General features: G+C 36.3%; 63 protein-coding genes and 2 other annotated features (2 of these 65 running past the window's edge). Of the genes, 23 read left to right on the forward strand and 40 right to left on the reverse strand.

All coding sequences use genetic code 11. The features are described 5' to 3' along the window. The 11 genes from V7S50_RS05805 to trpE form a co-directional block, all read right to left on the reverse strand. A protein-coding gene (locus V7S50_RS05805) for a sigma-70 family RNA polymerase sigma factor (protein WP_242251003.1) crosses the window boundary here: on the reverse strand, positions 1–76 show its 5' portion. The gene continues 464 nt to the left of window position 1, outside the view; 76 of the gene's 540 nt are visible here — the first part of the coding sequence; the start codon lies at positions 74–76; its stop codon lies off the left edge, out of view. A gap of 158 nt (positions 77–234) precedes the next feature. Then, positions 235–918 (reverse strand): DUF2278 family protein, encoded by a 684-nt coding sequence (locus tag V7S50_RS05810; RefSeq protein ID WP_242251002.1) that lies wholly within the window; start codon positions 916–918, stop codon positions 235–237. Between the two features lie 92 nt (positions 919–1,010). After that, positions 1,011–2,510, reverse strand: a complete 1,500-nt coding sequence (locus V7S50_RS05815; RefSeq protein WP_242251001.1) for an L-lactate permease — start codon at positions 2,508–2,510, stop codon at positions 1,011–1,013. A gap of 115 nt (positions 2,511–2,625) precedes the next feature. After that, complete coding sequence (locus V7S50_RS05820; RefSeq protein ID WP_063224570.1) at positions 2,626–2,985, reverse strand: DUF4029 domain-containing protein; 360 nt, start codon at positions 2,983–2,985, stop codon at positions 2,626–2,628. 73 nt (positions 2,986–3,058) lie between these two features. Further along, positions 3,059–3,835, reverse strand: coding sequence for a tryptophan synthase subunit alpha (trpA, locus tag V7S50_RS05825; protein ID WP_242251000.1), 777 nt, complete (start codon positions 3,833–3,835; stop codon positions 3,059–3,061). A 3-nt stretch (positions 3,836–3,838) separates the two neighbouring features. Then, entirely contained in the window at positions 3,839–5,032 is a 1,194-nt protein-coding gene (trpB, locus tag V7S50_RS05830; RefSeq protein ID WP_242250999.1) for a tryptophan synthase subunit beta, read from the reverse strand. After that, the gene (locus V7S50_RS05835) at positions 5,029–5,643 is read right to left on the reverse strand and encodes a phosphoribosylanthranilate isomerase (RefSeq protein WP_242250998.1); all 615 of its coding nucleotides are present in this window, start codon (positions 5,641–5,643) and stop codon (positions 5,029–5,031) included. The genes trpB and V7S50_RS05835 overlap by 4 nt, the downstream gene beginning before the upstream one ends. Beyond that, entirely contained in the window at positions 5,640–6,401 is a 762-nt protein-coding gene (gene trpC / locus V7S50_RS05840) for an indole-3-glycerol phosphate synthase TrpC (protein WP_242250997.1), read from the reverse strand. The genes V7S50_RS05835 and trpC overlap by 4 nt, the downstream gene beginning before the upstream one ends. Position 6,402: 1 nt before the next feature. After that, entirely contained in the window at positions 6,403–7,428 is a 1,026-nt protein-coding gene (gene trpD / locus V7S50_RS05845; protein ID WP_242250995.1) for an anthranilate phosphoribosyltransferase, read from the reverse strand. After that, the gene (locus tag V7S50_RS05850; protein WP_242250993.1) at positions 7,425–8,012 is read right to left on the reverse strand and encodes an anthranilate synthase component II; all 588 of its coding nucleotides are present in this window, start codon (positions 8,010–8,012) and stop codon (positions 7,425–7,427) included. The genes trpD and V7S50_RS05850 overlap by 4 nt, the downstream gene beginning before the upstream one ends. Next, complete coding sequence (trpE, locus tag V7S50_RS05855; RefSeq protein ID WP_242250991.1) at positions 8,009–9,427, reverse strand: anthranilate synthase component I; 1,419 nt, start codon at positions 9,425–9,427, stop codon at positions 8,009–8,011. The genes V7S50_RS05850 and trpE overlap by 4 nt, the downstream gene beginning before the upstream one ends. 52 nt (positions 9,428–9,479) lie before the next feature. Then, positions 9,480–9,724, reverse strand: a binding site (T-box leader). Positions 9,725–9,766: 42 nt separating this feature from the next. Continuing rightward, positions 9,767–10,004, reverse strand: a binding site (T-box leader). Between the two features lie 306 nt (positions 10,005–10,310). Here trpE and putP point away from each other — a divergent pair. Then, a complete protein-coding gene (gene putP, locus V7S50_RS05860) occupies positions 10,311–11,783 on the forward strand; it encodes a sodium/proline symporter PutP (protein ID WP_242250989.1) in 1,473 nt (490 codons plus the stop codon). Positions 11,784–11,946: 163 nt separating this feature from the next. Then, positions 11,947–12,345: an Ig-like domain-containing protein gene (locus tag V7S50_RS05865; RefSeq protein ID WP_242250988.1), complete on the forward strand. Its 399-nt coding sequence runs from the start codon at positions 11,947–11,949 to the stop codon at positions 12,343–12,345. A gap of 24 nt (positions 12,346–12,369) precedes the next feature. Here the strand turns inward: V7S50_RS05865 and V7S50_RS05870 are convergent, their stop codons facing one another. After that, a complete protein-coding gene (locus tag V7S50_RS05870) occupies positions 12,370–12,765 on the reverse strand; it encodes a PH domain-containing protein (protein ID WP_242250987.1) in 396 nt (131 codons plus the stop codon). Positions 12,766–12,841: 76 nt separating this feature from the next. Next, positions 12,842–13,753, reverse strand: coding sequence for a DMT family transporter (locus tag V7S50_RS05875; protein ID WP_242250986.1), 912 nt, complete (start codon positions 13,751–13,753; stop codon positions 12,842–12,844). A gap of 203 nt (positions 13,754–13,956) precedes the next feature. Here V7S50_RS05875 and V7S50_RS05880 point away from each other — a divergent pair, with 203 nt between their 5' ends. From V7S50_RS05880 to exsF, 6 genes are all read left to right on the forward strand, one after another. Next, a complete protein-coding gene (locus V7S50_RS05880; RefSeq protein ID WP_242250985.1) occupies positions 13,957–14,688 on the forward strand; it encodes an alpha/beta hydrolase in 732 nt (243 codons plus the stop codon). 92 nt (positions 14,689–14,780) lie between these two features. After that, entirely contained in the window at positions 14,781–15,299 is a 519-nt protein-coding gene (locus tag V7S50_RS05885; protein WP_242250984.1) for a YjcG family protein, read from the forward strand. Position 15,300: 1 nt separating this feature from the next. Continuing rightward, a complete protein-coding gene (locus tag V7S50_RS05890) occupies positions 15,301–15,723 on the forward strand; it encodes a GNAT family N-acetyltransferase (RefSeq protein ID WP_242250983.1) in 423 nt (140 codons plus the stop codon). Positions 15,724–15,822: 99 nt separating this feature from the next. Beyond that, positions 15,823–17,889, forward strand: coding sequence for an ATP-dependent helicase (locus V7S50_RS05895; protein ID WP_242250982.1), 2,067 nt, complete (start codon positions 15,823–15,825; stop codon positions 17,887–17,889). Between the two features lie 142 nt (positions 17,890–18,031). Continuing rightward, complete coding sequence (cotY, locus tag V7S50_RS05900) at positions 18,032–18,502, forward strand: spore coat protein CotY (RefSeq protein WP_242250981.1); 471 nt, start codon at positions 18,032–18,034, stop codon at positions 18,500–18,502. 167 nt (positions 18,503–18,669) lie between these two features. After that, positions 18,670–19,173, forward strand: a complete 504-nt coding sequence (exsF, locus tag V7S50_RS05905; RefSeq protein WP_063224587.1) for an exosporium protein ExsF — start codon at positions 18,670–18,672, stop codon at positions 19,171–19,173. Between the two features lie 77 nt (positions 19,174–19,250). Here the strand turns inward: exsF and V7S50_RS05910 are convergent, their stop codons facing one another. Next, complete coding sequence (locus V7S50_RS05910) at positions 19,251–19,436, reverse strand: hypothetical protein (protein WP_063224588.1); 186 nt, start codon at positions 19,434–19,436, stop codon at positions 19,251–19,253. A 101-nt stretch (positions 19,437–19,537) separates the two neighbouring features. Then, entirely contained in the window at positions 19,538–19,897 is a 360-nt protein-coding gene (locus V7S50_RS05915) for a DUF1360 domain-containing protein (protein ID WP_063224589.1), read from the reverse strand. A gap of 125 nt (positions 19,898–20,022) precedes the next feature. Here V7S50_RS05915 and V7S50_RS05920 point away from each other — a divergent pair, with 125 nt between their 5' ends. Then, positions 20,023–20,481, forward strand: coding sequence for a CotY/CotZ family spore coat protein (locus V7S50_RS05920; protein WP_063224590.1), 459 nt, complete (start codon positions 20,023–20,025; stop codon positions 20,479–20,481). Between the two features lie 55 nt (positions 20,482–20,536). Here V7S50_RS05920 and V7S50_RS05925 read toward each other — a convergent pair whose 3' ends face one another. From V7S50_RS05925 to V7S50_RS05970, 10 genes are all read right to left on the reverse strand, one after another. After that, on the reverse strand, positions 20,537–21,076 hold the full coding sequence (locus V7S50_RS05925; protein WP_063224591.1) for a spore coat CotO family protein: 540 nt from the start codon (positions 21,074–21,076) through the stop codon (positions 20,537–20,539). A gap of 141 nt (positions 21,077–21,217) precedes the next feature. Further along, positions 21,218–21,988, reverse strand: a complete 771-nt coding sequence (fabI, locus tag V7S50_RS05930; RefSeq protein WP_000421885.1) for an enoyl-ACP reductase FabI — start codon at positions 21,986–21,988, stop codon at positions 21,218–21,220. Between the two features lie 109 nt (positions 21,989–22,097). Next, a complete protein-coding gene (gene rfbD, locus V7S50_RS05935; RefSeq protein WP_098555438.1) occupies positions 22,098–22,952 on the reverse strand; it encodes a dTDP-4-dehydrorhamnose reductase in 855 nt (284 codons plus the stop codon). Between the two features lie 11 nt (positions 22,953–22,963). After that, complete coding sequence (rfbB, locus tag V7S50_RS05940) at positions 22,964–23,932, reverse strand: dTDP-glucose 4,6-dehydratase (RefSeq protein ID WP_098555436.1); 969 nt, start codon at positions 23,930–23,932, stop codon at positions 22,964–22,966. Positions 23,933–23,947: 15 nt separating this feature from the next. Next, positions 23,948–24,493, reverse strand: coding sequence for a dTDP-4-dehydrorhamnose 3,5-epimerase (rfbC, locus tag V7S50_RS05945; RefSeq protein ID WP_098555435.1), 546 nt, complete (start codon positions 24,491–24,493; stop codon positions 23,948–23,950). A gap of 8 nt (positions 24,494–24,501) precedes the next feature. Beyond that, complete coding sequence (locus V7S50_RS05950; RefSeq protein ID WP_098555433.1) at positions 24,502–25,239, reverse strand: sugar phosphate nucleotidyltransferase; 738 nt, start codon at positions 25,237–25,239, stop codon at positions 24,502–24,504. A 14-nt stretch (positions 25,240–25,253) separates the two neighbouring features. Continuing rightward, positions 25,254–25,934, reverse strand: a complete 681-nt coding sequence (locus V7S50_RS05955) for a glycosyltransferase family protein (RefSeq protein WP_000654997.1) — start codon at positions 25,932–25,934, stop codon at positions 25,254–25,256. A gap of 12 nt (positions 25,935–25,946) precedes the next feature. Next, complete coding sequence (locus V7S50_RS05960; protein WP_001271201.1) at positions 25,947–26,633, reverse strand: glycosyltransferase family protein; 687 nt, start codon at positions 26,631–26,633, stop codon at positions 25,947–25,949. Next, complete coding sequence (locus V7S50_RS05965) at positions 26,630–27,319, reverse strand: class I SAM-dependent methyltransferase (RefSeq protein WP_063224595.1); 690 nt, start codon at positions 27,317–27,319, stop codon at positions 26,630–26,632. The genes V7S50_RS05960 and V7S50_RS05965 overlap by 4 nt, the downstream gene beginning before the upstream one ends. A 140-nt stretch (positions 27,320–27,459) precedes the next feature. Next, the gene (locus V7S50_RS05970; RefSeq protein WP_212957553.1) at positions 27,460–28,557 is read right to left on the reverse strand and encodes a glycosyltransferase; all 1,098 of its coding nucleotides are present in this window, start codon (positions 28,555–28,557) and stop codon (positions 27,460–27,462) included. A gap of 165 nt (positions 28,558–28,722) precedes the next feature. On the opposite strand from V7S50_RS05970, the gene V7S50_RS05975 reads away from it, so the two are divergent. From V7S50_RS05975 to V7S50_RS06005, 7 genes are all read left to right on the forward strand, one after another. Further along, positions 28,723–29,601, forward strand: a complete 879-nt coding sequence (locus tag V7S50_RS05975; RefSeq protein ID WP_242250980.1) for a BclA C-terminal domain-containing protein — start codon at positions 28,723–28,725, stop codon at positions 29,599–29,601. 122 nt (positions 29,602–29,723) lie between these two features. Continuing rightward, a complete protein-coding gene (locus V7S50_RS05980) occupies positions 29,724–30,569 on the forward strand; it encodes a TylF/MycF family methyltransferase (protein ID WP_060629959.1) in 846 nt (281 codons plus the stop codon). Positions 30,570–30,710: 141 nt separating this feature from the next. Further along, on the forward strand, positions 30,711–31,469 hold the full coding sequence (locus V7S50_RS05985) for a class I SAM-dependent methyltransferase (RefSeq protein ID WP_242250979.1): 759 nt from the start codon (positions 30,711–30,713) through the stop codon (positions 31,467–31,469). 6 nt (positions 31,470–31,475) lie between these two features. Beyond that, complete coding sequence (locus V7S50_RS05990) at positions 31,476–32,411, forward strand: glycosyltransferase family 2 protein (protein WP_063224599.1); 936 nt, start codon at positions 31,476–31,478, stop codon at positions 32,409–32,411. A gap of 146 nt (positions 32,412–32,557) precedes the next feature. After that, a complete protein-coding gene (locus V7S50_RS05995) occupies positions 32,558–33,718 on the forward strand; it encodes an FtsW/RodA/SpoVE family cell cycle protein (RefSeq protein ID WP_242250977.1) in 1,161 nt (386 codons plus the stop codon). 74 nt (positions 33,719–33,792) lie between these two features. Then, positions 33,793–34,533: a bis(5'-nucleosyl)-tetraphosphatase PrpE gene (gene prpE / locus V7S50_RS06000; RefSeq protein WP_242250976.1), complete on the forward strand. Its 741-nt coding sequence runs from the start codon at positions 33,793–33,795 to the stop codon at positions 34,531–34,533. 155 nt (positions 34,534–34,688) lie between these two features. Then, positions 34,689–36,077 (forward strand): peptidase G2 autoproteolytic cleavage domain-containing protein, encoded by a 1,389-nt coding sequence (locus V7S50_RS06005; RefSeq protein WP_242250975.1) that lies wholly within the window; start codon positions 34,689–34,691, stop codon positions 36,075–36,077. 48 nt (positions 36,078–36,125) lie between these two features. Here the strand turns inward: V7S50_RS06005 and V7S50_RS06010 are convergent, their stop codons facing one another. The 4 genes from V7S50_RS06010 to V7S50_RS06025 are packed head-to-tail and all read right to left on the reverse strand — an operon-like array spanning position 36,126 to position 38,891. Continuing rightward, positions 36,126–37,019: an RluA family pseudouridine synthase gene (locus V7S50_RS06010; RefSeq protein WP_242250974.1), complete on the reverse strand. Its 894-nt coding sequence runs from the start codon at positions 37,017–37,019 to the stop codon at positions 36,126–36,128. Positions 37,020–37,034: 15 nt separating this feature from the next. Next, positions 37,035–37,832 carry an NAD kinase gene (locus tag V7S50_RS06015; protein ID WP_000673195.1) on the reverse strand — a complete coding sequence of 266 codons (798 nt, stop codon included), beginning with the start codon at positions 37,830–37,832 and terminating at the stop codon, positions 37,035–37,037. A gap of 18 nt (positions 37,833–37,850) precedes the next feature. After that, positions 37,851–38,489, reverse strand: coding sequence for a GTP pyrophosphokinase (locus V7S50_RS06020; protein ID WP_001081482.1), 639 nt, complete (start codon positions 38,487–38,489; stop codon positions 37,851–37,853). Positions 38,490–38,519: 30 nt separating this feature from the next. Further along, positions 38,520–38,891 (reverse strand): hypothetical protein, encoded by a 372-nt coding sequence (locus V7S50_RS06025; RefSeq protein ID WP_001180003.1) that lies wholly within the window; start codon positions 38,889–38,891, stop codon positions 38,520–38,522. Between the two features lie 144 nt (positions 38,892–39,035). Between V7S50_RS06025 and V7S50_RS06030 the strand changes: the two genes are divergently transcribed. The 4 genes from V7S50_RS06030 (at position 39,036) to V7S50_RS06045 (ending at position 41,488) form a co-directional block, all read left to right on the forward strand. Next, positions 39,036–39,614 carry a CYTH domain-containing protein gene (locus V7S50_RS06030; RefSeq protein WP_063224604.1) on the forward strand — a complete coding sequence of 193 codons (579 nt, stop codon included), beginning with the start codon at positions 39,036–39,038 and terminating at the stop codon, positions 39,612–39,614. 179 nt (positions 39,615–39,793) lie between these two features. Continuing rightward, positions 39,794–40,192: a globin domain-containing protein gene (locus tag V7S50_RS06035; RefSeq protein WP_000043381.1), complete on the forward strand. Its 399-nt coding sequence runs from the start codon at positions 39,794–39,796 to the stop codon at positions 40,190–40,192. After that, on the forward strand, positions 40,192–41,085 hold the full coding sequence (locus V7S50_RS06040; RefSeq protein WP_242250973.1) for a ClpXP adapter SpxH family protein: 894 nt from the start codon (positions 40,192–40,194) through the stop codon (positions 41,083–41,085). Before V7S50_RS06035 ends, V7S50_RS06040 begins: the two co-directional genes overlap by 1 nt. 229 nt (positions 41,086–41,314) lie before the next feature. Next, positions 41,315–41,488, forward strand: coding sequence for a hypothetical protein (locus tag V7S50_RS06045; protein ID WP_080468697.1), 174 nt, complete (start codon positions 41,315–41,317; stop codon positions 41,486–41,488). Positions 41,489–41,615: 127 nt separating this feature from the next. Here V7S50_RS06045 and pepF read toward each other — a convergent pair whose 3' ends face one another. From pepF to mecA, 4 genes are all read right to left on the reverse strand, one after another. Then, entirely contained in the window at positions 41,616–43,442 is a 1,827-nt protein-coding gene (gene pepF, locus V7S50_RS06050) for an oligoendopeptidase F (RefSeq protein ID WP_063224606.1), read from the reverse strand. A gap of 51 nt (positions 43,443–43,493) precedes the next feature. Continuing rightward, positions 43,494–44,738, reverse strand: a complete 1,245-nt coding sequence (locus V7S50_RS06055; RefSeq protein ID WP_242250972.1) for a competence protein CoiA — start codon at positions 44,736–44,738, stop codon at positions 43,494–43,496. A gap of 79 nt (positions 44,739–44,817) precedes the next feature. Beyond that, a complete protein-coding gene (locus V7S50_RS06060) occupies positions 44,818–46,362 on the reverse strand; it encodes a cardiolipin synthase (protein WP_063224608.1) in 1,545 nt (514 codons plus the stop codon). Between the two features lie 72 nt (positions 46,363–46,434). Then, the gene (mecA, locus tag V7S50_RS06065; RefSeq protein WP_000350711.1) at positions 46,435–47,118 is read right to left on the reverse strand and encodes an adaptor protein MecA; all 684 of its coding nucleotides are present in this window, start codon (positions 47,116–47,118) and stop codon (positions 46,435–46,437) included. Positions 47,119–47,460: 342 nt separating this feature from the next. Here mecA and V7S50_RS06070 point away from each other — a divergent pair, with 342 nt between their 5' ends. Next, the gene (locus V7S50_RS06070; protein ID WP_242250971.1) at positions 47,461–48,135 is read left to right on the forward strand and encodes a TerC family protein; all 675 of its coding nucleotides are present in this window, start codon (positions 47,461–47,463) and stop codon (positions 48,133–48,135) included. Between the two features lie 49 nt (positions 48,136–48,184). Here V7S50_RS06070 and spx read toward each other — a convergent pair whose 3' ends face one another. After that, a complete protein-coding gene (gene spx, locus V7S50_RS06075) occupies positions 48,185–48,580 on the reverse strand; it encodes a transcriptional regulator Spx (RefSeq protein ID WP_000258267.1) in 396 nt (131 codons plus the stop codon). Between the two features lie 593 nt (positions 48,581–49,173). Here spx and V7S50_RS06080 point away from each other — a divergent pair. Beyond that, complete coding sequence (locus tag V7S50_RS06080; RefSeq protein ID WP_000559978.1) at positions 49,174–49,377, forward strand: hypothetical protein; 204 nt, start codon at positions 49,174–49,176, stop codon at positions 49,375–49,377. Between the two features lie 27 nt (positions 49,378–49,404). Here the strand turns inward: V7S50_RS06080 and V7S50_RS06085 are convergent, their stop codons facing one another. Continuing rightward, positions 49,405–51,051 carry a peptide ABC transporter substrate-binding protein gene (locus tag V7S50_RS06085; protein WP_242250970.1) on the reverse strand — a complete coding sequence of 549 codons (1,647 nt, stop codon included), beginning with the start codon at positions 51,049–51,051 and terminating at the stop codon, positions 49,405–49,407. Between the two features lie 352 nt (positions 51,052–51,403). Here V7S50_RS06085 and V7S50_RS06090 point away from each other — a divergent pair, with 352 nt between their 5' ends. Further along, positions 51,404–52,849, forward strand: a complete 1,446-nt coding sequence (locus tag V7S50_RS06090) for an MATE family efflux transporter (RefSeq protein ID WP_242250969.1) — start codon at positions 51,404–51,406, stop codon at positions 52,847–52,849. A gap of 131 nt (positions 52,850–52,980) precedes the next feature. Here the strand turns inward: V7S50_RS06090 and V7S50_RS06095 are convergent, their stop codons facing one another. From V7S50_RS06095 to V7S50_RS06115, 5 genes are all read right to left on the reverse strand, one after another. After that, positions 52,981–53,916 (reverse strand): ABC transporter ATP-binding protein, encoded by a 936-nt coding sequence (locus V7S50_RS06095; protein WP_199677682.1) that lies wholly within the window; start codon positions 53,914–53,916, stop codon positions 52,981–52,983. Then, positions 53,909–54,952, reverse strand: a complete 1,044-nt coding sequence (locus V7S50_RS06100) for an ABC transporter ATP-binding protein (RefSeq protein WP_046958313.1) — start codon at positions 54,950–54,952, stop codon at positions 53,909–53,911. The genes V7S50_RS06095 and V7S50_RS06100 overlap by 8 nt, the downstream gene beginning before the upstream one ends. Before the next feature lie 18 nt (positions 54,953–54,970). After that, positions 54,971–55,987, reverse strand: a complete 1,017-nt coding sequence (gene opp3C / locus V7S50_RS06105; protein ID WP_063224612.1) for an oligopeptide ABC transporter permease — start codon at positions 55,985–55,987, stop codon at positions 54,971–54,973. Next, positions 55,984–56,913, reverse strand: coding sequence for an oligopeptide ABC transporter permease (opp3b, locus tag V7S50_RS06110; RefSeq protein WP_063224613.1), 930 nt, complete (start codon positions 56,911–56,913; stop codon positions 55,984–55,986). Before opp3b ends, opp3C begins: the two co-directional genes overlap by 4 nt. Positions 56,914–57,040: 127 nt before the next feature. Then, a protein-coding gene (locus tag V7S50_RS06115) for a peptide ABC transporter substrate-binding protein (RefSeq protein WP_063224614.1) crosses the window boundary here: on the reverse strand, positions 57,041–57,671 show its 3' portion. 1,001 nt of this gene lie beyond the right edge of the window; the window shows 631 of its 1,632 coding nt (coding positions 1,002–1,632); the start codon falls outside the window, past its right edge — the gene reads right to left on this strand; its stop codon occupies positions 57,041–57,043.

Genomic DNA, 57,671 nt, shown 5'->3' on the forward strand with positions numbered 1-57,671 from the left:
TTTGAATAATAAACGTAATGCTTTTCTCATCACGCTTTTTTATTTGTTGCACAACATTTTCTTCCGTTATCTTCAAAGCTAGACCTCCTTGCACTGCTAATTAGTACCTACTTTCTAATACGAATAAAAATCAATAACCCTATCAGCATTTTTTAATATTACAAACATAATTTCATCACTATATATCTTGTATACAATGAGAAGAGCTAGTCCATTTTGAACTAGCTCTTCTCATCAGTTATTTCTCTTATAATCACAATGCTCAACCGGAACACGAGCATGCCCCTCCTCATCGGTACACCATGACTGTGATTGGAAGGCAAGAAAGATACCGATCCATTTTTCTTCCTTCTCAAAGTGAATGAGTATGCCTCCGTCTTGCCATATACCATTATCACCTTTCCATTTCTCTACATTCCCTTGATTCATATGAATATCGTGTATACCGTTTCCTGGTTCGAAATGAAAATAGGAATCCGGTATATTTTCTTCTGGTCCCCACCTTTCACCAAACGCATAAATAGTCGCTTTTTCTTCTATTGCTCGTTTTATATAATGTTCTATTTTTTCATTTAAATCATTATCTACTCCTGCTTTTTCAGCAGGTAAAGGAATCATTTGTTTCGAATCAAATAAATTACCTCTTACGTAGTCTAAAGCTACTTTCGGTTCATTGTTTTTTATTTCTGTAAAACCGAATGGTAACATCGGTAAAATACGAATCGCCTCTGACCGAATATTGTCGCTCGCAAAATATAAAACTTCTGACGGATAACTTTGCGATTTCACGTTAATTGCAATACGATAATCTACTTCTGCTTCGCCTTGTAAATGAACTTGATAATGAGGAGTTTTCCCTTTTCCAATCTTTGATTGTATAACTGTACCTTTTAGCACACCATAGTTTTTTAAGGGCATACATTTCATCTCCTATTCATTTAGTAGAAGCTTTTCATAATTTAAAGCATTATCCAGTAACAAAAAAAATCCTCCTAAATATAGGAGAATTTTTAATTTCTCAACATATACCAGAAAATAACTTCCACTACTATAAGTAACACCGCTCCAAAAATCATTAACGTCGTCTTCTTTAATAGTTCATTTTCACGATATGGTATGTTACATAAATACGCCCCCAGTGTAATCCGTGACGGGCAAGCGATTGTCGCTACTGACGATGCGGTGTTTTGCAGTGTTGTGACGTATTGCCACGGGAGTGCTACGTTTTGTGCGGTTTGCATTTGTAGTTTTATGAACATCGCATTTGATCCTGCATTGCTACCTGTTAAAAAGCCACCGATACCACCGATGAATGGAGCAACGAAAACGAAAAATGTTCCAAATGTTTCACCAGCTGTTTTTGCTAGTAATGAATGCATGCCAGATGCGCCCATTAGTTCTGAAATAGCAATAAACATTGTCGTTGTAATAGCGAACGGGATCCATTGTTTTATCGTTTGTGAGATTGATTGTTTCATAATATTAGATGGAATTCGGAAGAAAATGATTGTAAATAAACAAGTCATACCTAGCCAAAAACCTGGCGAATATAGTAGCTCTAGTTTGTAAGAGTATGATTTTAAATCAAGAACCGCATATGATCTGAATACATCATGGAATGCTGGAACGAGGCGAGAAAGCAAAATACAAACGGTTAGAAATATATAAGGGCTAATAATTTTTATAATAGATACTTCTCTCTCCGTTGCCGCAGCATGTTCTGTCATTAGATTTTGCCCACTTTTTCCTTTTAATTTAATGATAAGAAAGCCCAATGTAATGGTAACGATAGAACTTAATATACCTGCTAGTTCAACACTTACGTACGCATTAGACAGATAGATTCCGAGAGAAAATAATAGAAAGAAACCAAGTCCTTCCTTCCACTTTTCTATAACCGCTTGCCAGCCGCCAACAACGTGTAAAGAGAGAATGACGAAGTAAGCAAACATCGGAATACTTAGTAATGCTGTATTTGTACCAAGTATTGTAAGCGGCATATTGATAAGCTGCGAACCAATAATCGTACCAGTTGCCATTGCGCCCCACGAACTAGCTAGTAAGCCGATAAAAGAGAGCAGTACAGCTTGAAACGGTTTATAACCTAATGAAAGAAAAATAGGTGCTGCAACCATGAAGCCGATTCCGAATCCACTTACTGATTCAATTAGTGGGCAAATACCGAAACACATAAGAAGCATTTGTAATAAACGATCATGCGTAACCTCTTCTAGAAAACGTGCTACTTGGTCGATGTACCCCATTTTGTTCATGAGGTGAAATAAAAAAATACCGAAAAATAAAACGTACCCGACAATGAAACAAATTAACCATCCTTTAATCGTTGCGTGCACAGTTTCACTTATCCCTAGTTGAAACGTTGGCGAGAGTAAAACGATTCCAACACATACCGCATAAGAAATTAACGAGGATCTTAATGACGTTTGTTTAAATAAAAATAAACAAATGAAAATCATCATAATTGGGATAAGTGCCAACAATATGGCCATGTTATCATCTCATTTCATTTAAAATACAATTTTTAACTATTATATAACAGATGTCATATTTTTCAATTGTTTTTACAACAGATTCAAAAAAGGAGCTGTTTAGCTCCTTTTTGAATCACTCCCATTTTCTATTATCCTGAAAAACGGTTTGCTTCCCAATTATTTTTCCTAACACAACAAATACAATATAAACACATATTGCTTGCATTACAATATTCCCAAATTTCATTAATTCAAATGAATGAATCCATCTGAATAATTCATTTAATAATACAATCGAAACGATACTAAATAATTCTATACTAATCGAAAATATACATATTTCTAAAATAGATTGCTCTTGAATCCGATTTAAGTTGGAAAAGATGAATACATATCCTAAAAATAGAGCCATCAACTCTATTTTCGTCATGCTAATAAGCCAAGCGTATAGTGGTACAGTTAAAAGTAGATATAGTAGTTTACGTCTTAGCATGCCTTCTCACCTCTAAATTATATGTATTTTCTGTATATTTTAACATTTATTACTCAAAACAAAAAGAAGAGACTCATGCCTCTTCTTTTTGTTTTACTGCCTGTATTAATTCACATATTTCTTCTCGTTTTTCATTTTCTAAAAGCTCAATAACTTTACTTCCAACGACAACACCGTCACATATTGTAATCATTTCTTCTACATGTTCCTTTGTTGAAATACCGAACCCTGCCACTACCGGTAAATGCGTATGTGATTTTACTTTTTCTAAGTAACTATGAATCTCATCTTTAAAGTTTTGACGTACTCCTGTTACGCCCGCTACTGTAACGGCGTAGACGAACCCTTCTGATTCACTCGTAATTTTTTTGATTCGCTCAATTGGGCTCGTAACGGTAACGAGTGGGATTAAAGCGATATTTGCAGTGCGGAGAAGCGGTGCAATAATGTCTTGTTCTTCATACGGTAAGTCTGGAACGATAATACCATCCACACCAGCCTCTAAGCATCTCTCAATGAATCGTTCTTTTCCGAATGCAAGTACTGGATTTAAATATGTCATGAGTACAAATGGAATTTGTACTTCTTTCCTTACTTCTGCTAGCGCTTGAAAGATACCTTTTACTGTTACACCACTATCTAACGCTCTTTTTCCTGCTCTTTGAATCGTTGGACCGTCTGCAACTGGATCTAAAAATGGAATGCCAATTTCAACGATACTTGCCCCTGCTTCATCTAGAAATCGAATTCTTTCTTTTAGTTTTTCAAGGCCACCATCTCCACCCATTACATACGGAATAAATGCTTTTTTACCATTTTCAAACACTGCTTTAATTTTTTCTACTCCCATTTTTTACACCTCTTCCATATAACGTTTTATACTCTCTACATCTTTATCACCACGGCCAGATAAGCAAATGACAAGTCCTTCATCTTGCTTCATTTTCGGAGCTAATTTTAATGCATATGCAACAGCATGTGAACTTTCTAACGCTGGGATAATCCCTTCTTTTTTCGTTAATAATTGAAATGCTTCTAACGCTTCATTATCTGTAATCGAATGATAAGAAACACGCCCAATATCTTTTAATAAACTATGTTCTGGTCCAACGCCTGGATAATCTAGTCCTGCTGAAATAGAATGAGCTTCTTGAATTTGTCCTTCTTCATTTTGCAGAAGATACATCATCGATCCGTGTAAAACACCGACACTTCCTTTCGTTAAAGTGGCTGCATGTTTTTCTGTATGAACGCCTTTTCCAGCTGCTTCAACGCCGTAAAGAGCAACTTCTTCATCGTGTACGAACGGATAAAACATTCCCATCGCATTACTACCACCGCCAATACAAGCAACGACCGCTTCTGGTAACTTTCCTTCTAACGCTTCATATTGTTTTTTCGTTTCTTTCCCAATTACACTTTGGAAATCACGGACAATTTGCGGGAATGGATGCGGTCCGAGAACGGATCCCATAATGTAGTGCGTATCATGCACATGTGAAACCCAGTAGCGAAGCGCCTCGTTCACCGCATCTTTTAATGTACCGCTACCTGCCGCTACACTTTCTACTTTCGCTCCGAGTAATTCCATTCGGAACACATTTAATTTTTGACGTCTCACATCTTCTTCTCCCATAAAGATGACGCATTCTAATCCGAGAAGGGCACATACAGTAGCTGTTGCAACTCCGTGTTGTCCTGCCCCCGTTTCAGCGACAACTTTTTTCTTACCCATTCTTACTGCAAGAAGTGCCTGACCGATTGTATTGTTAATTTTATGAGCTCCTGTATGGTTCAAATCTTCACGTTTTAAATAAATCTTTGCACCGCCGCAATACTTCGTCATATTTTCAGCGAAATAAAGCGGTGTTTCTCTCCCTACGTACGTTTTTAAATAATGATTTAATTCCTTTTGGAACGCTTCATCTTGCATCGCTTCTTTATATGCTTCTTCTAGTTCCAATACAGATTGCATTAACGTTTCTGGAACGTATCGTCCTCCGTATATACCGTAATGTCCTTTTTCATCTGGATATGCGTAGTTCATTTGGAACACTCCTTCGCTTTTATAATAAATTGTTTTATTTTCTTTAGATCTTTTTTTCCTTCAGTCTCTACTCCACTACTCACATCCACCATATATGGCTGAATAGTTCGAATTGCTTCTTCTATATTAGAGATGTTTAATCCACCAGCTAATATCGTTTTTGATCGCAACTCGTTTGGCATATGCCCAAGTAGTTCCCATGAAAATTTCTTTCCATTGCCTCCGTAAAACTTTTCTTTTGGGCTATCAAACAATATATAATCCACTTCATATGTTTGAGCGTTTTTCATATCCTCTTCTGAAGTTACTCCGAGCGCTTTTATAGACGGAATATTCAATTTTCTGATTTGATAATTATCTTCATCCCCATGTAGTTGCACATGTGTTAACCCGCACTCATCTGCAATTTTTTGAATTACTTCAACTGATTCATTTACGAAAACACCGACTTTTAACACATTTGCTGGAAGCTCCTGAATGATTTCTTTCGCTAGCTCTGGATTGATTTTTCGCTTACTTTCTGCAAAAACAAATCCGAGTGCATCTGTTCCGTATTCGCAAGCACGTTTTGCTGTTTCCATATCAGTGATGCCGCAAATTTTCACTTTCATACGTTCACCTTACAATCTTCAAAAAAGGTACGAATAGAAGATGATGTCATAAGCGCTTCTCCAACTAATACACCTTTTGCTCCTGCTTTTTTAACACGAATAATATCCTCTTTTAAATGGATACCACTTTCGCTAATCCAAAGTAATTTCTCCCCATTCAATCGTTTTCCAAGCTTTTCTGTTTGGCCTAAATCGACTTCAAATGTTTTCAAATTACGGTTGTTAATACCAATAACGTGTGGATTTAATTGGATTGCAATTTCTAATTCCTGTTCATCATGAACTTCAACGATCGCTTCTAATCCTTTTTCTAGTACGTAGCTATACAGCTCTTTTAATTTCTCTTTCGTTAAAGCGGCTACGATTAGTAAAATAATATCTGCACCAGCTTCATACGCTCTATCGATTTGAATCTTATCGATTATGAAATCTTTACATAAAAGAGGAATGTTACTTTCTTCTCTTGCCGTTTGTAAATCATGAAAAGATCCTTTAAAAAATTGTCCGTCTGTTAAAACCGAAACTGCTCCTGCGCCGCAATCTTCATATGTTTTTACTTGTTTTCGTACATCAACGTGTAAATTAATATCTCCTTTTGATGGTGATGCTCGCTTTACTTCTGCAATGACAGTAAACTGCTGTAATGCTTCTACAAGTGAATGTGTCTTTCTACTTTCTTTTATTGGTGTATACGTTTCATATAATGCCGCAACTTCCGTTTTCTTTTGGTCTACAATTTTGTCTAAAATCGTCCCCACTTTAATTCACCCTTTCTAATTTTTCATTACTTGCTGTAATTAATAAGTTTAGTTTCGCTAATGCTTTTCCAGAGTCAATGCTATGTGCTGCGAGTTTAATTCCTTCTTCAATTGTTTCTGCTTTTCCATTTGCGAAAAGGGCCAGACCTGCATTTAATAAAACAGTATCGCGATAGACGCTCTTTTCTCCGCTTAATACTCCAAGCGTAATCTTTGCATTTTCTTTCGAATTCCCACCTCTTATCTCTTCGTTTTTCACTATTGGAAAACCATATTTCTCAGGTTCAATACTCGTTTCTACTATTTCATTATCTTTTAAAATAACAACATGATTTTCTCCTTGCAATGATGCTTCATCTAAAAATCCACTTCCGTTTACGACAAGTGCTTGTTTTCTTCCTAGTTTCTGTAATACTTGTGCAACTGGTAGTAACATATCTCGTTTATAAATGCCGACAAATTGTGTTTCTAAATTCACCGGATTTGTTAAAGGGCCTATTAAGTTAAAGATCGTCGGAACATTTAATTCTTTTCTTATTTTCATAATGCGCCTTAATGCTGGGTGCATCGCTGGTGCGAATAAAAATGCGATTCCGACATGCTCTAATAAATAATCAATTTCGTTTGGCGTACTACTAATATTTACACCGAGTTCTTCTAATAAATCCGCACTTCCTGTTTTACTAGAAACAGCACGATTACCATGTTTTGCAACTTTTACACCTGATCCCGCCAGTACAAATGCCGATGTTGTGCTAATATTAAACGTTTGAGCACCGTCACCACCTGTCCCGCAATTGTCCATCGCACCTTGTATATGATTCGAAAACGGTAATGCCTTTTCGTGAAGAGCTCGAACAAGACCGTATATTTCTTCTGCTGTTTCACCTTTCGCTTTCAGTAAGACTAAGAAAGCTGCAATTTCACTTTCCAATATATTTTCATTTAATAAAAGAAGCCCTGCTCTATACATCTCCTCTTCTGTTAAATGTTGCCCCTCCACTAATTTACGAAGATAGTTATTCATACTCTTTCCTCCTCTTTCACTTCGCCTAAAAAGGCACGTATTAACTTTCCGCCTTCTTCTGTTGCGATTGATTCCGGATGAAACTGTAATCCAAAGAGCGGATAATAATTGTGACGAACTGCCATAATTTCTCCGTCGTCCATCGCTGTCGCTAGTATGTCAAAACACTCTGGTAAGCTCGTTTGTGCTGCAACAAGCGAGTGGTAGCGCATCGCCGTTAATGGCTGTTTTACATATGAAAAGATTGAAGCCCCATTATGTTTCACACGTGATGTTTTTCCATGTTTAATGCGTTCCGCTCTAACAATTTCTCCTCCAAATGCCGATATAATTGCTTGATGACCAAGGCAAATACCTAATATGGGAACGTTCTTATAAAAATGATGGATGACATCAATACAAATCCCAGCATCTTCTGGTTTTCCTGGTCCTGGTGAAAGCACAATTCCTTTTGGGTTCATCTCTTCTAACTGCCCTATCGTTATTTCATCATTTCTTACGACTACAATTTCTTCTTCGTATTCCCCTAACAATTGATACAAGTTATATGTGAATGAATCATAATTATCGATCAGTACAATCATTTCATTACCTCCAAAAGCGCTCTCGCTTTATTTAACGTTTCTTCATATTCAGCTACTGGTTCTGAATCATAAACGATGCCCGCTCCTGCCTGAACGTATGCTTTTTCATCTTTTACGACCATTGTTCGAATGGCAAGCGCCATATCAAGATTTCCAGAAAAACTAACGTATCCAACTGCACCGGCGTATACATTTCTTTTTTCATTCTCTAGTTCATTTATAATTTCCATTGCCCTAATTTTCGGAGCGCCTGAAACGGTTCCTGCTGGTAAGCAGTACGCTAATGCATCAAATCCACTCATTAGTTTTCGCAATGTTCCGTAAACTTCAGATACAATGTGCATAACGTGAGAATATTTTTCTACTTTCATATATTTATCTATCGTAACTGAGCCGATTTCACTCACTCTACCAATATCGTTTCGCCCAAGATCTACAAGCATCATATGCTCTGCTCGCTCTTTCTCATTTTCTAACAGTTCTTTTTCAATTACAGCATCTTGCTCCTTCGTTTTTCCCCTTGGCCTCGTACCCGCAATTGGATTTGTCATCACTTTCTCGTCTCTTACTGATAACAAACTTTCTGGCGAAGAACCGAGTACAACATAATCTTGAAAATCGATATAAAACATATATGGTGATGGGTTTGCAATGCGCAGTTTGCGGTATAAAGCGAAAGGATCACCAATACATTCACTTTGCAAACGCTGAGATAATACGACTTGGAATATGTCCCCGGCTCGAATGTGTTCTTTCGCCGTTTCTACCATCGCGCAAAATTCTTTTTCCGTTATAGAAGAAGTGAATGATAATGTTGATTTTATTTCAGTTACTTCAGCTTCTTCTCCCTGTAGCAATTCCTCTTTGTATGCTCGCAGCCTTTCGTATACTTCTTCATAAGAAGCTACATCATCTTCCCTGCATACATATACAAATGATAATTTTTGGCGTAAGTGGTCATATACGATAAACTCACGATATAGTAAAAGGTGTACTTCTGGAATATTTAATGGGTCGTGTAAATCCACGCCTATATTTTCATATTGCCGAATGACATCATAGCCAATATAACCAACTGCTCCTCCGCAAAATGGAAGTGGACTGTCTACTTGTGTTGACACGATTACTTCTTCTAACACTTGTAGTACGTTACCTTGCAACTCTTCTGTTTGACCGTAAATCGTTCGTTCCACTTCTGTACCGATACTTTTCACTTCACCATACGGATTACACCCTAAGTAAGAATAGCGTCCTTTATCTTGATGAAGTTGTGAGCTTTCTAATAAGAACCTCTTCTTACCTTTCATACGTCTATATAAAGAAATTGGCGTAATGCTATCTCCTTCTTCTTCAGCGATTACTAAAAATGTTTTTCTTTGTTCTTTTTGTTTTATAAATTCCTCTTTTGTCATCATGTCTTTCACCTCATCCTGAAAAATAAAAAAGTCCTCTACATATCAAAAATATGTAGAGGACGATAAGTTTACCGTGGTACCACCTCATGTTGGACGCAAAAGCATCCCGCTTTATTCAGGTACAAAATATATACCTTATCCTTGTAACGGCGGAACCCGGGTTGCCTACTGAAAATAATTGTTCAGCATACCTCTCGTAAGCCCATTCCGCATATGGCACCGCACCGGGCTCCCACCTATCCCCGGCTCTCTGTAACGTCTCCAATATACGTACTCTTCTTACTTAAACGATTTCATTTATTTAATTTTTTATACACAAAAAGGGAGTACTCATCCTATAGAAAGGACGGGTACTCCCGTGGTGCCACCTTAATTCGTTACGAACGTAACGCACTTTACCGTATCAAAAACAATACGTGTCTCTTGTATCGATGAGATCATGTCGCCAAAGCCTACTTCTTTCGTTTCGGTTTGGAAGCTCCGAAGCCCATTCCACATCAATTCCATACTGATTCGCACCAACCATCAGCTCTCTGACATGTTCATCATGTGTACTCTTCTTCATCAACGCTTGCATTTTTTTAAGTTGCACTCATTATAGACCTAACTTTTTTCACAAGTCAATACTTTTTAAAAAATTTTATTTTTCTCTCCTTTCAATATTATATTGACAAAACAACCTCTTTTTATGTAAATATAATAAATACTCTATTAAAATTAAGTTTTTTTGTCTGAATGTTATATATTAAAAAAGTAAAATGACGTCAAAAAACGCTTACATTTCTGAAAATTCATATTTCTGTATGGATTTTTCAGAATAATCATGATAGATTATAAATATGCATAACGCATCAAAAGACATGACAAAAGGAAGGGGAACTACATGAGTACGCAGATGTTAACTTTAACTTCAATCTCTATCTACATGCTCGGGATGTTAGTAATTGGCTATTTCGCCTATAAACGAACGTCCAACTTAACAGATTATATGCTTGGCGGGCGTACACTAGGCCCCGCAGTAACAGCATTAAGTGCTGGAGCCTCCGATATGAGTGGTTGGCTTTTAATGGGCTTACCCGGTGCAATGTTTAGCGTTGGATTAAGTAGTAGTTGGATTGCGATCGGCCTAACACTAGGCGCATACGCAAACTGGCTTTATGTCGCTCCTCGCTTACGTACCTACTCTGAAATGGCAAACAACTCTATTACTATCCCAGAATTTTTGGAACATCGTTTCCACGACAAATCTCACATGCTACGCTTAGTATCTGGACTTGTTATTATGATTTTCTTTACTTTTTATGTAGCTTCAGGATTAGTTTCAGGCGCTGTATTATTTGAAAATTCATTTGGTATGAACTACCATGTGGGATTATTCATTGTTGCAGGCGTTGTTGTCGCTTACACATTATTTGGTGGTTTCTTAGCAGTAAGTTGGACAGACTTCGTACAAGGAATCATTATGGTTGTTGCTCTTATTCTTGTTCCTATCGTAACAATTATGAATTCGAACGGACTTGGACCTGCATTTGATACAATTCGATCTGTTGATCCAACACGTCTGGATATTTTTAAAGGTGCCTCTACTTTAGGGATTATTTCTTTATTCGCATGGGGCCTTGGTTATGTTGGACAACCTCATATTATCGTACGCTTTATGGCGATTTCCTCTGTAAAAGAAATTAAAAGCGCACGAAGAATTGGTATGAGCTGGATGATTTTCTCTGTTGTCGGAGCTATGTTTACTGGTCTTATCGGTATTGCTTACTACTCACAACAAGAGTTAACATTATCTAACCCAGAGACAATTTTCCTTGAACTAGGAAAAATTTTATTCCATCCACTTATTACTGGATTTTTATTAGCTGCGATTTTAGCAGCGATTATGAGTACAATTTCATCTCAGTTACTCGTTACTTCTAGTGCTATAACAGAAGATTTATATCGTACATTCTTTAAACGTTCTGCTTCTGATAAAGAACTTGTATTTGTCGGTCGTATGGCTGTACTTGTTATTGCATTAGTTGGGTGTGCATTAGCGTTTAAACAAAATGATACGATTTTAGCTCTTGTTGGATACGCTTGGGCTGGATTTGGTTCTTCATTCGGACCTGCTATTTTATTAAGCTTATATTGGAAACGCATGACAAAATGGGGCGCACTTGCTGGTATGATTTCTGGTGCTGCGACTGTTATTATATGGACACAATTTAAATTCTTAAAAGACTTCTTATATGAAATGATTCCTGGTTTCGCTATTAGTTTACTAGTGATCATAATTGTTAGTTTACTAACGCAACCTTCAAAAGAAGTTGAAAAACAATTTGAGGATTTTGAAAAACAACATAATCTATAAAGGGAAAGCTCTGCTGTTATCGTATCAGCAGAGCTTTCTTTTTATCAAAGTTCGACAATCTTCTGTTCGAATTTAACAATTTCTTTATGTTTCGTTAAATTAAACATAACACTACTCCTTTATAGTAATACTATCAGCACTTATACAGAAAGGGGACTCCAACATGTTAGCAGCTTTCCAGCAACAACAAATACGAAAATTTTCACCTATCACAAATACTTCTGCGTCTTGTTTGAACATACAACCTAATCCACCTAAAATTTCAATTGCTCCTTCTGTTATTTCAGTCATCGGTGTTCATATGGAAAAAAATAAGTTGAAAGTAAGAACGGGACAAAGCATTGAGTTATCAGCTTCCGTTTTGCCAGTGCAAGCAACGAATAAAGAACTTATTTGGACAAATATGAATGCTGATGTCATCACAATGTATCCAAAAGGTGATACGGTAACGATTACTGGAAAAAGTGCCGGAAGAGCAGTCGTAATTGTCACAACCACTGAAGGAAAGTTCCGTGACCTATGTATCATTCATGTACAACCTTATATGACAAATCCAAAGTAAAAGAGTGGCTTCGTAGCCACTCTTTTACTTTGTTTCAATGTGTGGATTTTTACTTTTAACTAAATTGATGAATTGTTCCTTATCTTTAGGAGAAATAATTTCTGTTTTATGTGTGCAGTAAACAATTTCAAGTCGGTCAAATGATAAAGCATGAGCTGATATTGGGTTTTTCGTACTTGAAATTTGTTTTATATCTCGTATAAATATGCGCTTTTTAACGAAACCTGATCTAATAGTAATTGTTTCTTCTCCGACAATATATTTTGTTGAAAACCAACTCCAAATAAATAATATGGCTAATGGGATTGTGAAAAACAAAAGAAAATGTTCTCTTCCTGCAAATATTGGAGCAAAACAGGCACCTACAACAATAAAAAAGATTGGATATAACCATGCATCCTTTTTTGATGGAAATTCCATTGCACTCCCCCTTCTACACCCGTATTTCTATAAAACAAAAAGAGAAGTATCACAACTTCTCTTTTCTCCCCTAACACTATAATTCCTGTGTATACACCGGCTCGTTTACGACATTTTTTGCTGTTCGCTTTTGTTGCTGTAATAAGAAAACAGATACACCAAACAATACGAGCATGCTACCGATAATTTGCATTGCATTTAATTTTTCTCCAAGTAAGAAGAACGCAAGTATAGATGCTCCAACAGGTTCTCCTAAAATACTCATTGAAATTGTCGTTGCATTTACGTAGTTTAATAACCAATTATTAATGACGTGCGACACTGTCGGCACGACCGCAAGTAAAAGAAAAACGGTCCAATCCCACTTCGTATAACCTGTAAAAGGTACTTGTAATATGACATTATAAATCCCCATAAAAAGACCTGCGAACGCAAAGACTGTAAAACTATAAATCCAGTGTGATACTTTCTTTACTGTCGTTTGCCCGATAAATAAATAACCGACAACCGCTATTACACTTAAAAAGGATAATATATCTCCATAAATTGCTTGTTCACTTAGCCCTAAATCTCCCCACCCAATACACATTACGCCTAGTATCGCAATTCCCATTGTCGCAATAGCTGAGTATGTTGTTCTTTCTTTAAATAAGAAAAAACCCCCAACTAAAGATATGATCGGTTGAAGCGCTAAAATGATCGTCGAACTAGCAACTGTCGTATGCTTTAAAGATTCAAACCATAAAAGAAAATGAAGTGCTAAAAAGAAACCAGATCCAATTAAAAAGCCCCAATCTTTCATTTGAATCCTATTAAATTCCTCTCTTTTTTTCCATACGATAGGCAGCATAATAAATACGATAATCCATAAGCGGTACATACTTAATATTGAAGATGGTGCTGAGGACATCTTTACAAAAACTGCTGCAAAGGAAATGGCAATTATAGAAATAGCCAATGGTAGTGCGATTGATTTTTCTTGTTTCAAATCCTGTCTCCCCTCTCACCTGTCAAAAATCCCACTTCATTATATCCGTTTTCTTTCGTAACTTAAATACTAATTTTTTAGATTCTTCGTACCATTATGGTAAAATAGAAATTAAGGCACCAATTAGTGAATATTTCTTTCCTTTTCACTACAAGCGTCGCTCTTACAATCGTTACAGTAAATTTTTATTTAGGGGGATCTACATGAGTCAAACAATAGGGAGAATTGAAGAAATTTCATTTTATAGCGCATCACTTCAAGAAGACGTTACACTTCTCGTTTATTTACCAGTAAATTACACACCACTGCACAAACATACAGTTGTAATTGCACAAGATGGTAGAGATTATTTTCAGCTTGGTAAAGCGCACCGTGTAATTGAGCGCCTTCGTGAAACTGAAGAAATTGACCGTACAATTATCGTCGGTATTCCATATAAAAATGTACACGATCGTAAAGAAAAATATTTCCCAAATGAAGTAAAAAACGCTGCTTATATTCGTTTCCTTGCTCATGAACTTGCACCGTATATTGATGAAAATTATCCAACGTACCAAATGGGAAAAGGTCGTGTGTTAATTGGTGATTCTCTTGGCGGAACAGTTTCCTTTATGACTGCACTTATGTATCCGCATACATTCGGTAAAGTCGTTATGCAATCACCATTTGTGGACGAAACAGTGATGAACTTAGCAAAAGACTTCAAAAATCCAGAGGCACTAGAGCTTTATCACGTCATTGGGACAGAAGAAACAGCTGTAAAGCGCACTGATGGGCAAGTATCTGATTTCGTACAACCGAACCGTGAGCTCAATACACTTCTGACAGATAGAAATTTCATCACGCATTACGAGGAGTTTGAAGGTAATCATACGTGGAAATATTGGCAAACTGATTTACCGAAAGCTTTCTCTCGTATGCTATCAATGAAATAATAGAGAGCAGTATTCAGAATAATTTGATATAATAGGTTAAGAGAGTTATTTTCTCAAAATCTAACTAGACTTACAAAGGGAGGAATTGGAACATGAAATTAGGCATTGTAATTTTTCCATCTAAAATGATTCAAGATAAAGCGAACGGATTGCGTAAACGTTATGATCCGCACTACGCATTAGTTCCGCCACATATTACATTGAAAACACCCTTTGAGACGCAAGAAGATCAACTAGAATCGATTGTAAACGAGTTACATACAATCGCAAGTAAAACGAACCCTTTCACCCTTCATGTCGGAAAAGTTGGTTCATTCGCACCTGTTAATAATGTTCTTTATTTTAAAGTAGAAAAAACACCTGAACTTACTTTCTTAAATGAGGAAATGCATAGCGAATTCTTCACACAAGAACGCGAATACGCTTTCGTACCCCATTTAACAATCGGACAAGGCTTATCAGATGCAGAGCATGCTGATGTATTAGGTCGATTACGTATGAAAGATTTCTATTATGAACAACCAATTGATCGCTTCCATCTTCTATATCAATTAGAAAATGGGACATGGACTGTACATGAAACATTCCGCCTTGGAAAGGGGAACAACTAATTTGCACGCACAGATCGTACAAACAGACGAACAACTAAGAGATGCATTCTCTGTACGTAAGCAAGTATTTGTGAATGAACAACAAGTTTCTGCCGAAGAAGAGTATGATGAGTTTGAAGAAACTTCGATACACGTTGTTATATACGATAATGATATTCCCGTTGGTGCTGGTCGTTTTCGCACCATTGATGGCATTGGAAAAATGGAGCGTATTTGTGTACTAGCTTCCCATCGCAAAAAAGGCATTGGAAAAATTATTATGGATGCACTTGAAGCACATGCGAAGGAACACTCGCTACCAAAATTGAAGCTGCATGCCCAAACACATGCTGAAGACTTCTATAAAAAACTTGGATATGTAACGAATTCTGATGTATTTATGGAAGCAAATATTCCTCACATCGTTATGATAAAAGAATTGTAATTTGAAAACAGGAGGTATCCCCTCCTGTTTTTTACATTGCTATTTTCTTTTTCTTCCGCTAAAGTTAAATGTTGATGCTATAGTTTTGAAGGTGAATATATGACACAAGAAAAATTTTCACAAAAATCATTAACGCACGCTGATATTCCACGTGCAACATATCATATTCCGAAAACATCTACCCATTTAATTATGGAAGAGGATGCAGATGCGGCGTATTTCCGCGCGCTCGAACAGCAAAATGTATTTTTAAACGAAAAACAGTTAGAGGCCGTCCGAACGACAGAAGGTCCTGTTCTTACATTGGCTGGTGCTGGAAGCGGAAAAACATCTGTTTTAACAACCCGCGTAGGTTATTTAGTAAATGTAAAACAAGTTCATCCGCGAAATATTTTATTGCTTACATTTACACAAAAAGCGGCTGAAGAAATCCGAAATCGTGTAGCGAATTTACCAGGTATGAATCATGCGGCAAGTAGCTACGTTGTTGCTGGTACGTTCCACTCTGTCTTTTTAAAATTGCTTCGTAGTCAAGGATATAATCAGCAAATTTTAGCAAACGAAAAACATAAACAAATTATGATAAAGAAAATTTTAAAAGAGTTACGTTTAAAAGATGATTATGATGCTGAAACGATGCTCGCGATGATTTCACTTGAGAAAAACAAATTGAATCGTCCGAAAGATGTAAAAGCAAAAACACCCGTTGAACAAGAATTTAAAGAAGTATATGAGCGTTTTGAAGAAGTGAAACAACGATATAATTATATCGATTTCGATGACATCTTATTAGAAACATATTATATGTTAGAAAATAATGCTCCTTTGCTTACTCAATTACAACAACGTTTCCACTATATTGAAGTAGATGAGTTCCAAGATACATCGTATGCACAATATGAAATTGTAAAATTGTTAGCTTCGCCAAGAAATAATTTGTTTATCGCAGGTGATGACGATCAGGCGATATATGGCTGGCGAGGAGCAAGTCACCAAATTATTTTATCTTTTCCGAAAGAATTTGATAACACTACGATTATCGCACTTAATACGAATTATCGATCCAATCCTTTTATCGTCGGACTTGGAAATGAAGTTATCAAACTAAATCAAGAGCGTTTTGATAAAGAGCTATATTCTGTGCGCGAAGAAGGTGTACAACCTTTTTACGCAAGACCGGCTACGACTCTTGATGAAGCAAACCAAATTTTACAGCTCATTCAAGAAAAGGTAGATAGCGGTGAACGAAACTATAAAGATTTTTGTTTACTGTATCGCACACATTCTGTAAGCCGTTCGTTACTTGATCAGCTTACAATTCATAAAATCCCATTTATTAAGCACGGTGCGAGTCAGTCATTTTATGAACATTCTTTAATTAAGCCTGTATTAGACCATTTAAGACTGGTGATTGAGCCGTTTCGATTAGAATCCCTTTCAAACATATTGCCAACGATGTATATCGGGCGTGATGATTGTATTTCATTTATTGAACGTGAACAATGGAAATATGGTGAAGGTCGTTTTCCTTCTCTTCTTCATTTCTTACTATTAAATCCAAGCTTGAAGCCTTTTCAAGTGAAAAAAGTAAATGAGCGTATCGATTTTATTAAATTTATAAAAGAATTAGAACCGAAAAAAGCATTAAAAGAAATTATTCATGGTAAAGGAAAGTATTTAGAGTACTTACAAAGTAACGATCGTTCTTCCTTTACGATGCATAAAGATATACAAGAAGAAATGTTAGAAGAATTAATGGAGTCGGCAAATCGTTTCACCGATATTCCAGCTTATTTACAATTTATTAGTGATGCAATTCAAGGTCAAAAGGAAATGGAAGCATTAAAAACAATGCCGCAAAAAGATGCTGTTTCGCTTATGTCTATTCATAACGCAAAAGGCCTTGAATTTCCATGCGTCTTTTTACTTGGAGCGAGCGATGGTATTCTGCCCCACACTTCTTCTTTAAAAGATGCTAACGATCGTGTTACAGAGACTTCTGAAGCTTTAGAAGAAGAACGCCGACTACTTTATGTCGCAATTACACGGGCGAAAGAAGAACTTTATATTTCCTCTCCGCAATTTTTTAGAGGAAAAAAATTAGACATATCTCGTTTTTTATACACTGTGCGAAAAGATTTACCTGAAAAGACATCCACTAAATAAGGATGTCTTTTTTTATATTGTATTATGTACATCCCTACTATATAAATTCCCTGCTTTTATCGTAAGAATTAACGTAATATCAACCATATCTCACTCATATTGTAATAGTGTATGTCAGAACTCAGGATAAGGAGTGAACATAATGAGCTGCAATTGTAACGAAGACCATCATCACCATGATTGTGATTTCAACTGTGTATCAAATGTCGTTCGTTTTATACATGAATTACAAGAATGCGCAACTACAACATGCGGATCTGGTTGCGAAGTTCCATTTTTAGGAGCACATAACACTACATCAGTAGCGAATACACGTCCTTTTATTTTATACACAAAAACTGGCGATCCTTTTCAAGCATTTGCACCATCAGGAAGTCTTACTAGCTGTAGAACTCCAATTTTCCGTGTTGAAAGCATTGATGATGATGATTGTGCTGTGTTACGTGCATTAACTGTAGTACTGGGTGATGGTTCCCCTGTTCCAATTGATAACGATCCAATTTGTACGTTTTTAAATGTACCAAATGCAAGGTTAATATCGACATCTATTTGCCTTACTGTTGATTTAAGCTGCTTCTGCGCTATTCAATGCTTGCGTGATGTTACAATTTAAAACTAAATAATGAGTTAAGCATGGATTGGGTGGCAGAATTCTCTGCCACCCAATCCATGCTTAAAAGGTATTATTATGTATTTTTTATAAAATTGGGAACTTGTCTAGAACATAGAACCTGTCCTTTTCATTAACTGAAAGTAGAAACAGATAAAGGAGTGAAAAACATGTACTCTTCTGATTGCGAATTTACGAAAATCGATTGCGAGGCAAAACCGGCTAGTTCACTACCTGCCTTCGGTTTTGCTTTCAACGCTTCTGCACCTCAGTTCGCTTCACTATTTACACCATTACTATTACCTAGTGTAAGTCCAAACCCCAATATTACTGTTCCTGTAATAAATGATACAGTAAGTGTTGGAGATGGTATCCGAATTCTACGAGCTGGTATTTATCAAATCAGTTATACATTAACAATTAGTCTTGATAACGCACCTGTTGCACCAGAAGCTGGTCGTTTCTTCTTATCATTAAATACACCAGCTAACATTATTCCTGGATCAGGTACAGCGGTTCGTTCTAACGTTATTGGTACTGGTGAAGTAGACGTATCCAGTGGTGTTATTCTTATTAACTTAAACCCTGGTGACTTAGTTCAAATTGTACCAGTTGAATTGATTGGAACTGTAGACATCCGTGCGGCAGCATTAACAGTTGCACAAATTAGCTAGTAAAAAGCGGTATTTCTTCACTAGAAATACCGCTTTTTATATGTAGAATAAAAAACACTCACAGTAACATGAGTGTTTCATTCTTCATAGTGTTTTATTGTATTCTTCTTTTTCCCACAATTACATCCTTTTTTCTTTACAAATCCTTGTTGTTGCAATTGTTCTTGATATGCCTGTTGTTGCAATTGGTGTTGTTGCTGTATATGATACCATTGCTGCAGGTCATATGAATTTTGCCTTGGATTATTGCTCACAGCAAACATCTCCTCTACTGTCAATTCTGTCTATTTACTATATGAACAACTCTTTATTTCCGTTCCCTCATTCTTTTAAACTCCGCTTTTTCTCGTATTATACAAATATACTATTCTCCCATAAAATATCCTGTAATCGTTTCAATGATTGCTGCGGCTCCTGCAATAGCTAATAATGCAAGTAACGGTTCTGCAACGATAGGAATCCAATTATATAAAACTAATAAAAAAGCACTAACCCATACACCTGTACACCAATAACAACTTAATAATTCGCCAATCCACTTTCTTAATCCTTTCCCTTTTACTTTTGTAAACGTTGATACACTCCCATCCGGCTCTGTAACCTCTAACTCATCAATAAATGGTCTTCGCAAAAAAGCTGTAATTTTATCATAAACAATTAAACGAGTGAGCCTAAAAGCAGCTAACGCGAAAATAAAAAATAAAAGCCAGCTTGTAAACAGCATAATTCCACCTTCCCTTATCTTCTTTCGCCTATTTAAAAAAAAAGGTCTTGAGATTGTGACCAAATCTCCTCGACTCCAATATCTTATTAATGTAAATACAAACAAGAAGATAAGGAGTGACATTAATGAGTTGTAACGAAAATAAACACCATAGCTCTTCTCATTGTGTAGTTGACGTTGTAAAATTCATCAATGAATTACAAGATTGTTCTAGTTCAACATGTGGTTCTGGTTGTGAAATTCCATTTTTAGGAGCTCATAACACTACATCAGTAGCAAATACACGCCCTTTTATTGTATACACAAAAACTGGAGACCCTTTTCAAGCATTTGCACCATCAGGAAGTCTTACTAGCTGCAGATCTCCAATTTTCCGCGTTGAGAGTGTAGATGATGATAGCTGTGCTGTGCTACGTGTGTTAACTGTAGTATTAGGTGATGGATCCCCTGTACCAATTGATAACGATCCAATCTGTACGTTTTTAAATGTACCAAATGCAAGATTAATATCAACATCTACTTGCATTACTGTTGATTTAAACTGCTTCTGTGCTATTCAGTGCTTACGCGATGTTACTATTTAACAAGTAAACTAAAAAACTATTGGGGTGGTAGAAGCTTTCTACCACCTTTACATATTTAAAAACCGGCCATATCAATCGATTTGATGTCTTCTATAGATAACCTAATATCTCTCATACTATTTGGCGGCATAATAGCTACAATTCCACTACGATACGATATGATTGATCCAACATATGAGACTGTAGCCGTTTTTATTCTGCACCTTACTTTCGGAATGTAATGAGGGCGATTTAATAAAAAATGAATTTTCTCTTCATTATTCATGTCCTTAAATGATTTATTATACGGAACAGTTCTCACTGGCTCTTTCTGTACTTGTTCTTGTACTTGTTCCTCTTCTTCTATTTTTTCTTCTACTTGCTGCTCTTCTTGTTGTTCCTGTTCTTGTTCTATTACCTCTTCCACAGCACTACTTACAACATTTTCATTTCCATTACTTTCCTCTTTCCGATCCTCATTTTCAAAGTTTGTTAAAATAATTCTTTTTATTTTCGGTGCAGCAAGTTCCAAATTTACTTGTGCAATATATAACAACGGTTTTCCAACTGTTGAACTTTTATTTTTATTCTTCACACTCGTCCCTCCCACTTCCATACGTAGCTGAATAAATCGTGTACTATTATAGTTATATTCATAACGTGGTAAGAACTTTCGTTAAAAATCGTTCTTTCTAAGAACAAATAAAAAGGACAATCTCAACATGTAGAGATTGTCCTTTAAAAATTAATATTATATTTATCCTAGGATATGATACCCTGAATCAACGTGAATGTTTTCTCCTGTTACGCCGCGTGCTAAATCACTGAATAAGAATACTGCCGTATCCCCAACTTCTTCTGGAGTTGTTGTACGACGAAGTGGTGCGCGTTCCTCAATTTCTCTTAAGATTGAGTTAAAGTCGCCTACACCTTTTGCAGATAACGTACGAATTGGTCCCGCAGAGATAGCGTTAACGCGAATGCCATGTTGACCTAAATCATTTGCTAAATATTTCACGCTCGCTTCTAATGAAGCTTTCGCAACACCCATAACGTTATAATTTTTCACAACGCGCTCGCCGCCAAGATATGTTAACGTTAAAATATTTCCGCCTTCTGTCATTACTTTCTTCGCTTCTCTTGCTACAGCTGTTAAAGAGAATGCACTAATATTTTGTGCAAGTAAAAATCCATCGCGAGAAGTATCTACAAATTCACCTTTTAAATCGTCACGATTTGCAAAAGCAATACAGTGTGCAACACCGTGAATTGTACCAACTTCTTGCTTGATTGTTTCAAAACAAGCTGTAAGTTCTTCATCATTTGTTACATCACAAGGTAATACAAGTGATTCTTGTCCTTCTAATGTATCCGCTAATTCACGAACGTTTCTCTCTAAACGTTCTCCTGCATATGTGAAGATTAATTTTGCACCTGCATTATGCAAAGAGCGAGCAATTCCCCACGCAATACTTCTTTGGTTCGCAACGCCCATAACAACAAATGTTTTCCCTTGTAATAGTTCCATGATATATCCTCCCAGAAATACTTATACTTGTTATTAGTACCTGATACTATAATTATAGTACCATAAAACCTCTTAAAGGCAAACAAAAAAGTCATTAACGTAAATTTTGTTAATGACTTTTTGTTTCTATAAAAAACCGCTCTAATCCTTCCTCCCAAGAAGGCATTTGTAAAAAACCATTTAATCGTAGCATGTTATGTTGAAAAATAGAATATTTTGGCCGCGCTGCTGCCGCCCCAAATTCTTCGGTTGAAACAGGTAATACATTCACTTTCATTTTTGCATACGAAAATATTTTTTGGGCAAATTCAAACCAAGAACATGAACCTCTATTTGATACATGATACGTACCGTATAAAGAAGTATGAATGAGCTTATTAATCATTACATTTAAATCCGCCACATAAGTAGGAGAACCGATTTGATCCGCTACAACAGATACTTCCGCTCTTTCTTTACCTAATCGCATCATCGTTTTCACAAAATTATTTCCATACTTACCATATAACCACGATGTACGAACGATAAAGTATTTATTATGTAACTCTTTGACAAACTGCTCTCCCGCATACTTAGAAGCTCCGTATATATTGATCGGCGCCGGATGATGAAATTCATCGTATCCCTCCGGTCTATCGCCCTGAAATACATAATCAGTACTAATATAAACTAACTTCGCTCCTACTAATTGTGAAGAAACCGCTACATTTCGAGCTCCTATTGCATTGATTCTATAAGCTAGATCTTGTTCTTTCTCAGCATGATCAACCTTCGTATACGCCGCACAATGAATAATTATATGTGGCCTTATTTCTTGTACCACTTGCTGCATTCGGGATATATTTGTTATATCTAGTAACTTTTTATCAAATGGATATATGTCATATTCTTCAGGATTTAACTCTTCTTGTAGTTGCTTTCCTAATTGACCATTTGCTCCTGTTATGATAACCCGCTCTTTCATTTATATGCCCCTTACTGTTTTAATGGTTTCCACCATTCCTTATTCTTCTCATACCATTGCACTGTTTCTTGTAATCCTTGCTCAAACGTATACCTCGGTTCCCAATCAAATTCATTCTTCATTTTCTCTGCATCAATCGCATAACGACGATCGTGTCCTAAACGGTCTGTCACATATTCAATATCTTTTTTCGTTTTTCCTAAGAGAGTAATGATTTGTTCCACAACATCTATATTTGTTTTTTCATTATTTCCACCTATATTATATACTTCTCCTATACGCCCCTCATGTAGAACAACGTCAATCGCACTACAATGATCCGTTACATGTAACCAATCTCTTACATTTAATCCATCACCATATAACGGTAATTTTTTTCCTTCCAGCGCATTCGTAATCATTAACGGAATTAATTTTTCAGGATATTGATACGGCCCATAGTTATTGGAGCAACGCGTTACTATAACTGGTAATTGATATGTTTTATAATAAGATAAAGCTATCATGTCGGCGCTCGCTTTGCTTGAAGAATATGGACTATTTGGAGCTAACGGGGTTTCCTCGGTAAATCTACCTATCTTACCTAACGAGCCGTACACCTCATCTGTTGATACTTGCACGAGTTTAATATGTGGATATTTTTTTACTAATTCTAATAAGGTGACTGTCCCAATTACATTTGTATCATAAAAAGGAATCGGATTCTCAATACTACGGTCCACATGTGATTCAGCTGCGAAATTTACAATTACTTGCACGTCACGTTCCTTAATAACATATTCCAGCAGCTCTCCATTTTGAATTTCCCCTTTTACAAAATAGTAATTCGGATGATCTTGAATAGACTTTACATTATTTAAGTTTCCACTATATGTTAATGCATCAAAATTAATAATTTTATATGTTTCATAGCTTTGTAACATGTAATGAACAAAATTACTCCCAATAAATCCGGCCCCACCTGTTACTAATATATTCATAAGCAACTCTCCTACTCAAAAGCTATCTTCATATTCCTGAAGTAACGGTAATATTCGATCTTTATCAGACAAAATAGGACTTGTTACCGGCCATGGAATTGCTAATTCTTTATCGTCCCAAATTACCCCTGAGTCATGATCGGCACTATAATACTCATCTACTTTATACATAACAATAGTATGCGGGACAAGTGTACAAAAACCATGTGCAAATCCTTTTGGCACTAATAATTGCCGATGATTATCCGCACTTAAAATATATCCTCTCCACTGTTTAAACGTTGGTGAATCTTTTCGTAAATCAACGATAACATCATAGATTGCCCCTTGCATAACTTGAATAAGTTTCGTTTGTGCTTTCGGATTTTTTTGAAAGTGTAATCCCCGAATCGTTCCCGCTTCTGCTGAATAAGAAATATTATCCTGTACAAATGAATACGTAACCCCTAATGTTTCTAGCACCTTCTTATTATAACTTTCAGTAAAAAAGCCCCGCTCATCTCCAAATAACCTCGGTTCCAACAATTTTGCGTCGGTAAAGTTTGTTTCTAGAACTTTCATATTCTCACCTATTCTCCGTTAAACTGTTTACCAAAGTTTATATCCCGCGCTAACGCATTCGCCCTTTGAAGAGAAACATGAGTTCCCGCATCAGTCCACCAACCACTCATTTCATTATAAGTAAGTACCCCTCGCTTTAAATACCAATTATTAATATCTGTAATTTCAAGTTCTCCCCTTGCGGAAGGTTTTAATTCTTTTATATAAGAAAAGACTTTCGGGTCATACAAATAAATTCCTGTAACTGCATAGGAACTTTTCGGCTCTTTCGGCTTTTCTTCAATTTCAATTATTTTTCGGTTTTGAATATGCGCCACACCAAATCTCTCCGGATCATCTACAGATTGCAGCAGTACTTTCGCACCTTCTTTTTGAGTTGCAAACTCTTCCACGTACGGACGAATGTCATCTGAAAAGATATTATCCCCTAATATAACTACCATACGATCTTTCCCAACGAAATCCTCACAAAGCCCCAATGCTTGTGCAATGCCGCCAGCCTTATCTTGCACACGATACGTAAAGGACACCCCAAACTCTTGACCGCTTCCTAAAAAACTAACAACATCTCCCATATGCTCTTTACCTGTAATAATCATAATATCTGTAATTTCGCATTGTTTTAGCTTATATACCGCATGATAAATCATTGGATAACGTCCAACAGGAAGCAAATGTTTATTCGTTACTTTCGTTATTGGATATAGCCTCGATCCAGTACCGCCTGCTAAAATAATCCCTTTCACTCTGCATCTCTCCCTTATGATGGAGATAATATATCTTTATACTGTTCTACAAACACTTTTCGATCTTTCTCATATGTATCCGCATCAAATTCATCTCCGTTATAATGAATACACCATAAATTTGATTGATTTGGGATACCAATTAAATAACCAGCCCTTTGAAACTCTAAAGACTGTGATACATCATAAAAGTGGAACCCTTGAAACAAATCTTCTCGCCACGGAATATCATACTGCGTTGCCATGAATAGGCCATCAATTGCCTGCACCGACATAAAAGATTGGCTTCCATAAAACCCCTGATCTAAATTTAATAATTGATAATTCCGTCTTCTATACTCAATTACTTTTCCTACTAAATTTTTCCCTTCCCACCATATCCCGTTACTCGGTAAAAACTGTGCACCAGCTACCCCAATTAAACCAAGTTTTTCGTTATCTTTAAAAAGAGAAATAAGTGTATAAAACATCTCTCGATTAATAAGATAAGTATCCTGATGTATATAAACCTTATACTTCGCGGGATATGAAAGTGCTCGGTTATATGCACTTGCCATACTTTTTGCATCTCGTATCGGAAAAATTTGTACGACATAATCAGGGGGAACAAAAAGGTTTCTTATTTGTCTCTCGCATTGTTCAAATAGCTCTTCATTATTTACACAAACAACAACTAATATTGTACGATCCTTCATTTTGTAGCCCCTCTATTCGTCTTGATTTACATCTGACATATAGTTCTCCACAAATATCTTTCTATACTTGTCATAGTTGGTCATATTCACATCAATATGATAGTGGATGCACCACGCATCACGTTGTACAGGAACCCCAACTGTATAGCCAGCTTTTCTAAATTCAAATGACTGAGATACATCATAATAGTCAAATCCATCAAACAAGTCTTCTCGCCACGGAATATCGTATTGCGTTGCCATCAATAAACCGTCGATACATTCCACAGGCATAAATGTTTTTGACTCATGGTACGGCTGTTCTTGAGTTGCCATATAAAATAAATCGTTCATATAACCAATTACTTTCCCAACAACTCCTCTGCCTTCATTCCATATCCCGTTTGGAGGAACATATTGGGCTCCAATCATTCCAATCATTCCAAGATGTTCATGTTCGTTAAATAATTGAAGTAATCCATATAAAAATGCCACATTCATAATGAAAACATCTTGGTGTATATATACTTTATATTTCGCTGGATGCGAAAGCGCTTGATTATATCCGCTCGTCATACTTTTCGCATTCCGAATTGGCATAAATTGTACAATATATCCTGGAGGCACTCCCAATCTCAATATATGCCGCACGCACTGTGCATACATTTTCCGATCATTTATACACGTAACAAATAATATTGTTTTTTCAGCAGCACTCATAACTGCGATTTTTCTGCTTCAATAATATACTGAAATACGACCGTCTCAGCCATGAAGCCACTTCCAAGACGATATTTCTTACAAATTCCATATAACTCCTCAATTAACGGTTCATACATTTTATGATCAATATATACACGATCTACTTTACTAATCGAATATCCTGCTTTTAAAAACATTCGGAGCATTTCATTAAATGTAAAGAAACGAATATGCGTTTTATCTAATAAACCATATTCTGTATACGTCCAATTCCCAGCAAGTAACGGCGCTAATACTGAAATATGAGCAACGTTTGGTATACTTGCTAAAATTACACCATTTTCTTTTATATATGGCTTTACTTTTTCTATTACAGCCCAAGGATCAAATAAATGCTCTAATACATCCCCAAATATGACGCAATCAAATTGCTCCTCCTCATAAGGAAGATCTATTTTTTCTATATCCCCTAAAATCACATGATCAAGTCTTTCTTTTGCTTTTTCTGCCGCCTCTGGGAATGCCTCAATTCCAGATACACGTGTGCCATTTTCTTTTATAGCTGCTCCCAATGCACCGCCCGAGCAACCAATATCAAGAACTTCTTTCCATTCCTTTTTTATGTGCTTTAATAAATTCGGATTCGCTGCATTGTAATAATGCTCGGACTTTTCTTCATATAGAGAACTTTTTTCACGATTCATTTTACACACTCCTTATGCAAATTGAATTTGAAATATAAATCTCATTCACCTAATATTGGTTCCATTACTGATACACTAATATATAACCAATCTATTAGAGTTAGAATAACGATAAACCATTTCTAACAAAACGAAACTTATTACACTTTATATTGTTTATCAAAAACATCCCGAAAATATTTGCGGTTATATTCGATTGCAGCATTATTTGGAACATAAGCAGCTGCTAATTCGTTGTAATAATAAGCTTTGTCTTGCTCTCCTAACTTGCTATAACAAATACACATTTGTAAATAGGGAAGCCATGTGTAGCTCGCTGGACTATGAAATGGACTCTCCGTTGCCATTGGTACTTCTGTTGCAAGTTTAAACCAAAATATCGCTTCGTTATATTTTTGTTGTTCCATATATATATATCCTATTCTTGTACAATTCTCTCCTCTAGGAACATCATATCGAAACGACTTCACGCAAGATTCAACTGCCTTTTCCCATGATCCAAGCTTTGCATAGCAATCTCCTAACTTACCACATGCATAAATTTTCTCTTCGTACCATCCTTCGTCTTGATTAAGAAATGTTTCATATAGCATAACTGCATCATCATATTTTTGGTTATCCATAGATTCATTTGCGTAATAAAATAAATCTCTCGGACTCAATTCTTCTCCTGCAGCTACAGCATTTTGAAAAATTTTCAAATTACGATTTGTTACCTTTTTCTCTTTTTTATGTGTAATAGCAACATTACTACTAAAAGTTTCACCAGAAATAGCTAAATACTCATGAACCTTTCCATACCATTGAAATTGTTTTTCACGCTTTACAAGTCGATTTCTTTTTGTACAATATAAAGGTTTTCCGTTAGAATCCATTGCAAGATGATAAGGCATCGAAACAGCATCAATTTTAGGATCTAATTCTCTTTTCAAGAGTTTCAATGCTTCTTGAGCATCTTCTAATAATACGTCATCTGCATCTAGCCACAATATATACTCTTGTGTTGCTTTTGAAAAAGAAAAATTTCTCGCTGCCGCAAAATCATTAATCCATGGAAAGTCATATATGTTAGAGGTATATTGAGCTACAATTTCTTTCGTTCGATCAATAGAACCTGTATCAACTATAATAATTTCATCAACAATTTTTTCGACTGCATCTAAACATCGACCTATTGTATCTTCCTCATCCCGAACAATCATACATAAACTAATTGTAATTCCTTGCTTGTTCAACATAATCACCCTCTTCCAAATCAATCATATGTTATACATACAATAAACTTTCCACTTTTTTAACTTGCACAAGCAGTTTAAGATTTCTTTTCAATAATTCAAATGTCCGTGTCATTTTCTTCCGGTTTTGCATCTACTATATAATGAACGCTTTATGGAGGTGAATTTATGTCAAATAATAATTATTCAGATGGATTGAATCCCGATGAATCTTTATCAGCTAGTGCATTTGACCCTAATCTTGTAGGACCAACATTACCACCAATACCACCGTTTACCCTTCCTACCGGACCAACTGGGCCGACTGGACCAACTGGGCCGACTGGGCCAACTGTACCAACTGGGCCGACTGGACCAACTGGGCCGACTGGACCAACTGGGCCAACTGGACCGACTGGACCGACTGGACCGACTGGTGACACTGGTGCTACTGGACCAACTGGGCCAACTGGTGACACTGGTGCTACTGGACCAACTGGGCCAACTGGTGACACTGGTGCTACTGGACCGACTGGGCCAACTGGTGACACTGGTGCTACTGGACCAACTGGGCCAACTGGTGACACTGGCGCTACTGGACCAACTGGTGCTACCGGACCGACTGGGCCAACTGGACCAACTGGACCAACTGGGCCATCCGGACTAGGACTTCCAGCAGGATTATATGCATTTAACTCCGGTGGAATTTCTTTAGATCTAGGAATTAATGATCCACTACCATTTAATACTGTTGGATCTCAGTTTGGTACAGCAATTTCTCAATTAGATGCTGATACTTTCGTAATTAGTGAAACTGGATTCTATAAAATTACTGTTATCGCTAATACTGCAACAGTCAGTGCATTAGGAGGTCTTACAATCCAAGTGAATGGAGTACCTGTACCAGGTACTGGATCAAGTTTAATCTCACTTGGAGCACCTATCGTTATTCAAGCAATTACGCAAATTACGACAACTCCATCATTAGTTGAAGTAATTGTTACAGGGCTTGGGCTATCATTAGCTCTTGGTACGAGTGCATCTATTATTATTGAAAAAGTTGCTTAATTTTTTACTTAGCAGTAAAACTGATATCAGTTTTACTGCTTTTTCATTTTTAAATTCAATCATTAAATCTTCCTTTTCTACATAGTCATAATGTTGTATGACATTCCGCAGGAGGCACTTATATGGAAAATAAATCGGCTGTCCAGCTTTATCTTGAGTTACTAAAGAAAACAATTTTATTTGAAATATGGTTAGAATACGAACCATACTTACCTGCTTCGTTACATATATCTAAAGAACTATCATATGAACCAGTTACGGTTCCACTTCCTTTATTTCTTAAGCAGTATGTAGAAAATCACAATTTAAAAATCGTTAATCCTAACGTTTCAAACAATGAGCGTCAAGGTGGCAAGGATTGGCCAAGAGCTGCACACAGTATGGTTGGTCGAAAGCGTATGAATCAATTACAAGAGGCTATGGAAACTGTAGTCAGGGAAAATATAGAAGGCGATTTTATTGAAACTGGTGTATGGCGCGGAGGATCATGCATTTTTATGAATGGATTTTTACAAGCAAACAACATTAAGGATCGTACTGTATGGGTTGCCGATTCATTTGAAGGTCTGCCCGCACCTAACTTAGAACAATATCCAAAAGATTATGGTGATTATTTGCACACATTCGATTACTTACGAGTTTCTTTAGAAACAGTACAAGAAAATTTTAAAAAATACGATTTATTAAATGATCAGGTGAAATTTTTAAAGGGTTGGTTTAAAGACACACTGCCTTCAGCACCGGTAGAAAAAATTGCAATTGCTCGCCTTGACGGTGATATGTATGAATCAACGATGGATAGTCTTGTAAATTTATATGATAAAGTTTCAACAGGTGGCTTTATTATTATTGATGATTATGGATTGATAACATGCGCAGAGGCTGTAACAGATTTCAGAAGCGAAAGAAACATAAAAGCTCCTATGACTCAAATTGATGATTTCGGTATTTATTGGCGAAAAGAATAGAATACAATTTTATTCTTTTGAGGGGTTCTATCACACTACTGATTCGTAAGAACCAATCGTGTAAAGTTCCCCTCACTATAAATAATTAACTTATATATGCAATAAAAATCTCTTACTTTACTACAAGGACGGAGTGAATGTATGAACGAAAATGAGAAAAAAATCACATTAATTCCACCTCCAGAACTCGTTCAATATGTAGGTGGTGACTTTGAAGAAGTTGGAAAAGAGTTTATGCAGTATTTTATTGAAATTGGCAATTTAAAATCAAATGAAACAGTGTTAGATATAGGCTGTGGTATCGGCCGGATGGCGGTTCCATTAATGAACTATTTAAGCGATGATGGTACTTATTATGGATTTGACTTATTTAATAAGGGAATTACATGGTGCAAAAATAACATTTCAACACGACGTAACAACTTCCATTTTGAACATGTCGATATATATAATCAATTCTACAATCCCGATGGAAAAGAAGATGCTTCCCAATACAAGTTTCCATATGAAGATGAATCATTCGATTTTATTTTTTTAACGTCTGTATTTACCCATCTCCTTCCGAAAGAATTAGAACATTACGTATGCGAGATTGCACGAGTTCTGAAAAAAGATGGGAGATGTTTTATTACTTTCTTTTTAATTAATCCTGAATCTTCCTATTACTTAAATGCAGGACTAAGTACGTTAGGTTTTTATCATCAAATTGACAATTGTTATGTTCTAAATAAAGATATCCCGAATTTCGCAGTTGCCTATCCTGAGGAAGATATTCGTACTCTATTAAATAAATATGGGCTAGAAGTACAGACTCCTCCCCATTATGGTTCATGGTGTGGCAGAACTGAACACACCAGTTATCAAGATATTATTCTTACACAAAAAATTTCTGAAAGGTAGTTGTATATGGATACTATAAAAAATCCACCTCTCGTTTCCATCCTTATTCCCACCTATAATCGACCACATTATTTTAAAATTGCTCTAGAAAGTGCATTAGCACAAACGTATTCAAATATTGAAATTATTGTAGGAGACGATAGCACAAATAATGAAACAGAAAAATTAATATACAGAGATTATTTACATAAGCATAAACATATAACGTACATTCGAAATCCCTCTACTTTAGGACAATTTCATAACGCCCTTACGCTCTTAGAACATTCAAATGGAGAGTACATAAATTTCTTAATGGACGATGATATATTTTATAATAATAAAATTGAAAAAATGATGTTTTATTTCCAACAAGACTTAAATAAAAATCTTGCACTTATCACATCCTATCGTACTTGGATCAATGATGATGGAGATATAATTGAACAACACCCCTCCATGAAAAAATTATATGATGAAAATACTCTACTAAATGGGAAAGATTTTGGAAACCGTATGCTTTTAGCGGGACAAAATATTATCGGCGAACCTACAATCGTACTCTTTAGAAAAAGTCTATTAACAGAACCTTTCGGCACTTTAAATGGCAGAAAATATGGTTGTAGTGTTGATATGGCCTCTTGGATCAATTTACTTTCAAAAGGTGATGCGATGTATATCACTGAGCCTTTAAGTTCCTTCCGCGTTCATACTGGACAGCAAGTACGTCACAAATTCCTTGAAGGCTGTGAAGATTTTTCTCATCTCGTTTTAACCTCAAAAAAGTATGGTTTCTTACAAGACCCTAAACATTATAAAAAGGGTTTGATAAGAGCTTACGGATGGTATAAAAATGCGTTCAAATATTACAATCTATTTCCGAACCTCATTCCAGATATAAATACACATACACGTCTTTCCTATTGTTTAAATATAATTACAAAAGAACTCCGTGCCATATAGTCCATCACAAGGAAGGAGCTATTCCTTCTTTGTGATGTATGGCTTCCCACAAATAGTGGAATAAATGTATGCATAGTCTGCTTGTATATTATTTTTATCATGACATGATTCATACACTTACTAGGCGATAGAAAGGAATACATACATTGAAAGATCCAAATTCTCAATATCAAATAGACTACGTATTACTATTCATCTTATTTGCCATTGGGATTGTTAGTTGCTTTGCAATTGCAAGTGCACAAGCCTCTTTACCACCATTTTTGCAAAATGTAAATTTTGTATTAAAGCAAATCCAATGGTACTTCATTGGATTTATAGCCATTGGTATGATTATGATTATTGATTTCGATCGTTATCAAAAAATTGCTTGGTATTTATATAGCTTTGCATTGGTACTACTTATTGGACTAGAACTTCAAGTACCAGGTGCCATTACAATTAAAGGTGCAACCGCTTGGTACAGGCTCCCAGGTATCGGAAATTTCCAGCCTTCTGAAATTATGAAATTGTTTTTAATTATCGTCACCGGACGAATTATAGCAAATCACAATGAGAAATATTTTTGCCGGACAATACACGATGATTTTTTATTGCTCGGCAAAATATGCGCAACAAGTTTGCCACCACTACTACTTATTGCAAAGGAGCCTGATTTAGGAAACACGATGGTAATTTCAGCTATGCTCGCAGCAATGATACTAGTTTCTGGTATACGTTGGCGTTTTATTTTCGGATTAGTTTCCGGTATTTTTGCAACTGGCGTTACATTAACGTATATTTTTTTTACTCATACAAAATTCTTTAAAGCACACATTTTACAAGAATATCAACTAAATCGCTTCTACGGCTGGTTAGCGCCCTACAAATATGATGCGCAAGGCTATCAATTAAGACAAGCTTTCTTAGCTACTGGATCAGGGGAAATGCAAGGAAAAGGTTGGGAAAATGGACAAGTATACTTTCCAGAACCACATACAGATTTTATTTTCACTAATGTCGCTGAACAATTCGGCTTTTTAGGCGCAAGTGTCATTATTGCACTTTTTTTCCTACTTATTTTCCGTATGATTCATATCGCTTTAGAAAGTAATGACCCTTTCGGTAGTTACATCTGTGCTGGTACAATCGGAATGTTTACTTTTCAAGTATTCCAAAATATCGGGATGACCATCGGATTACTGCCTATTACAGGAATCACATTACCCCTTATGAGCTACGGAGGAAGTTCCTTACTCACATACATGATAGCGATTGGATTTGTTTTAAACGTTCGCTCAAGAACGAAAATCTTTATGTTCAACTGACGTACAAAAACGGTATATTTTTATCTCTATCCTTTTTTAGATATACTAATGAAAAATATGATGGAGGTTTAAATATGAAATATGACATTATAGGGGATATACATGGATGCTTCCAAGAGTTTCAAGATTTAACGACGAAACTCGGATATAACTGGAATAGTGACCTGCCAATTCACCCTGATCAACGCCAAATTGCGTTTGTTGGTGATATTACTGATCGAGGCCCTCATTCATTACGTATGATTGAAATTGTATGGGAACTTGTCATAAATAAAAAAGTAGCTTATTACGCTCCGGGAAATCACTGTAATAAACTATACAGATTTTTCCTTGGGCGTAATGTAACAATCGCTCATGGACTCGAAACAACTGTTGCTGAATATGAAGCACTGCCTTCTCATAAACAAAACATTATAAAAGAAAAATTCATCACACTTTACGAGCAATCCCCTTTATATCACGTACTCGATGAGAAAAGGTTACTTGTATGTCACGCCGGAATTCGGCAAGATTATATAGGAAGACAAGATAAAAAAGTACAAACCTTTGTATTATATGGCGATATTACAGGAGAAAAACATGCTGACGGCTCACCTGTCCGTCGCGACTGGGCGAAGGAATATAAAGGACAAGCTTGGATTGTATATGGACATACACCCGTAAAAGAACCTCGCTTTGTAAATCATACAGTCAATATTGACACTGGCGCTGTATTTGGTGGCAAACTAACCGGGCTACGTTATCCCGAAATGGAGACCGTTTCCGTCCCTTCCTTCCTGCCTTTTGTCCCTGAGAAATTCCGCCCAATTTCATAACACCTCTTATTTACGTACCATCCATAAATTACGAGGGATTATCGTACCATTTAGGCGGCTCTCATATAAAAACTAGGTAAAGTAATGAAAAAAAGATGCAATAAAGTGCATCTTTTTTTCATTACACGGCATATACTGTCGCAGGAGGTGACAGAATGAAGAAAAAATCTTCTAAACAAAAAAGAAAATGCCCGCCTTTTTATCTGCCCATGTACGGAATTAACAACTGGTGCAGCATTCGAGCTGCAGCTTTAGAAGAATTGGAAGGACAAGAAGCTTCCCCCAAAAACAAAGCTAGACCAAAATATGTCTCTTTAGAAAATGCTGTAATGAGCCGCATAATTGATAATAAAAAAACAAAGATGCAGCAAAAAAACCACTCTCTTCCTACTCATAATGAACAGATTGTATCTTCTGAACAAACAGAGAAAAATACAGAAGAAAACATCCCTGTAGCAATAAATAAAAAAGCGGAATCAGAAATTCCAGCTGCTATTATAAATCAAGTGAAGAAAATAAAAGAAGCATTAGCACCATCCAATGATATACAAACAGAAAAAACTATCATAATTCAAACCCCTACACCTGAAAATACAAAAGTAAAAAAAGGGGGACGGTATGCACATGCAGAAGGACTTCACTCTAATGCAGAGGGTACAGCTTCACACGCAGAAGGGCTTCTTACACACGCAAAAGCTTCTTTCTCCCATTCAGAAGGATCAAAAACAAAAGCAACTGGACATAGTTCCCATAGTGAAGGAAGTGAAACGATAGCAGGTGGCTCTTATTCTCATGCGGAAGGTAAACATACAATCGCTTTAGGCGAAGCAGCACATGCAGAAGGAACCGCTACTATCGCTAACGGATTCTCTTCTCATGCGGAAGGTAATCATACATCAACAGCTCATTTTGCAGGTAGCCATATTATGGGACGCTTCGGCACAGCAGAAGAATCATATTCTTGGTTTATTGCAAACGGATCAAATGAAACCGATCATAATATCGGTGCAAAGTGGCTTGCTCATAATGGAGAAATGTATATTGATGGCGCTTCTTATAATGCAAGCGGAACCGATTTTGCACAAATGTTTGAAACAGCAGACAATACTCTTATTGATGTCGGTTATTTCGTTACATTTAGTAGCGAAGAAAAAATTCGAATCGCTACTTCAAATGATTCATTCATTTTAGGTATATCTAGTGCAACCCCCGCTCTTATAGGAAATAGCGGTGCTTTAAGTTGGCAAAAGCGCTACAAAACAGATGACTTTGGAAAACGCCAATATGTACATTCGGAATCGCAAGACATACAACCTCTTTTAAATACAGAATGGGATCCAGCTTGCAAATATATAGCAAGGAAAGATCGTACCGAGTGGCTTCCTGTCGGATTAATTGGACAAATGTTAGTACGTGATGACGGCACTTGCGAAACCCATGGATATTGCCGTCCAAATGACGATGGCATTGCTACAAAATCCGAAAGTGGTTTTTTCGTTATAAAGCGCACGGGTGAAAATCAAATTTTAATATTATTCCGCTAAGAAAAAAGGGAACAAAATTCTTCATTACAGAAGAATTTTGTTCCCTTTTTAATCATGCTTTAATACCTCTTGCATATCACTTGGAATCGTTGTAGCGAAAGACATTTCCTTCTCTAAAATAGGATGATAAAACGTCAAAGATGTACTATGAAGTGCTTGTCGTTTCATTTCATCCCTTTTTCCACCATATAAATTATCGCCAAGTAACGGATGCCCTATATGCGCCATATGCACACGAATTTGATGCGTTCTTCCTGTATCAAGCTCAAGCGATACATGTGTCTTATGATTCGCACTATCAATTACTCTAAAATGAGTAACTGCTCTTTGCCCATCTTCACAAACCTTTCGCTCAATAATGCTATCCGATTTTCGTCCAATCGGTGCATCAATCGTCCCTTCTCGTTCTATCATCTCCCCATGAACGATTGCTTCATACGTTCTTTTCACAGCTTTTTGTTGATGCTGTTTCGATAAAAGGTGATGTACGAAACGATTTTTTGCAATAAGCATAAGCCCTGAAGTGTCACGATCTAATCTTGTTACAATATGCACCGTGCTTGCAAGATGCTGTTTATCATAATGAGATAAGAGCGCATTCGCAACACTTCCTGATGGATGTTCTCTAGACGGAATCGTTGACATGTTCGCCTCTTTATTAATGACAAGAACTGCATCATCTTCATATACAATACATAAAGGGATATCCTCTGCAATCATCCCTTCACTTCTTTCCTCCACCGGAAAAAAGACACGTAATTCTTCACCAACTTGCAACTGATGACGGACACTCGTATGTTGACTATTTACTTCAATAGCTCCGCCGCGAAACTTTATATCCGTTAATGCGGCTTTAGAAATCCCTTTTGTTTTTAAAAATTCTCTAACTAAAGTTCCCTCTTCAGCCGATTCTATATCCCATTTCAATGTAAATCTGTTCAAATATATAAACCCTTTCTATTTATCTGCAACAAACGAGTCACGAACTCGTTTCCAGAACGGGAATGGACGGAAACGAACAAATCGTACTTTCTCGTTTGCAACGCGATACTGAATTGATTTCACATCTTGATGAACCATCGTTAAATGGTCCACCGTAATTTGTAAGTTCATTCCTGCAGCAGGCTTCAACACACATGTATGATGCTTTGGCAGTACAAGCGGCGAACCTACCGTACGAAACACACGGTTATTAATAGATGCCATTTCTGCAATTTGAATCGCTTCAATAGAAGGGTGAATAATCGCTCCACCAAGCGCTTTATTATACGCAGTACTTCCTGAAGGGGTAGAAATACAAAGGCCATCCCCGCGGAACGTTTCAAAGTACTCTCCGCGTATTTCCACTTCTGTTACTAATGTACCTTCTGCACTTTTTACAGTCGCTTCATTCATCGCCAAATACTGTGACTCTTTACTCCCATTCACATAGCGAATAATCACTTCTAAAAGCGGGTATTCCACCACTTGGAATGGCGTTTTAGCAATTGCAATTACTAATTTCTCTACTTCTGTCGGTAACCAATCTGCATAGAAACCTAAGTGCCCTGTATGTACGCCAACAAATGCTGTTTCATCTAATCGATTATAATAACGATGAAACGCATACAAAAGCGTTCCATCTCCTCCAACAGAAATTACAATATCGGGTTCCTGTTCATCCATTATAAATCCAAAATCTAGCAAGTATTCTTTCATCGTGCTTGCCAGTGTATCTGATGATTGATCTCCCTTTGACATAATTGTAAATTTCATCGCCCAACACCCTTTAGTTTATGATTCGGAATCTTTCGTTTCTTGCTTTCTTGAAAAAGCTTTCTGCGCTTCTTGAATTTCAAGACGGATAGAAGACATTTCTTCATCTAATAAAAATGCTGCTTCCGCTGCACGTTGCAAGCGTATTTTAATATCTTCAGGAAAACGTCCACTATATTTATAATTTAAAGAATGCTCAATTGTTGCCCAAAAGTTCATTGCTAACGTGCGTATTTGGATTTCTACCAATACTTTTTGTTCTCCTTGAATCGTTTGAACAGGATAACTAATAACAACGTGATAAGAACGATAACCGCTATCTTTCTTTTGCGTGACATAATCACGTTCTTCCACGATTTCAAAGTCATTTCGTTTTCGAAGATATTCTACAACAGGCTTAATTTCGTCAACAAATTGACACATCATTCGAAGACCCGCGATGTCTTGCATATCTTCTCTCAGCCGGTCTAACGGTACATTTCTCTTCTCCGCTTTATCAATAATACTCGCAACCGACTTTACCCTTCCTGTTACAAACTCAATTGGAGAATGCTCTGTTAACATTGCAAATTGAGTACGCATTCCTTTTAGTTTCACTTTCAGCTCTGCCACCGCTTGATGGTAAGGTGCTAAAAATTCTTCCCAATTTCGATTCATTTCAACCACCACCAAAATCAATCCATTTGCTTATAGAAATACCTTTTCTACAGCAGTTACTAATTCTTCTCCATAATTTGCATTACCTTCAATATTTTCAACTAAATATTCTACTTCTTCTTTTAATCCTTCTAATTCCATTTCAATGTCATTTACGCGAACGAACATTACCACATCGTTATTCATCGCTTCATGCATTGCTTCCCAGCATGTGTGCGGAATACTTACATAAATGAAAGATGATTCGTTTTCTAAGATATATAAAAATGATAAATTGTCTGAGTCTACAAGTACGTGATTACGCGCACTTAACTCCTTTACCTCTATTTCACTATTTTCCGCACAAAAAATAAGAGCATTCTCTCTCTTTTCTACGCTCTTAACTTGGATTTTATTTTGCATGCTCTAACTCCTCCATCTCAACTTCCTGTCTTACTTAACAGTATTATTGTATCATAACATGGACGCAAACAAATAAAACATTGAACCAAATTTGTGAAAAAGCGATAATGTGTAAAGAATTATTTATCAAAGGGAGTGCATACAATGAAACAAGAAATTGAAATTGAATTTAAAAATATAGTTACAGAAGAAGAATTCGTTACATTATGTAAATCGTTTTCTATTGAGGTATTTACGAAACAAGTGAATCACTACTTTGAAACACCGAACTTCTCGTTAAAAGAAGCTGGCTCTGCACTTCGTATTCGTCATAAAGAAGAAACTTATACATTAACATTGAAACAACCTGCAGAAGTTGGCTTGTTGGAAACGCATCAAGTCGTAACAGAAGACGAAGCAAGAATGATGATGGAAACAAACGTAATTATTTCAGGGGCTGTAATGGATCAACTACGCAAACTACAAATTCCTGTTTCTACTTTAGCTTATATGGGTAGTTTAACAACTGAAAGAGCTGAAACGTTATTTGAAGACGGAACGCTTGTCTTTGATCATAGTTTCTATTACAATCACGATGATTATGAAATTGAATTTGAAGTGCAAGATGAAGAAACAGGAAAAGCTGCATTTATTCATTTATTAAAGCAACACGACATACCAATCCGTCATACAAATAATAAAGTAAAACGCTTTTTCCTTGCCAAACAAAACAAAGCACGCTAAAGTGAAAATTCCACTAGTGAATACGTTCTACTAGTGGATACATCTCACTTTAAAAAAGAAAAGATTCTTTTACATCTGTAGAATAAGCAAAGAATGTTATGAAGGCTGTTTATTTGCCCTCCCTAACATTCCATTGCTACAATAGATATACATTTCATGGAAAAAGGAGTTTATAAAGGATGAGCAAGCAACCGATGACACCATTTGAAGCAATTGGCGGTGAACAATGCATTGCAATATTAGTAGACACATTTTATTCCTATGTCAGTAAGCACCCTGACCTATCTCCCATCTTCCCGGATGATTTAACAGAAACCGCTAGGAAGCAGAAACAATTTTTAACACAATATTTAGGTGGTCCTAATTTGTACACTGAAGAACATGGTCATCCTATGTTAAGAGCACGCCATCTTCCGTTTGAGATTACGCCAAAACGAGCAGAGGCTTGGCTATCATGCATGGAGCAAGCAATGGATGACACAGGAGTGCACGGTCATATAAGAGAGTTCGTTTTTGAACGTTTAGCATTAACTGCTCAGCATATGGTTAATACTCCAAACGAAACAGGTGAAATATAATGGATAAACAGGAAGCAAAGCATATCAATATGCCATCTCCTTCCGCATGTGAGCATAAGTCTGTAGAAGCATATTTATTTATTGATCCACTTTGTAAAGATTGCTGGGAAATTGAACCCTTTATTATTAAACTATGGCTTGAATATGGGAGATACTTCTCTATTCGTCATATTGTAACTGGAAAAGTGGACGGAACGAACGCTTCCTCACACAAATGGAATAAACCTGCTAATATTCGATTTGTGTGGGAAAAGACGACAAGTTTACAAGGTTTTTCATGTGATGGAAAAGTACATATGCAAGAGGCATCATCAACACCATATTTAGTTTCGATGGCAATTAAGGCAGCGGAGTTACAGGGTCGAAAAGCAGGTTCGAAGTTTTTGCGAAAACTCCAAGAATACATTTTCCTTGAAAATGTATCAAACCCAGACTGCGAATTATTACTTGCATGTGCAAAAGATAGCGACATTGATGTAGAGGAATTTAAAAAAGACCTATATTCCGCCAGCGCAAAAAAAGCTTTCCAATGTGACTTGAAATTCACAAATGAGATGCATATTACCGAAATACCTTCTCTCGTATTTTTTCATGCGAATTCAGATGAAGAAGGTATTAAAATCGCTGGAACTTATTCCTATGATGTATACGTACAATTATTAAAAGAACTTGTAAAATGTGAAATCGAGCCAGAACCATTACCGCCTTTAGAAGTGTTACTAGAAGCAACACAATTTATATCTTCAAAAGAAGTTGCATTTATATACGACTGTTCGCAGCAAGAGATCGAGCGTGAACTAAAAAAATTACAACTGAAACGAAAAGTACAAATGATTGACGTAAAATGTGAGCGTTATTGGAAATGGATAGCAAAAGAAAAAGACCTGGTGTAAACACCAGGTCTTTTTCTTTACGGCTTATAAAAATATTAAAGGGGATGGGAGAAATTTTCACGTTCAAACAAAGGGGTATATGTTTGTATGTGAATTCGTTCACGCTTATTATATTACAAGATTCGACGTCAGATGACAACCCCTTTTGTCGAATTTCACACTTTTGTCACATTCTAAACGTTTTCATTTCTGAATAAGCTATAAAAAAGCTCTTTTGGAGGTGTTCTGTATGAAAAAAACGTATATTTTACTAATTTTACTAGCTATCATCGTTTCTTTTTTCTTGTACATCCTCTCTCTACTACAAGCTTTCCCTAAAATTATCGCCTTCCCTCTTTTATTTGGAGTCATTGTCATCGCTCTCTCTTATTTCAACCATAAAAAACGCTTTAAAGGGTTTTAACTACAAAAACCAACTGCAAAACTGCCTTCTAATTTAGAAAAAAGAAGGAAATTCGTTTTATTCCCTCGACAAATATCGACAAAATAACATCCAAACAAAAAGACGAGGTAAATCCCTCGTCTTTTTATTACTTCTCTTCAAATAATAATGCTTCTAATTCATTTAATTTCTCTTCAAATACTTGTAGTGCTTCTTTTACCGGTTCTGGAGATGCCATATCTACTCCAGCCTTTTTCAGCACTTCAATTGGATAATCCGAGCTTCCTGCTTTTAAGAACTCATTAATGTAACGTTCTACTGCTGGTTGCCCTTCTTCTAAAATTTGTTTAGATAGAGCCGTTGCAGCACTAAATCCTGTTGCGTATTGGTATACGTAATAATTATAGTAGAAGTGCGGAATACGAGACCACTCTAAACCAATTTCTTCATCGATTACTAAAGCATCACCGAAATATTTCTTATTTAAACCATAGTAGATCTCCGTTAACATGTCTGGCGTAACCGCATGCCCCTCTTGTACTTTCTTATGAATAATATGCTCAAACTCTGCGAACATCGTTTGACGGAATACAGTACCACGGAATCCTTCTAAATAATGATTTAATAAGTATAGACGCTCTTTCTTATCTTCTGTCGTTTTTAATAAATAATCGTTTAGTAACGCTTCATTACAAGTTGATGCTACTTCCGCAACGAAGATTGAATAATCACCGTATACGTGCGGCTGCGTTTTTCTTGTATAGTAACTATGCACGGAATGACCAAACTCATGAGCAAGCGTAAATAAATTATTTACATTATCATGCCAGTTCATTAAAATATACGGATTTGTTCCATATGCACCAGATGAATATGCTCCGCTTCGCTTTCCTTTATTCTCATACACATCTACCCAGCGATTTTCATATGCTTCTTTTAAAATGTCAACATACTCATCACCAAGGACGTTTAAAGACTTTAATAACATGTCTTGTGCTTCTTCATACTTCACGTTCATTTTCACTTCTGGTACAAGTGGTGTATATAAATCATACATATGAAGCTCATCAAGTCCTAGTGCACGCTTACGAATATCAATGTAACGATGTAGCAAGTGTAAATTATCATTTACGGATTCAACAAGTTGATCATACACCGCTTCAGGAATATTATTATTACTTAATGCAGCTTGACGTGCAGAATCGTATTTGCGAACGCGCGCATTGAAATTATTACGCTTCACCGCTCCGCTTAACGTACTTGCAAATGTGTTCTTATATTTTCCGTACGTTTCATATACAGCTTTGAATGCATCTTCGCGTACACGACGATCATCACTTTCTAAAAACTGAATGTAACGACCATGTGTAATTTCTACTTCTTCTCCATCCTCACCTTTAATAGATGGGAATTTCAAATCCGCATTATTCAACATACCAAATGTATTACTTGATGCACTCATTACTTCAGATGCTTCTGCTAATAGAGCCTCTTCTGCTTCAGATAATACGTGCGGGCGTTGACGCGTAATTTCTTCTAATGCATGTTCATATATACTTAAGTCTCTATTTTCTTTCAAGAATGTTTGCAGTGTATCTTCTGAAATCGATAAAATTTCAGGCACAATATATGCTGTACTACTGGATACTTGTGAATATAAATTTGTCGCGCGATCATTTAATGCTTGATACACAGAGTTTGTTGTATCTTGATCGTAACGCATATGTGCATATGTATATAGCTTACCTAATCGCATTGAAATTTCATCTTCATATTGCAATGCTTCAAGTAAATTGTTCGCAGAGTCACCAAGTTTCCCTTTAAATTCAGTTAACTTCGGTAATAAATCTTTAATAGCTTGAAATTCTTTTTCCCATTCTGCATCCGTTTGGAAAATATCTTCTAATCGCCACGTACTTGATTCTTCAATCTCGTTGCGATCTGGTAATGTTTTTGCTGTGTTTTGTTCAGACATCCTTTAAGCCCTCCTTTAAATATCTCTACTTACATACAATTCGATTTTTTCTTATGTAATTCCTTCACGATCAGTCTTTATTATATCCCCTTTTCCTTCTCTCATGTTGTACTTTGCCTCAAATAAAGATAAGGCATACGCTAAGCAAACTTCATCATATTTCATAACTTCCTGCTCTGTTTTTAACATAGTTATCCCCCTTATTTTTCGGTACTTATAAGTCCCTACTTTCTGCAATATACCTGTATAGCATAAAAATGTCATATATTCAGTAACCGCCACTTTCCATATATGCTGTGAAAAGTACGGGAGCATGCACCTTTTCGTATACTTTTTCACATAACTACACACATATTGAAGGGAAAGGCAATCCCCTACCATAAGCTCACCTACACACTTCATATATAGAAAAGCTTGCCATATAAATGGATTTGTTTGAAAAGCAAATGAAGACGGGAGCGGCACACCGATTTCAGAAGGAAAATTTGCTGGGGTACATTTACATTGATATAAGAGGCGTAATAATGACTTATGATTATAATTCCAAATAGGCAGAGCGTTTTGACGAAAATAGTCCTTTCGCTTCTTCCATTCTCGGTCTAATATTTCCTTTTGGAAAGGAACAGAAGAAAAGAGCATTTCAAAAGTAGTCGTTTCAATTGGTAAATATATAATATGCGAGAAAGAGACGCTTGTAGAAAATGAAGTGATAAATGCGCATTTCATAAATGATTTTTGTTTTGAACAGAAGAAAATAAGAAGTGGCTGAGGATAAGATTGTAAGGAGAAAGCCATAAGTGAGGAGAATTTCATCCAATAGGCAGATTGCTTTTTCAATTGATTTCCACCAATGATCCAAATGACCTGTATACCAACTTGCCAATACGAATAGGTTCGTTTGTACAACTGCTCTATAGAAAGATTTGCACACTGGTATTCAATCGCAATTTTTCTCCCTGCTCTCTCTATGAAAATATCTGGTCGTTGCTGAATCTCTGGAAGATAATGCTCTATATCTACATGAAAATTTTGCTGTTCGAACCACCTATATAACAATTCTTTACCATGCATATGATATATAGATTCTGCTTCATAAAATGCTAAACATGAATCCACTTTCTTATGAGCAAAATGCCACTTTTTTTGTTTCCCTAATTTCATTTGCACTTCCTTCCCACAAGCTATGCAAAAGAAGCTCTCCATTTTACGCATACGGTGTAAAAGCTCTTCATCATGATGATAGAGTAGATGAATTTTTTCTCCGTTTTCTCTTTTGGCGATAAATATCGGAATCACACCCTTTCAGCTCCTTATATTCTACAATTTGTTACAAATTCCTTAAAAAAAGAGATGTCCCAATTTCGGACATCTCTTTTTATAATAAAGGCGATAATAGGCGATACGTTGATTCAACAATTCGTCTATGAAGACGCCTTTTATGAAAACGATCGACATGAATTTCACTGGATTCTTCTAAATCGTCTTTAAAATCTTGAACAAGTTTTCGAATGCTATCTGTATCATATAAAAAGGCATTTACTTCAAAGTTCAAATGAAAACTTCTCATATCCATATTAGCTGTCCCAATTGAAGCTAAATCAGAATCGACAATGACAACTTTACTATGGAGAAAACCTTTTTCATATTCATATATCTTTACCCCTGCATCTAAAAGCTCTGGGAAGTACGATCTCGATGCGTAAAAGACAGTGCGCTTATCAGGCTTACTCGGCATTAACAAACGAACATCAATACCAGCAAGTGCCGCTACCTTTAATGCGGATAAAATATCATCATCCGGAATGAAATACGGCGTCGCAATCCAAATGGATTTCCGCGCTGAAGCAATCATGGCAAAATATAAATGTTTAATGGTTTCCCATTTATTATCTGGTCCACCTCCAACGAGCTGCACACCTCCCCAATGATCCCCCTCAACTGCTTTCGCTTGTAAATATTCAGGGGCTAGCACAGCCTCACCAGTCATATAAAACCAATCTTGAAGGAAAATAAGCTGTAAACTTTGTACAGCTTCACCACGCAAATATAAATGCGTGTCTCGCCAAAAGCCGAAGTACTTATCCTTCCCTAAATATTCATCACCAATATTTAAACCTCCTACAAATCCTTCATTTCCATCAATAATAACGATTTTCCGGTGGTTTCGATAATTAATCTTATCGTTTAAAATCGGAAAGCGCACAGGAAAGAACGGAATCATTTCGACACCTGCATCGTTTAATTCTGCAATATACGATTTTGATAATTTAAAACTACCAACCGCATCATACAAAAAACGAACGACTACGCCTTCTTTTGATTTTTGTATTAAAATATCTTTAATTTCTGTTCCAAGCTTATCATCACGCACAATGTAATATTCCATATGAATGTGGTGTTTCGCTCGTTTTAATCCATCTAAAATGGCCTGAAACGTTTCATCTCCATTTGTTAATGTTCTCGTTTCAGTTTGAAATGAAATATTTAAAGCGCCTAAGCGATCCGCTAAACGAAATAACAACTCTTGATGCTTATGATTGCGCAAAATCCGTTCTTCGTAATCTTCATGCCCCTTATATTGTAAAAACGCTTGTTCATCGAGCAGCGCCTTCTTTTGGAACATTCTCTTCCTCCGAAAGTTCTGTCCAAATAATAAATAAGCGAAGAATCCAAATACCGGAAAAATACCTAACACAATGAGCCATGTAAGTGTTTTAGACGGATGACGGTTCTCTAAGAAAATAACGCAGCCAATTAAAAATGCAGATACCGTAAATAAAATACTAATAATACCTAAAATCGAAACATCTTTTATCCCAATTACATCCGAATAAAATGCAACATCAATAAACATACGTAACGAAACAAATAATGCGAACAATAGTAAAACAAAGAAAATCAACTTTAACGTATTTTTCATCTCTTACCTCCTTACTAAGAAAGCTTTCCTATTCTTCATATAAAAAGCCGATTTCATACTACAGAAATCGGCCTACGTTTTAGCAGGAAAATTATTGCGAATTGTTTCAAGCGCATGCTCTTTCACAATTTGTTTCCCATACTCACTTACACGATGAATTGTTAAAGTTGATTCTTCTCCGTATTCTAAAACAATACTTAAAATACGATCAATTTCTTCTTCATCATGTAGCACTTCATCGAATTCCACATATACATAATAGCGGTTCTCAAATGAATATAGCTCATCTTTTATATCCTCAAAGATAAGACGATGACTTAATGAAATGACATCTTCAAAATCATTAAACTTAATTAAAAAGCCAAACGTACCATCTTCGTTAAAGTTTGTTCCTGCTTGTTCTTCTACCTCTTCCACTAATTCTTGCTGGAATAATGATTCAATACCTTCATCTAGAGGAATGTCTATAATTTTATCTACACCTATCGGTAGTTCTAACTTTTGTCCATCCTTTGAAAGCTCTGCTTTCGTGACAAGTACTTCAATCCCTTTATCGACTGCTTGCACTTGAATCCATAACGGCCCATCAATAAAGAAATCATCATGATCACGAGCTTCGTCCATCATCTCCCAAAAGAGCTCTTCACTTCGTTCGCGGTCGTACCAAATCTCTTCACGATTAAACCCTCTGTCCTCTATATCAATGTACGTAATAAAAAATTTCATCGTATGGTCATTGATTCTTTCAATATCCAAAATACAACTCTCCCTTCCTGCTTAGAATTGTTATGAAGGGATTCCCCACTCATATGACAAATCAATAGATTCTTGTACTCTCATTTTATGATAAGATTCTCCAGAATGGAAATAAAATCGATTTATTTTACAAAAATAGTTATATGCCTACCTTTATTCAACCATCTACACAAATATATCATTATAGCAATTTCTCACTAATAAAAAATTTGGACATACATTTCCACCTTCCCCCGTACACTGTAATAAAGTGAAACTGTTATTAGAGAAGATTATTTAGTCTCTCTCTTCACAACATACATATAGTTCGCTTATTAAAACATCATAAATGGAGGCAGACGAATGGACTTAGAGTTTTTAACATCTGTACTAATGATTGTCGGTATCGATGTTGTATTAGGTGGTGACAACGCAATTGTCATCGCACTAGCTAGCCGAAATTTACCTGAACCAAAGCGAAATAAAGCCATTTTGATTGGTACTCTTTTAGCAATCGTACTAAGAATTGTCCTTACTATACTAGCTGTCTATTTACTCGACATTCCATTTCTGCAACTGACCGGGGGCGTTTTACTTACATTAATCGCAGTAAATTTACTAACTGATAATAGCAACGATCTTTCTTCTATTCAAGGAAAAACAACTTTATTTCAAGCTGTGCGTACAATAGTATTCGCGGATCTCGTTATGGGATTTGACAACGTTATTGCCATTGCAGGAGCAGCTCACGGAAGATTTTCACTCGTAATAATCGGCTTACTCATTTCTATCCCGATTATTATTTGGGGCAGCAAACTCATTTTAATACTTATGGAACGCTTTCCATTCCTCATTTATTGCGGGGCAGCGATTCTCTCCTATACAGCAGGGAAAATGGTCACACATGAAGACCGACTTGCAACCTTTTTTCATAACAACCCGAGTTTCACTGCAAACATTCCGTACTTGTTTATTTTCACCATTTTATGCATCGGCTTTATCGTTCAACAAGTTCGATTACGCAATGTGAAACATTAAAAAAAACCTTCTACTATATAATAGGTAGAAGGTTTTCATATTATTATAATTAATTTACAAGACGCTGTGCTTCACGCAATTGGAACGTTCTTACTGTACGGGGTAAGAAGCGGCGGATTTCGTCTTCATTGTAGCCTACTTGAAGGCGTTTCTCGTCAATCATAATTGGACGACGTAAAATCCCTGGATAGTCACGAATCATCTTATATAAATCTTGAAGTGGTAAAGACTCTAAGTTTACATTTAATTCTTGGAAAACTTTCGAACGAGTAGAAATAATCTCATCCGTTCCGCTTTCTGTCATACGTAAAATCTCTTTAATTTCCTCAATTGTTAATGGATCTGAGAAAATATTACGTTCTGTATAAGGAATATGATTTTCCTCTAGCCATAACTTCGCCTTTCTACAAGACGTACAGCTTGGAGAACTATATAATGTTACCATACAAAGCTCACTCTCCTTAAAGAGTACAAATTCTGTACTAATTACAGTTTAAATTTCTAAATCCAGCAATTTTTTGCGATACCTTGTCTTAAAACAAAGTGCAAAAATCGCATTTCATGTAAGCAACAACTTTTAGCAAACAACAATTACTTTTAATAAGTAACTTCTATAATCATTATACAATAGATTTTGCAAGAAATATACAGTAAATTTCCTTCTAATTGAGAAAACTCTTCCGTGTATTCCACTGCTATGTAACATGACCACACTTACATTAACTGTTCTTTAACACTAATCTCCAACCCTCTTAACGCTTGCTTTTCATAGATTTTTCATGTGATATATAGTTATTTTCTCATAATCTTTCCTATGAAAAAGAGAACGTTTTCTTACCTTTTCCTGATAAATCAATTAAGAAATGTAAGACTATATAAGTGAGAATTAAAAAGAACATTTGTTCTCATTTTAACAAACATTCTCATTCATGTCTATACGATTTCTAAAATAAATCAATTATTTTTCTGACATTTCTTTCTTTTTTATCTTTTATCTCATACAATAAAAATACAGACAGGCAAAGGGGGAATTTGCAAATGATTGCTTTTTTTATTGATTTTGTCACTGTTGCGGCCCTCATCATCGGAATAACAGCATTGATTGGTGTCATTACAAATAGCATCGGTGAAAAACTCTTTGGCGGAAAAGAAAAGATGAAGTTTGTTAATAAAAGCTTGGATGTCCAATCCGGCTGGAATCAAGTTGGCGGGAAAGGCATTTATAAGAAACGTACGTATTAAAAAAAGCAGGCGGTTAGCCTGCTTTTTTTATTTTTCTACAGATGCCCACTTAAAGCTTAATTCGCCGCCATATTTGTGGATATATACATCTTTAATTGTTTCTCTTTCTAATATAGATCTACCACGTTGGAATACTGGTGCAATTGCTGCATCCTCAAATAAGATTTTTTCTGCTTTTAACAGGTCATTCCAACGTCCTTTTACATCCGAACCTTCTTGCTTTGCCTTTTTAATAAGGTCATCATACTGGGCATTAGAATAACTCATTTTATTTTGTGAACCATCTGTTATAAACATATCAAGGAATGTGATTGCATCAGGGAAATCAGGTCCCCATCCAGTAAATGAAATATCAAACTGTCCACTATCTTCAAGTTTTAATTTTTGTGCAAATGGCTGCATCTTAATTGTTACTGTTAGACCCGGTAAATTCTTTTCTAATTCTCCCTTTACATACTCACCAATTTTCTTAGATTCTTCATTATCAAAGTTTAAAAATTCTATTTCTATTTTATCTTTACCTAATTCTTTCTTTCCTGCTTCCCAGAATTTTTTAGCTTCCTTCACATCGACTTTTGAAAGTTTTCCATTTTCTTTTCTGAAATCCTGCTTATCTGGTCCCTTAACAAAATCAGATGGTACTAAACCGTAAGCTCCCTTAGAACCGTTGTTTAAAATAACCTCACCAATACCATCTCGATCGTATGCACTAGAAATAGCCTTACGAATATTTTTGTTAGCTAAAGCTGGATTTTTTTGATTAAAACGTAAGAAGAATACAGTTGGATCATTAATTGTTTTAAAATCTTGTTGCCCTTTATACTTATCAACTAATTCCGCAGATAAACCAACTCTGTCAATCGCATTCGTATTATACAAATTAACAGCTGCTCCTGTATCTTTTACAACATTAAAATTAACTTCTTCTAATTTCACTTCTTTTTGATCCCAATAGCTTGGATTTTTCTTTAATCGGAAACTTTGTTCATGTTTCCATTCATTTAATACAAATGGACCGTTATACAAAGTTGTATTTGCTTCCAAACCAAATTTTTCTCCCTGTTCTTTCATATACTTCTCATTTAATGGGAAAAATAGTGGGTACACCGTTAAATCAAGAAAATATGGAACTGGATTATCCAATTCAACTTCAAATGTATAATCATCTATCGCTTTTACACCTAATTGATCCGGTGATAGCTCTCTTTTATTAATTTTCTCTGCATTTTTCACATCAAGCATAATATATCCTGATTTCGCTGCCGTATCAGGGTTAACTGCTCTTTGCCATGCATATACAAAATCTTTTGCTGTTACAGGATCACCATTCGACCATTTAGCGTCTTCACGCAATTTAAATGTATATTTTTTACCATCTTCAGATTTCGTATGGGATTTCGCTACCCCCGGAACTAACTTATCGCCTTTCCCAAGTCGATATAGCCCTTCCATTGTATTATTCATAACTTTTGAAGAAGCAGCATCCGAGGCAAGAGTTGTATCCATTGTCGGAATTTCAGACACTTCTGTTAGATTAATGACTTGCTTCGCACCGCTTTTCTCGCTATCCCCTTTTGCGTTCGCTTGCGGCTCATCTTTTTGGTAGCTACATGCCCCTAACATCATGCTCATCGCTACTGTTGATACTACAAAAACTGGCATCTTTTTTTTCATACTTCCACCCTCCACAAAAATGTTAGCCCTTTCATTTTCAAACAAAAAGAAATATATATATGTTCTAATAATTCATATTATACACACAAATATATTTTTTGTATATTTATATTTCTATTTCATTAAAATTTTCTGTTAAAAAATAAACCTTTGTAAACGTTTCATATTGCTGTTTTTCCTTACTAAAGCGTTGAAAATAGTTATTTTTATATTTTTCTAAATTATCAGAGCAAAACAAAATTTATATCTCATAATACTTTTCGCATAATTATCCTTCTCTTTTTATCATAAAATAGCGCTCCCTTCATAATAAAGATATGTAGGTTAAAATGAGTGCAAAGGATAAGAAAGTATGTTACGATACACTTTGCTAAAAATAGATATCGGTAAAGAGGGGACGGACATGACAGCAATTCAGGCAAAAAACGGGCCTACTGAGAAACTAAGTTTATTCTTATTAACATGGCCTATTTTTCTAGAAGTTTTTCTATTTATGTTAATGGGGATCGCTGATACTTTCATGTTAAGTGCATTATCAGACGATGCTGTATCTGGGGTTGGTGCAGCGAATCAATATCTCCATATCGCTATTTTGGTACTAGAAGTCATCGGGAACGGCGCAGCTATCGTCGTATCTCAATACCTCGGTTCCAAACGTTTTATGGAAGCATCTAAAATATCAGCTTTAGCCGTCACATTAAATTTAGTGGTCGGACTCGTTATAAGCGCTGGTTTTCTTTTATTTTCAAAACATATGATGATGGCAATGAACTTACAAGGCGATGTACTCATGTATGCACAAAGCTATTTATCTATCGTCGGAGGAGCTATTTTCCTTCAAGCTATTATTAATTCATTAGCCGCAATTATCCGCGTACATGGCTTCACAAAGCAAGCGATGTTTATTTCACTTGGAATGAATATTATTCATATCGCTGGAAACTACGTACTCATTTTCGGGAAATTCGGTTTTCCAGAACTCGGTGTACAAGGGGCTGCCATTTCTTCTGCTGTCAGCAGGCTAATCGCACTTATCGTTTTCTTCTGGTTACTGTACCGCGTTATGGAATACCGTGTGAAATTACAATATTACTTCACCTTATCAAAAGAATACATCGGGAAAATTTTAAAGATCGGGATTCCATCTGCATTTGAGCAGGTTATGTATCAAGCTTGCCAAATTGTCTTCTTATACTATGCAACATACTTAGGAACAGAATCATTAGCGGCTAGACAATACGCTACTAACATCTCTATGTTTACTTATTTATTCGCTATTGCAATCGGTATGGGAACAGCAATTATTATCGGGCGCCTCGTTGGCGGTGGTGAAAAAGATGAAGCGTATGAACGTGTATGGAAAAGTGTAAAATGGGCAATTGGAGTCACTTTATGTATGGTTGCTCTCGTTATTACATTCCGCACACAATTAATGGGGCTATTTACAGATAATCCGCACATTATTACATTAGGTGCGTCAGTTCTTTTACTAAGTGTACTACTTGAAACGGGACGTACGATGAACATCGTTATCATCAATTCACTTCGTGCAGCTGGTGATGCAAAGTACCCAGTTTTAATCGGTGCATTCTCTATGGTGTTAATGAGTTTACCACTCGGTTACTTTTTCGCCTTCCATTTAGATATGGGGCTCATTGGTATTTGGCTAGCGATTGCTATTGACGAATGGACGCGTGCCATTATTATGTTCTTCCGCTGGAAAAGCAGAGCATGGGAGCGTTATGCACTCGTTACACCTGAAGAAAAAGAAGAGACTGTTTCTGTTCAGGTGCAATAACACTCGTTTAATCAAGATGAATTCATTGGTAAATAACATTTATATTCACTTACCAACAAATGTTAACAATACAACTGTTTATATAGTAGAAAAAGAGCCATCCTTCTGTAACGGAAGAATGGCTCTTTTGATTATTGATAAATCTCTTTATATTTCTTATATTCCGCTTCAGAACATAACACGAAATGTCCTGGGCGAATTTCACGCATTGTTGGTGCTTCACTACCATAATCATGCTGTGACGGATCGTATACAATACGTTTACGATTACGCTCATAATCTGGATCTGGAAGTGGAATTGCTGATAATAGTGATTTTGTATATGGATGAATTGGATTCGCATATAACTCATCACTTGTTGTTAGCTCAACGATTTGACCACGATACATTACGCCAATGCGGTCACTAATGTATTTTACCATTGATAAATCATGGGCAATGAATAAGTATGTTAAACCTTTTTCTTTTTGTAACTTTTTCAGTAAGTTTACAACTTGCGCCTGGATTGATACGTCAAGTGCTGAGATTGGCTCATCGGCAATGATAAATTCAGGTTCTACAGCAAGTGCGCGTGCGATACCGATACGTTGACGTTGTCCACCTGAGAATTCATGCGGGAAACGGTTTGCGTGCTCTTTATTTAAACCAACTGTATTTAACAGCTCATGAACACGTTCCATACGCTCTTTTTTGCCTTTTGCTAATCCGTGAATATCAATACCTTCTGCGATAATATCCCCTACTGTCATACGAGGATTTAATGATGCATATGGATCTTGGAAAATCATTTGCATTTTACGGTTGAACTTCTTCAGTTCTGCGCGTGATTTTTTACCATGTACATTTTCACCATCGAACAATACTTCACCAGCAGTTGCATCATATAAACGAATAATCGTTCTTCCAGTTGTCGATTTACCACAACCTGATTCTCCTACAAGACCAAATGTTTCTCCGCGGTAAATATCAAATGAAATATCATTAACCGCTTTGACAACACCACCACTCACGTCGAAGTGCTGCTTTACATTTTTTACTTCAATTAATTTCTCACGTTGTTTAGTCATGTTGTTCACCTGCTTTCATTTGAAGAATGCGTTTTTCAACGACTGCCGGCGGTTTTACTTCTGGAGCTTGCTCGTGAAGTAACCAAGTTGCCGCATAGTGTGTATCACTTACTTTAAATAAAGGTGGGTCCATTTCAAAATCAATTTTCAGTGCCTGTGGGTTACGTGGTGCAAAAGCATCTCCCTTTGGCGGCTTCAATAAATCTGGAGGCGTTCCAGGGATTGCATATAGCTCTTCTTCTGAACCATCTAAACTTGGCATAGATGCAATTAAGCCCCAAGTGTACGGATGTTTTGGATTGTAGAAAATTTCATCTACAGTTCCGATTTCAACAACTTTACCAGCGTACATAACTGCCACGCGATCAGCAACGTTTGCCACTACACCTAAGTCATGCGTAATGAAAATGATTGCCGCTTCTGTTTTTTGCTGAATGTCTTTCATAAGCTCTAAAATTTGCGCCTGAATTGTAACGTCTAGCGCTGTTGTCGGCTCATCGGCAATTAATAATTTTGGGTTACAAGCTAACGCCATCGCAATAACTACACGCTGTCTCATACCACCTGAGAATTGGTGAGGATATTGTTTTAAGCGCGCTTCCGGATTTGGAATACCTACAAGGTCGATTAATTCTAATGCAACTTTACGTGCATCTGCTTTACTCATTCCTTGGTGTTTAATAAGGCCTTCCATAATTTGATTTCCAATTGTCATCGTTGGGTTTAATGATGTCATTGGATCTTGGAAAATCATCGCGATATCTTTACCGCGCACTTGTTGCATTTCTTTTTCTGTTAATTTCGTTAAGTCACGACCTTCAAATATGATTTCACCGTTTTTAATACGACCTGGAGGATTCGGAATTAATCCCATTAACGCTTTAGAAGTAACTGATTTCCCAGAACCAGATTCTCCTACAATCGCTAATGTTTCTCCTTTTTTCAAATCAAAAGTAACACCGCGTACAGCTTGTACTTCACCTGCATGTGTATCAAAGGAGACTTGCAAATCTTTTACCTCTAGCAATGTTTTCATTTTTACTTCTCCCCTCTTTTACTTACGCATTTTTGGATCTAACGCGTCGCGTAATCCGTCTGCCATTAAGTTGAATGCTAAGATTAACATACTGATGACAACCGCTGGGATGAACATCATATGTGGATACGTTTGAATTGATTTATAACCGTCATTTACAAGAGAACCAAGTGATGCGAATGGTGGCTGAATACCTAAACCGATGAAGCTTAAGAACGCCTCACCAAACACCGCTGTTGGAATTGTAAACATTGTCATTACGATAATTGGTCCCATTACGTTCGGGATTAAGTGTTTTACAATTAATTGTGTATTTGTTGCACCTAATGTACGAGATGCTAATACATATTCTTGGTTTTTTAATTTTAGGATTTGTCCACGAACGATACGCGACATCCCTATCCAACCTGTAATTGCCATTGCGAGTGTAATTGACCATATACCAGATCCCATAATGATTACCATTAAAATAACGATGATTAAGTATGGAATACCGTTAATAATCTCCATAACACGTTGCATAATGTTATCTACTCTACCGCCATAGAACGCTGAAATACCTCCATAAGCAACCCCAATTACTAAGTCAATCGCTGCTGCTAAAAGAGCGATATATAACGATACACGTGTACCTTCCCATGTTCTTGTCCATAAATCGCGGCCAAGATCATCTGTACCAAACCAGAAATACTCTTTAATATCACGTTTTTCATATTGGTCAACGCCATATTGATCTGTACCGTCAAATGGTAGCCAATGAACATTTTCAATAACTGGAATTTTCGGTGGTAATTTCGCACGACCTAAGTCTTGCTCTTTATACGAATGCTTACTTACCATCGGTCCTAAAATTGCTAGTAAGATAATAAGCGCTAATAAAACTAAACCGAACATTGCCCCTTTATGTTGGAACAAACGTCTTCTTACATCTTGCCAAAACGTTAAGCTTGGACGGGCAATGACTTCATTATCAACATTATTTTGATTGGCTTGTTGAAATAAATCTGGAGATAATTTTTGTACATCTTTCATCATTTTTTCCCTCCCGCTAAACGAATACGAGGATCAATAATTCCGTATAAAATATCAACAATGAAAATAACTAAGATGAAAATCGCACTATAGAAAATTGTAGTTCCCATAATAACTGTATAGTCATTCACTGTAATAGATTTAACGAACTGTTCCCCTAGTCCTGGTACAGCATAAATTTGCTCAATAACTAATGTACCTGTAATTAATCCTGCAACCATTGGTCCTAAAATTGTTACAACTGGAATTAACGCGTTGCGAAGTGCGTGTTTGATAATGATAACGCCTTGGCTAATTCCTTTCGCTTTCGCTGTTAAAATGTAGTCAGCTTGCATAACTTCAATCAACTCCGCACGAGCGAAACGTGCAATTGTTGCGATAACTGCCATCGATAAAGCGATTGTAGGCATTACTGTAAACTCTGGTCCTTTCCAGAATGCTACTGGGAACCATCCAAGTTTTACCCCTACGAAATATTGTAGTAATGCGGCGAATACGAACGATGGTACCGACATCCCGAGTACGGAAATAATTGTCGCCCCATAATCGACCCACGTATTGTTACGAAGTGCCGCAATGATTCCTAAAATTAAACCGATAAATGTTCCTAATATAATCGCTTGTAAACCAAGTTGTGCTGATGGTCCAATGCGATCCACAATCATATCTGTTACTGGACGGTTATCATATTGGAATGATACCCCTAAATCACCTTTTGCTAAGTTACCTAAGTAACGTGCATATTGAACTGGCACTGGATCATTTAAACCATATTTTTCAAGAATGATTTCTTTTTGTGCCGGTGATAACTTCTCCTGGTTTTTAAGCGGAGAACCCGGAAGTAATTTCATCAAAAAGAAAGTCAGTGTAGTAATTAAAAATAATGTCAAAGCCATGTACACGAAACGTTTTAATACATAACGTCCCATAGTCAAGCACCTCCCCGTTTTTCTCAAAAGCAATAAGATAGTTTAAAATATTCTTACTTTTATTTTTTAAAAATAAGAGCACATGCCCATCATAGGCATATACCCTTATTCATGATGGAAACCATTTTTAGTTTTTGAGTTCAACCCACTTATAGCTAAATTCCCCGCCATATTTATGTTCTAATAGACCTGTAATAGATTGGCGTTGTAAATAAGCTTTTCCTGGTTGATATACTGGAGCTATCGCTGCATCTTCAAGCAGTTGTTTTTCTGCCTTTAATAGAGCATCCCAGCGAGCTTGTACATCAACTTCTGTTTTTGCTTTTTTAATTAAATCATCATATGCTGGATTTGCATAATTTACTTTGTTTTGTGCATTACCTGTCGTATACATTTCAAGGAATGACATTGGATCCATATAATCTGGACTCCATCCCGCATATGACATTGCATAATCTCCACTTGCTTCAAGTTTTAATTTTTGTGCAAATGGCTGCATTTTAGTTGGAACTGTTAAACCTGGTAAGTTCTTTTCAAATTGGCCTTTTAAGTACTCTCCGATTTTTTTCGCATCATCAGTATCAAAGTTTAATAGCTCTAACTCTACTTTGTCTACACCAAGTTCTTTTTTACCAGCTTCCCAGTATTTTTGAGCTTCTTTAATATCCTCTTTTATAAGCTTTCCGTTTTCTTCACGGAAGTCTTTTCCATTCGGACCTTTTGCTAAGCCTTTCGGAACAAAACCATATATACCCTCT

The sequence above is a fragment of the Bacillus sp. CCNWLW194 genome (genome assembly GCF_037120585.1).
GTDB lineage: Bacteria > Bacillota > Bacilli > Bacillales > Bacillaceae_G > Bacillus_A > Bacillus_A basilensis.

Bases quoted from the DNA above. Each gene is read 5' to 3' on its own strand.
- V7S50_RS06070 (WP_242250971.1), top strand. From the start codon at position 47,461: ATGGACTTAGAGTTTTTAACATCTGTACTAATGATTGTCGGTATCGAT.
- opp3b (WP_063224613.1), bottom strand. From the start codon at position 56,913: ATGGGACGTTATGTATTAAAACGTTTCGTGTACATGGCTTTGACATTA.
- V7S50_RS06085 (WP_242250970.1), bottom strand. From the start codon at position 51,051: ATGAAAAAAAAGATGCCAGTTTTTGTAGTATCAACAGTAGCGATGAGC.
- exsF (WP_063224587.1), top strand. From the start codon at position 18,670: ATGTACTCTTCTGATTGCGAATTTACGAAAATCGATTGCGAGGCAAAA.
- V7S50_RS05820 (WP_063224570.1), bottom strand. From the start codon at position 2,985: ATGCTAAGACGTAAACTACTATATCTACTTTTAACTGTACCACTATAC.
- V7S50_RS05850 (WP_242250993.1), bottom strand. From the start codon at position 8,012: ATGATTGTACTGATCGATAATTATGATTCATTCACATATAACTTGTAT.
- trpD (WP_242250995.1), bottom strand. From the start codon at position 7,428: ATGAATAACTATCTTCGTAAATTAGTGGAGGGGCAACATTTAACAGAA.
- V7S50_RS06080 (WP_000559978.1), top strand. From the start codon at position 49,174: ATGATTGCTTTTTTTATTGATTTTGTCACTGTTGCGGCCCTCATCATC.
- V7S50_RS05915 (WP_063224589.1), bottom strand. From the start codon at position 19,897: ATGCTGTTTACAAGCTGGCTTTTATTTTTTATTTTCGCGTTAGCTGCT.
- V7S50_RS05815 (WP_242251001.1), bottom strand. From the start codon at position 2,510: ATGGCCATATTGTTGGCACTTATCCCAATTATGATGATTTTCATTTGT.
- V7S50_RS06020 (WP_001081482.1), bottom strand. From the start codon at position 38,489: ATGAATCGAAATTGGGAAGAATTTTTAGCACCTTACCATCAAGCGGTG.
- V7S50_RS05990 (WP_063224599.1), top strand. From the start codon at position 31,476: ATGGATACTATAAAAAATCCACCTCTCGTTTCCATCCTTATTCCCACC.
- V7S50_RS06045 (WP_080468697.1), top strand. From the start codon at position 41,315: ATGAAAAAAACGTATATTTTACTAATTTTACTAGCTATCATCGTTTCT.
- V7S50_RS05880 (WP_242250985.1), top strand. From the start codon at position 13,957: ATGAGTCAAACAATAGGGAGAATTGAAGAAATTTCATTTTATAGCGCA.
- V7S50_RS05980 (WP_060629959.1), top strand. From the start codon at position 29,724: ATGGAAAATAAATCGGCTGTCCAGCTTTATCTTGAGTTACTAAAGAAA.
- V7S50_RS05975 (WP_242250980.1), top strand. From the start codon at position 28,723: ATGTCAAATAATAATTATTCAGATGGATTGAATCCCGATGAATCTTTA.
- spx (WP_000258267.1), bottom strand. From the start codon at position 48,580: ATGGTAACATTATATAGTTCTCCAAGCTGTACGTCTTGTAGAAAGGCG.
- V7S50_RS06035 (WP_000043381.1), top strand. From the start codon at position 39,794: ATGAGCAAGCAACCGATGACACCATTTGAAGCAATTGGCGGTGAACAA.
- V7S50_RS05920 (WP_063224590.1), top strand. From the start codon at position 20,023: ATGAGTTGTAACGAAAATAAACACCATAGCTCTTCTCATTGTGTAGTT.
- V7S50_RS06015 (WP_000673195.1), bottom strand. From the start codon at position 37,832: ATGAAATTTACAATTATGTCAAAGGGAGATCAATCATCAGATACACTG.
- rfbB (WP_098555436.1), bottom strand. From the start codon at position 23,932: ATGAATATATTAGTAACAGGTGGGGCCGGATTTATTGGGAGTAATTTT.
- trpA (WP_242251000.1), bottom strand. From the start codon at position 3,835: ATGGGAGTAGAAAAAATTAAAGCAGTGTTTGAAAATGGTAAAAAAGCA.
- V7S50_RS06040 (WP_242250973.1), top strand. From the start codon at position 40,192: ATGGATAAACAGGAAGCAAAGCATATCAATATGCCATCTCCTTCCGCA.
- trpB (WP_242250999.1), bottom strand. From the start codon at position 5,032: ATGAACTACGCATATCCAGATGAAAAAGGACATTACGGTATATACGGA.
- V7S50_RS06030 (WP_063224604.1), top strand. From the start codon at position 39,036: ATGAAACAAGAAATTGAAATTGAATTTAAAAATATAGTTACAGAAGAA.
- V7S50_RS05885 (WP_242250984.1), top strand. From the start codon at position 14,781: ATGAAATTAGGCATTGTAATTTTTCCATCTAAAATGATTCAAGATAAA.
- V7S50_RS06090 (WP_242250969.1), top strand. From the start codon at position 51,404: ATGTTACGATACACTTTGCTAAAAATAGATATCGGTAAAGAGGGGACG.
- cotY (WP_242250981.1), top strand. From the start codon at position 18,032: ATGAGCTGCAATTGTAACGAAGACCATCATCACCATGATTGTGATTTC.
- V7S50_RS06100 (WP_046958313.1), bottom strand. From the start codon at position 54,952: ATGAAAACATTGCTAGAGGTAAAAGATTTGCAAGTCTCCTTTGATACA.
- V7S50_RS06095 (WP_199677682.1), bottom strand. From the start codon at position 53,916: ATGACTAAACAACGTGAGAAATTAATTGAAGTAAAAAATGTAAAGCAG.
- V7S50_RS05910 (WP_063224588.1), bottom strand. From the start codon at position 19,436: ATGTTTGCTGTGAGCAATAATCCAAGGCAAAATTCATATGACCTGCAG.
- V7S50_RS05835 (WP_242250998.1), bottom strand. From the start codon at position 5,643: ATGAAAGTGAAAATTTGCGGCATCACTGATATGGAAACAGCAAAACGT.
- V7S50_RS06060 (WP_063224608.1), bottom strand. From the start codon at position 46,362: ATGAAAAATACGTTAAAGTTGATTTTCTTTGTTTTACTATTGTTCGCA.
- V7S50_RS05925 (WP_063224591.1), bottom strand. From the start codon at position 21,076: ATGGAAGTGGGAGGGACGAGTGTGAAGAATAAAAATAAAAGTTCAACA.
- V7S50_RS05865 (WP_242250988.1), top strand. From the start codon at position 11,947: ATGTTAGCAGCTTTCCAGCAACAACAAATACGAAAATTTTCACCTATC.
- V7S50_RS05985 (WP_242250979.1), top strand. From the start codon at position 30,711: ATGAACGAAAATGAGAAAAAAATCACATTAATTCCACCTCCAGAACTC.
- putP (WP_242250989.1), top strand. From the start codon at position 10,311: ATGAGTACGCAGATGTTAACTTTAACTTCAATCTCTATCTACATGCTC.
- V7S50_RS05965 (WP_063224595.1), bottom strand. From the start codon at position 27,319: ATGAATCGTGAAAAAAGTTCTCTATATGAAGAAAAGTCCGAGCATTAT.
- pepF (WP_063224606.1), bottom strand. From the start codon at position 43,442: ATGTCTGAACAAAACACAGCAAAAACATTACCAGATCGCAACGAGATT.
- V7S50_RS05970 (WP_212957553.1), bottom strand. From the start codon at position 28,557: ATGTTGAACAAGCAAGGAATTACAATTAGTTTATGTATGATTGTTCGG.
- V7S50_RS05960 (WP_001271201.1), bottom strand. From the start codon at position 26,633: ATGAGTGCTGCTGAAAAAACAATATTATTTGTTACGTGTATAAATGAT.
- V7S50_RS05895 (WP_242250982.1), top strand. From the start codon at position 15,823: ATGACACAAGAAAAATTTTCACAAAAATCATTAACGCACGCTGATATT.
- V7S50_RS06005 (WP_242250975.1), top strand. From the start codon at position 34,689: ATGAAGAAAAAATCTTCTAAACAAAAAAGAAAATGCCCGCCTTTTTAT.
- rfbC (WP_098555435.1), bottom strand. From the start codon at position 24,493: ATGAAAGTTCTAGAAACAAACTTTACCGACGCAAAATTGTTGGAACCG.
- V7S50_RS05955 (WP_000654997.1), bottom strand. From the start codon at position 25,934: ATGAAGGATCGTACAATATTAGTTGTTGTTTGTGTAAATAATGAAGAG.
- prpE (WP_242250976.1), top strand. From the start codon at position 33,793: ATGAAATATGACATTATAGGGGATATACATGGATGCTTCCAAGAGTTT.
- trpE (WP_242250991.1), bottom strand. From the start codon at position 9,427: ATGATGACAAAAGAGGAATTTATAAAACAAAAAGAACAAAGAAAAACA.
- V7S50_RS05870 (WP_242250987.1), bottom strand. From the start codon at position 12,765: ATGGAATTTCCATCAAAAAAGGATGCATGGTTATATCCAATCTTTTTT.
- V7S50_RS06025 (WP_001180003.1), bottom strand. From the start codon at position 38,891: ATGCAAAATAAAATCCAAGTTAAGAGCGTAGAAAAGAGAGAGAATGCT.
- rfbD (WP_098555438.1), bottom strand. From the start codon at position 22,952: ATGAAAGAGCGGGTTATCATAACAGGAGCAAATGGTCAATTAGGAAAG.
- fabI (WP_000421885.1), bottom strand. From the start codon at position 21,988: ATGGAACTATTACAAGGGAAAACATTTGTTGTTATGGGCGTTGCGAAC.
- V7S50_RS05810 (WP_242251002.1), bottom strand. From the start codon at position 918: ATGCCCTTAAAAAACTATGGTGTGCTAAAAGGTACAGTTATACAATCA.
- opp3C (WP_063224612.1), bottom strand. From the start codon at position 55,987: ATGATGAAAGATGTACAAAAATTATCTCCAGATTTATTTCAACAAGCC.